We start from the raw sequence: 57198 nt of genomic DNA, 5'->3' as shown, positions 1-57198 counted from the left end.
GCCCGAGGCTGACCAGCTCCTTGATCGCACCGCTGTTGATCTCGGTCAGCGGGAAGCGGGAGCTATCGAAGACCAGCGAGACGACGCCACGATAGAGCGCCATGCGACGCTGGACCAGCGGTGTCTCGGCCAGCGCGACGATCGGCAGGCCGGAGCGGATGCGCGAGGCGATCAGCGGCGTGTAGCCCGACGCGGTCAAACAGGCGATGGCGACCACGCCGGAAAGGTGGTTGGCCGCATACATGGCAGACAGCGCCAACGTTTCGTCAATCCGGCTGAAACCTTCATGGATGCGGTGCTGGGACTGCTGGGCCGCCCGCTCGCGCTCGGCGCCCAGGCACAGCCGGTTCATGGCGCGAATGGTCTCGACCGGGAAGTCGCCGGCGGCGGTTTCTGCCGAGAGCATCACCGCATCGGTACCATCCAGAACCGCGTTGGCGACGTCGAAGACTTCCGCGCGGGTCGGCAGCGGCGACTCGATCATCGATTCCATCATCTGAGTGGCGGTGATGACGACCTTGTTGAGTGTACGGGCGCGGGCGATGATCCGTTTCTGCACGCCGATCAGCTGGGCATCGCCGATCTCGACGCCGAGATCGCCGCGGGCGACCATCACCGCTTCCGAGGCACGGATGATATCGTCCAGCGTTTCCGGGTCGGCAACGGCTTCGGCGCGCTCGATCTTGGCGACCAGGCCGATCTCCTGACCCGCTTCGCCCAGCAGCTCGCGCGCATACTGCATGTCGGCGCCACTGCGCGGGAACGATACGGCCAGATAGTCGACGCCGATATCGATCGCGGTCTTGAGGTCTTCCTTGTCCTTCTCGGTCAGCGCCGCAGCGGAAAGGCCGCCGCCCTGCTTGTTGATGCCCTTGTTGTTGGTCAGCTTGCCGCCGACCTTGACCGTGGTGAAAATCTGCGCACCTTCGATACGGTCGACTTCGAGCACCAGGCGACCGTCATCCAGCAACAGGGTGTCGCCAGTCTCGAGGTCGTCGGCCAATTCCTTGTAGTCGCAACCGACGCGTTCGCTGTCGCCGGCATCGCGATCCAGCGACACGTCCAGCACGAAAGGCTGGCCTTTTTCGAGTTTGACGCCGCCTTCGGCAGCAAAGCGGGCGATGCGGATCTTGGGACCCTGGAGATCGCCCAGTGCTGCCACCGCACGGCCGTGACGATCCGCCGCTTCGCGAACGGCCTTGAGTCGGCGGCGGTGATCTTCCGGATTCCCGTGGGAGAAGTTCAAGCGAACGACGTCGACCCCGGCTTCGATAATGGCATCCAATACTCCCTCGCGGTCCGTAGCAGGACCCAGGGTGGCGACGATCTTGGTGCGGCGAATCGGACCGTGAAACGCGTGCTGCATGGAAATTCTCCTGGCAACTGAATGAGTCGTCCCGCCGCGCTGAAAAGCCATGGATCGAGTCGCAACGGTGACATGTGGTTATTTTACAACAAGGAGCCCGTCTTGTCCGAAGCGCTGTTACTGCCCCATCCCGGATAAATGTGCCACAGACAACGCTTCGCAGGTATGGCCGACGTTTCAACGGGGGGCCGCTTCTCGGCATCGGATGGCGAATAGACCGCCACAGGCCCCGGAGACTGTTGGCGTTGGCAGTATAAAAGCCTTTCGCGACGACGACGTTACGGATTCGAGTGTAGCGTGCAAGCGCCAGACGCGACATGGATGAAAGGCCCGAAAAGCCCAAGACGACACGACGGCGTAACTTGGAATTCTTCTCGTTAGCCCCATGATGAAGGGCCATTGACATGGCACCGCCAACGTTGGGCAAAGTCAAGCTACGGCTGGCGCCATGAGAAAGGCTAGGGTAGGGTAGGCGGATTTTCCGGTCGGCCCCACTCCCTGCCGTCGAGCACGCCACCGGCTGGGACCACCGCTATATAAAGAAGCAGGAGCGCTATGGGCAAGTCACTGGTTATCGTTGAGTCGCCGGCCAAGGCCAAGACCATTAACAAGTATCTCGGCAACGATTTCGTGGTGAAATCGAGCGTCGGGCATATTCGTGATCTGCCGACCAGTGGTTCTTCCAAGCAGGCCAGCGATCCTAAGGAGCGCGCGAAGCAGGCGGCAATCACCCGCAAGATGTCGCCGGAAGAGAAGGCGGAGTACAAGAAGCAGAAGCAGTGGGATCAACTGGTTCGGCGCATGGGTATCGACCCCGAACATGGCTGGCGGGCCAATTACGAGATCCTGCCGGGCAAGGAGAAGGTGGTCGATGAGCTCAAGAGGCTGGCCGACAAGAGCGATACGATCTATCTCGCGACCGATTTGGACCGTGAGGGAGAGGCGATCGCCTGGCACCTGAAGGAGACCATTGGCGGCGACGACTCGCGCTACAAGCGCGTGGTGTTCAACGAGATCACCAAGAATGCCATCCAGGAAGCCTTCAAGCAGCCCGGCACACTCAACATTGCCCGTGTCGAGGCGCAGCAGAGTCGCCGGTTCCTGGATCGCGTCGTGGGCTTCATGGTCTCGCCACTGCTCTGGAGCAAGGTGGCTCGTGGCCTCTCCGCTGGCCGTGTGCAATCGGTAGCCGTACGTCTGATCGTCGATCGTGAGCGCGCTATTCGGGCATTCAACCCGGAAGAGTTCTGGGACGTTCACGCCGACCTCGTCACCGCCGATGGTGAACCGATCCGCTTCGAGGTGGTCCGCGAGAACGGCGAGACTTTCCGTCCTACCTCCGAGAAAGAGACCCACGACCGCATCGCGCCGCTGCGTCAGGACATGCTCGACATCACCAGCCGCGAAACCAAGCCGACCAGCTCCAAGCCCAATGCGCCGTTCATTACTTCGACGCTGCAGCAGGCTGCCAGCGGACGACTGGGTTACTCCGTCAAGAAGACGATGACGCTGGCCCAGCGGCTCTACGAGGGCGGCTACATCACCTACATGCGTACCGACTCCACCAACCTCTCCCAGGATGCAGTCGCAGGCGTGCGCGATTACATCCAGTCGGAGTTTGGTGACCGCTACCTGCCGGAAGCGCCGAATCGCTACTCGAGCAAGCAGAACGCCCAGGAAGCGCACGAGGCCATTCGTCCTTCCAACGTCAAGCAGCGGGCCGATGACCTGCCCGTCGAGCGCGACGCCCAGCGGCTGTACGAGCTGATCTGGCGTCAGTTCGTCGCCTGCCAGATGGTGCCGGCGGAATATCTCGCCACCACGCTGACCATCGAAACGGCCGGATTCGAGCTCAAGGCTCGTGGCCGGGTGCTCAAGTTCGACGGCTACACCCGCGTGATGAAGCCGGTGGCCAAGAAGGACGAGCAGGCGCAATTGCCGGATATCGGCGAGGGCGCGACACTCGAGGTCGAGCAGATCGATCCGCAGCAGCACTTCACCAAGCCGCCGGCGCGCTACACCGAAGCAAGCCTGGTCAAGGAGCTCGAGAAGCGCGGCATCGGCCGCCCGTCGACCTATGCGGCGATCATCTCCACCATTCAGGACCGAGGCTACGCCAAGCTCGACAACCGGCGTTTCTATGCCGAGAAGCTCGGCGAGATCGTGACCGATCGCCTGGTGGAATCGTTCAACGACCTGCTGGACTATGGCTTCACCGCCCGCATGGAAGACCGACTCGATGAGGTCGCCGAGGGGCACGAGCAGTGGCAGAAGCTGCTCGATGCTTTCTACGCCGACTTCAAGCAGAAGCTCGAGCGTGCCGAAGGCGAGGATGGCATGCGACCCAACGAGCCCATCGAGACCGATATCGCGTGCCCGACCTGCGGCCGCCCGATGCAGATTCGCATCGCGTCGACCGGCGTGTTCCTGGGCTGTTCCGGCTACAACCTGCCGCCGAAGGAGCGCTGCAAGACGACCATCGATCTGATCCCGGGAGAGGAAGCCGTCCCCGCGGATGCCGACGAGGCCGCCGAGACGGAAGCGCTGCGCGCCAAGCGTCGTAACCCGAACACCGGCACGGCGATGGACAGTTACCTGATCGACGAGGGCCGCAAGCTCTATATCAGCAACGATGACGACGGCTACTACGAGATCGAGCAGGGGCGTTTCCGGATCAAGGGCTACGATGGTCCCGTGATCGAATGCGACAAGTGCGGCTCCGAAATGCAGCTCAAGAGCGGTCGCTTCGGCAAGTATTTCGCCTGCACCAACGAGGGTTGCGGCAACACTCGCAAGTTGTTGAAGAGTGGCGAAGTCGCGCCGCCCAAGATGGATCCGATTCCGATGCCGGAGCTGGCCTGCCAGAAGGTCGACGATCACTACGTGCTGCGCGACGGCGCCAGCGGCCTGTTCCTGGCGGCCAGTCAGTTTCCCAAGAACCGGGAAACCCGCCCGCCGCTGGTCAAGGAGCTGAAGGCGCACGCCGACGCTCTGCCCGAGAAGTACCATTTCCTGCTCGAAGCGCCGAGCGAGGATCCTGACGGTCGACCGGCGCAGATCCGCTTCTCGCGCAAGACCAAGAGCCAGTTCGTCATGACCGACGAAGAGGGCAAGGCAACCGGCTGGCGTGCCGTCTACGAAGATGGCCGCTGGCAGGTGGAGGACAAGCGCAAATGACCTCGGTGGCCCGTACCAATCAGCTGCTTTATCAGGCTGAACTGTTGCTGACGATCGAGCCGGGCGACGACGAGCACGCGACAGCGCGCCGCATGGCGCTGGAGGAGGCCGCGCTGGGCCAACTGGGGCTGGCACTGGATTCCGTACTGCGAGAAGTCACCGAGCATACCGACCTGCCCCACGAAGGTTGGCAGGCGTGGCTGCGGGCGACGGGAGTCAATGTGGCCGAGCTCGAACGACTGCGGGCCTTGTCCCGTGATCCCGAAAGCTGGCTGGGTATTTTGCTTGCGCGGTTGCAGGCGCTGCACGGCGCCGACGGCGTGGCCCGCCGCGATGCACGGGCCGGGCTGATTGCCAGCGCTGGCGCCCCATCGCTGGGCGATACGCTGCGCTGGTGCCATCGTGAATTCAAGGCGCTGCTGCCGGCGCTGCGCGAAGGCAGTAGCGAGTGGTGACTGGCTCGGGGTAAACGTGTTAGCCTGAACGAAGACAACAACGACCGGGGCCCAGGCTCTGGTCGTTTTTTATTGTTCCTGTCCTTTTATTCGAGTCGTCACTCCATGACAGAGAGTGACAAGAGAGGTAGCCGTGTCCGATACCGCGATTCTGGAAATCGTCGAACTTGCCAATGGAGAAGTGGTGCTACGACCGGCAGAGGCAACGGGTGAACCGCTCGTCTCGATCCGCTTCTCCGAAGAGGCCGTCGAGCTGCTGCGACGCAGCCGCTTCGACGTGGCCCGCGAAATGCTCGATCATGCAATCACGCGGACCCACCTGTGGGAAGGCGATGAAGAAGATGCCGCCGAAGAAGCGCCGGCGACGGTCCACTAGCCGGCTCTGCGCCCTCTGGCCCGTGAGGGGGCGGCACAATCCTGCCGCGATCCGTGGCGCTGACTGACGCGGACCGCTGTGTCCCTTACTGCATCAGACCCGCTACCAGCGCCATGACCACGGCGATGGCGGCCGATGCCAGTGCGGTCACCAGTAGCGCGCGACGCCGGGTGGCGCTGAAAGTGAAGAAGGTGATGAAAGCGATGGTCATCGCGAGCATTGAGATGGTCCAGGCGTAATTAGCCATAGAGCGTGCAGCTCCTGCATCGAAAGTATGGGATTCGTTGACGGCGCATTATACAGATCGCGAGAGCCACTGCGGCATTTGCGAATCCGCGGTGATGCATGGGGGTACGACGAGAGCGTTCGGACGACGAGGGGTAGAGGCGCGATGAAAACGGGATGGCCCACTACCGAGAGCGGTGCGCTTCGCTTTTCGACGGTCATGGCCGCGCTCATTGGAGGGCTTGCGCTCACGGTTGCGGTGCTTTCCGGTTCCCAGGCGATCCTCCTCGACGGGCTTTTCAACGCCATCTATGCCGTGGTCGGCGTCTTCACACTGCGCGTAGGGCGGCTGGTCGTGGCCCCCGATGACGATACCTATCCGTTCGGGTACGGCTACTTCGAGTCGATGGTCAACGCCTGCAAGGGCTTGCTGATGCTGGGCGTGTCGGCGCTGGCGCTATTCAATTCGATCACGGCACTGCTGACGGGCGGCAACACGATCGCGGCGGGCATCTCGATCGGCTACGCCTGTCTGGCAACGGCAGCCTGCACGCTGGCGGCCCTCGTGCTGCGGCGTGTCAGTCGTCATGTCAGCAGTCCGTTGCTCGAAGCCGATATCGACAACTGGCGCGTCAACGCGCTGATCTCCGCCGCGGTGCTACTGGCTTTCTGTCTGATCCCCGTAGTGCAAGCGCTAGGCTGGCATGCCGTCGTTCCCTACGTGGACTCGTGGCTGGTGATCGCGGTCGTGCTGCTTTGTCTGGGGGTTCCCGTCCGCGTTGCCAAGAATGCGATTCTGGAGCTGCTCAACCGCTCGCCGCGGCCCGATGTGGTCGACCCGGTACGCGCGGCGATCACGGCAGCGCTGGCGGCGTTGCCCACCGATGCCATCTATATCCGTATGGTCCGGCCGGGCCGGATGCTCTATGTCACCGTTCATGTCGTACTCGTCAAGGGTCACCCGCTCTCCATCGAGGAGGCGGACCGGTGGCGAGCGACCCTCGATGCCAGCGTTCGCCGGATCTCGACGCCGGTGCTGGTCGAAACCCTGTTCACCGGCGACCGTCGCTGGGCGGCACCCAGCGCCGGCCTTGGCGAAGCCGAGGGCTGACGGTGGCGATCAGCGCAGCTTGGTCAGCCGCAATTCGGCCAACTGGGCGGGTGGCAGGAAGGAGTCCGAGCGGGCCTCTTCCCAATAGTTCTTGAACACCGTGTGCTCGCTGTTGCCATCAAGCAGTTCGTCCGGCTTCAGGAAGGTGAACAGCTTGTCGTAAGACTGGATCTCGTCGGCGGATACGCGCCGAATGATATGTTCCGGGCCGAGTTCCGAGGGGTGTTGCAGACCCGCGGCGGCGAGCATCTCGGCCAGGCCCTTGAGCGTATTGCGGTGAAAGTTGTAGACCCGCTCGGACTTGTCGGCGACATCCAGGTGGCGACTGCGCTTGGGATCCTGTGTCGCCACGCCGCTGGGGCACTTGTCGGAGTGGCAGTTGAGTGCCTGGATGCAGCCCAGCGAGAACATGAAGCCGCGTGCCGCGTTGCACCAGTCGGCACCCAGCGCCAGGGTCCGGGCGATGTTGAATCCGGACGTGATCTTGCCGGCGGCGCTGATCTTGATCTCCTCGCGCAGTCCGGCACCCACCAGAGTATTGTGCACCAGCATCAGCGCCTCGGTCAGCGGCACGCCCAGACGGTTGATGAACTCCAGCGGCGCGGCGCCCGTTCCGCCTTCGCCTCCGTCGACGACGATGAAGTCGGGGCGTTGGCCGGTTTCGCGCATGGCCTTGACCATTGCGAACCACTCCCAGGGGTGGCCGATGGCCAGCTTGAAGCCGATGGGCTTGCCGCCGGACAGCTCGCGCAGGCGTCCGATGAAGGTCATCAACTCCAGCGGCGTGGAGAAAGCGCTGTGGCCGGCGGGGGAGACCACGTCCTCGCCCATGGGCACCTCGCGCGCCTCGGCGATCTCGGCGCTGACCTTGGCGGCGGGAAGGATGCCGCCATGGCCCGGCTTGGCGCCCTGCGACAGCTTGATCTCGATCATCTTGACCTGTTCGTCGCGCGCGTTGGCGGCGAAACGCTCTTCATTGAAGCTGCCGTCGTCGTGGCGACAACCGAAGTAGCCGGAGCCGATCTCCCAGACCAGATCCCCACCGTGAATCCGATGATAGCGGGAGATCGAGCCCTCGCCGGTGTCGTGGTAGAACCCGCCTTTGCGAGCGCCGGCGTTGAGCGATTCGATGGCGTTGCCGGACAACGAGCCGAAGCTCATGGCCGAAATATTGAACACACTGGCGGAATAGGGCTGGCTGCAGAGGCTGCCGCCGATCCGGACCCGGAAGTCGCTGTCGTCGATATGGGTCGGTCGCAGCGAATGGTTGATCCACTCGTGGCCGGGCGCATACATGTCGATCAAGGAACCGAAAGGCTTCTTGTCGCTCTCGTTCTTGGCACGCTGATAGACGACGGCGCGCTGTTCCCGGGAGAACGGGCGCTCGTCGAGATCGGACTGGATGAAGTACTGGCGAATCTCGGGTCCGATCGACTCGAGGATATAGCGGCAGTGCGCCAGAATGGGATAGTTGCGGCTGACGGTGCGGCGCTTCTGGCGGGTGTCGTGAAATCCTAGCCATGACAGGCCGCCGAAGATGGCGACGCCCCACCACCAGTTCGAGGACGAGGCGAGCCCGAAGAGGGAAACGGCCAGCAGGCAGAGGCTGGCAATGAAAGCGGCGTTACGTAACGGTAGACGGGAAAGGCCAGTAGCGTAGCTCATGCGGACATTGGCTCCAGACAGGTGACAGACGCGGCGGGCTGACGCCGCCGCGACCGCCAAGGATAGCGCAACGCTTCGCGTTGCGGCCAATGGCAGGCGGGGCTACTTTGAGGCATCGTCATGGCTGCATCGACACCTCATGCCGGCCCACCGGGGCCACCGGGGCCACCGGGGAGAGACGTTGTCGAATTGCCGCGTGCCGGCATACCGGTTTTTTCGCTCATTCAATGCAAGGAATGCTTGAACTTGCGACACCATCGATCGCTTTTGCGTCTGCGGCTGGTCCTGCTCGTGCTGCATGGCTATGTCGGCTGGCGCCTGCTGTCCGGGCTCTCGCTGGGCGTCTGGAGCAATATCGTCGGCGCCGGTTACCTGCTCACCAGTGCGCTGCTGATGCCCTGGGTGGTCCGGGTGACCTGGCTCAACGGCCGCTGGTTCGCCTGGCCGGTCGCAGTGATGACGGGGGTATTCTCCTTCCTGCTGCTGCTCACGCTGGCCCGGGACATTCTGCTCGCGACCTGGCACGTGGCGACTGCGCCGACGGCCTTGCTGGTCGCCGGTAGCGCCTGGGGCGTGCTGATCGCAACGTCAGTGTTGTCGGTCTATTCGGTGTGGCAGGCGAGAAGGGTGCCCCGCGTCGTCGACGTGTCGGTGCCGCTGGCCGGGTTGCCTGCCGCGCTGGAGGGACTGACGATCGTTCAGTTGAGCGACTTGCATATTGGCCCGACGATCAAGCGCCAGCACTTGCAGCGTATCGTCGAACGGGTCAATTCGCTGACGCCGGATCTGGTCGCGATAACCGGTGATCTGACCGATGGCCGCGTCGCGGAGCTGGAAGAAGACCTGGCGCCGTTGGCGAACTTGAGCGCTCGGCATGGCGCATTCTGCGTGACCGGCAATCATGAGTACTACAGCGAAGCCGAGGCGTGGGTCGCCGCCTTTGGGCGCTTGGGCATGCGCGTGCTGATCAACGAGTGCGACATTGTCGAGCATGACGGGGCGGAACTGGCCGTTGCCGGCATTACCGATCTGTCGGCGGGGTACTACGTTCCCGCGCATCGCAGCGACCCGGCGCTGGCTGCTCGTGACATACCGCCGGGAACGACACGCCTGTTGCTCGCGCATCAGCCCAATTCCGCGCCCGCTGCGGCAGAGGCCGGGTTCGACCTGCAGCTTTCCGGCCACACTCACGGCGGGCAGATATGGCCCTGGAGCCTGCTGGCACGTCGTGCCAACCGCTTTCTGGCCGGGCTGGGCAAGGAAGGGCGGATGTGGGTCTATACCAGCCGGGGCACCGGCTACTGGGGGCCGCCGATGCGCTTCGGCGCGCCCTCCGAGATCACCCGCCTCCGGCTTTGCCGGGCTCCGGAAGCCTGAAGCACCGCACTTCGCCCAGGAAGCTGGAAGCCGGGCCCCTTCGTTGCGCAAAGCAAGCGACTGAGTGTCTTGTCGTTGCTTTTCCTTACAGCTTGAAGCTTATGGATTGCAGTGCCGGTCGAAGCCCGGCTCAGGCCGCCTTGGCCTTGCGGTTGAGGGTTTCCAGCAGCGCGTCGATGCGCTGGAAACGATCTTCCTCCTTTTCCATGTCGCCGTGGAAGCGCAGTGTGTCGGCACCGTCGAGCTTGTACTCTGCCGGATGGCGCTGGATCAGCTCGACCAGCGTCATCGGATCGACCTGCGGGTCCGGGCCGAAAATCACCCGGCCGCGTTCGGCTCCGGCTTCCAGCTTGGCGATGCCGAGGCGCTCGGCACGCTGGCGCAGCCTCGTCTGGCGGAACAGTGTCTTGAGCGGCGCCGGCAGCAGACCGAAACGGTCGATCATCTCGACCTGCAGTTCCTTCAGCGCGCCTTCATCCGCCGCGCTGCTGATGCGCTTGTACATGATCAGGCGCTGCTGAACGTCGGGCAGGTAGTCGTTGGGAATCAGCGCCGGCAGGTTAAGGCTGATCTCCGTGCCCTCGTCGAGCGGGGCTTCGATATTGGGCGTCTTGCCGGCCCGGATCGCCTTGACTGCACGATCGAGCATCTGCATGTAGAGGCTGTAGCCGACCGTCTCCATCTGGCCACTCTGCTCGTCGCCGAGCAGTTCGCCCGCGCCGCGAATTTCCATGTCGTGGCTGGCGAGCGTGAAGCCGGCGCCGAGATCGTCGCTCAGGGTGATCGCTTCGAGTCGCTTGATCGCATCCTTGGTCATCGCCTTGGGCGGCGGCGTCAGCAGGTAGGCGTAGGCCTGATGGTGGCTTCGTCCGACCCGGCCGCGCAGCTGATGCAGCTGGGCCAGGCCGAACTTGTCCGCACGTTCGATGATGATGGTGTTGGCGCTGGGTACGTCGATGCCGGTCTCGATGATGGTCGAGCAGACCAGCACGTTGAAGCGCTTGTGGTAGAAGTCCGACATGACCCGTTCGAGGGCGCGCTCCGGCAACTGGCCGTGGGCCACGCCGACGCGGGCTTCCGGCACCAGTTCGCGAAGCTTCTCGGCGCTGGCCTCGATCGTCTTGACCTCGTTGTGAAGGAAATAGACCTGGCCGCCGCGAAGCACCTCGCGCAGGATCGCTTCCTTGACCACCGGCTCGTTGCGCTGCTGCACGAACGTCTTGACCGAGAGGCGTCGTGCCGGGGGCGTGGCGATGATCGAGAGGTCGCGAATGCCGTTCATGGCCATGTTGAGCGTGCGTGGAATGGGCGTCGCGGTCAGTGTGAGAATATCCACCTCGGCGCGCATCTGCTTGAGGCGCTCTTTCTGGGCGACGCCGAAGCGATGCTCCTCGTCGATGATCATCAGGCCCAGATTGGAGAACTTGACCGACTTGGAAAGTAGCTTGTGGGTGCCGATGACGATGTCGGCGCGGCCTTCTTCGATCCGCTTCAGGGCATCGCCTTCCCCTTTGCCGCCAGTGAAACGCGAGAGCATCTCGATCTGTACGGCGGTATCGGCAAATCTGTCGCGGAAGTTGTCGTAGTGCTGCTGGGCCAACAGCGTCGTGGGCACGAGTACCACCACCTGGCGGCCGGAACTGACGGCCAGGAACGCGGCGCGCATGGCGACTTCGGTCTTGCCGAAACCGACATCGCCGCAGACGACGCGATCCATCGGCCGCGGTGCGGTCATGTCGGCGATCACCGCCTCGATGGCAGCGTGCTGGTCAGGGGTCTCCTCGAACGGGAAGCTCGCCGCGAAGCGCAGGTATTCCTCGCCGGGCATGTCGCTGGCGAATCCTTCCCTGGCCTCGCGCCGGGCGTAGATGTCGAGCAGCTCGGCAGCGGTGTCGCGGACTTTCTCGGCCGCCTTGCGCTTGGCCTTGCCCCAGGTGTCCGAGCCCAGCTTGTGCAAGGGAGCGAGTTCGTCGGTGGCGCCGGCGTAGCGCGAGATGAGCTGGAGGTTGTCGACCGGTACGTAGAGCTTGGCGCCGCCGGCATATTCCAGCGCTAGGAACTCCGCCGCCTGGCCGCCGGCGGTAAGCATCTCCAGGCCCAGGTAACGGCCGACGCCGTGATGCTGGTGAACCACGGGCGCACCGGGGCGCAGCTCGGAGAGGTGGCGCACGGCCAGCTCGTTGTCGTCGGTTGCCTTGGCGCGGCGACGGGTCTGGCGCACGACTTCGCCGTAGAGCTCGGTTTCGGTGATGACCGCGATAGCGGGATCGCCCAGCCAGAGCCCTTCGTCCAGCGCCCCCTCGGCGATCGCGAACGGCTGACGGCCATCCAGAAAGTCCTGCCAGCCGTCGATGTGGGGGATATCCCGATGCAGTGGCGCCAGCGCTTCGTCCAGCGCTTCGCGGCGCCCGCGGGACTCAGCGACGAACAGAATGCGCAGATCACGGTGAGCCTCGAGAAACGCTTCCAGCGTCGCCAGCGGGCGCTGGGCGCGGGCGTTGATCGCGACCGCCGGCGGTGATTGGGTCGCGCTGGGGATGACGTGGCGTGAGGCGGGATCGGTCACGAATTCGAGGCGCGGGTGCTGCTTGATCGCGGCAAAGACCTCGGCGGCGGGGACGAACGCCTTGGCCGGCGGCAGCAGCGGGCGAGTCGGGTCGACGCCGAGGTTCTCGTAACGCCCTTCGATCGAGAGCCAGTGATGTTCGGCGGCTTCGAAGACGTCGGGAAGCAGCGCAATGCGTGTCTGCTCCGCCAGGTGTTCGAACAGCGTGGCGGTCTCCTCGAAGAACAGCGGCAGGTACTGTTCGAGGCCGGGAGAGGGAATGCCCTTGATCGCATCCACATAGAGCGGGCACTGCCGCGGATCGACGTCGAAGAGGGTTTCGAACCCTTCCCGGAAACAGGCGATCGCCGAGCGCGACAACGAGTACTCGTGCGCCGGCAACAGGTCGATGCGCTCGATCTTGTCCTGCGTGCGCTGGGTATCCGGATCGAAGCGCCGCAGCGTGTCGATCTCGTCGTCGAACAGGTCGATGCGCAGCGGGGCGTCAGTGCCCATGGGAAACAGGTCGATCAGCGAGCCGCGCATGGCGTATTCGCCCGGCTCGTAGACGGTTTCCACCGCGCGATAGCCGGCCCGCGACAGGCGCTCCCTGAAATTCTCCCGATCGAGCCGGTCACCGGTCGCCAGCGTCAGCACGCGCCCGGCCACGTAGTCGCGTGGCGGCAGTCGCTGCATCAGGGTGTTGATCGAAGCCAGTACGATCCCCTGGGTGCCTTCCTGCAGTTCCCGCAGCGTTCTCAGCCGTGCCGAGACGATGTCCTGGTGCGGCGAGAAGCTGTCGTAGGGCAGCGTTTCCCAGTCGGGAAACGGCATCACCGGCACGTCGGCATAGAAGCGCAGCGTGCTTTCGAGGCGCTGCGCGCTTGCCGTGTCCGGCGTCACCACCAGCAGTGGTGCATCATCGGCCAGGCGCGCCAGCGTCAGCGCGGTAGCGCTTCCCTGGGGCAGTTGGCAATAGGTGGTTTCGCGCGTGCCGGTCGGCAGAGGCGGGGCGAGCGGTGTGAAATGCGACATGAGCCTTTCGGAGATCGAATTTACGTGCAGGGATGATAGCAGGCTGTCGCAATGGCGGGGGTATCGAGCCCGATTTCTTGGCTCGAGTTCCGTTGCCGAACGTCAGGCATCGGCGGTGGCCCGTGTAGTGAAACTACAACATTTGCGACTACGCGGCGATTGCGGGGCGTTTCGTAGGATGCAGATAATACTCGGGTTTTTGGTCAGGCGGATGCTCTGAAGCAGTGTTGGCGACCACTGTGCGGACAGTGCCAGCGATCCGTTTGACCGACGCTGTCGATGCGCCAATTCGACCCCCCAATTCGATCAGAGAGAGGCCCGCTTGTGAGTCAGGAACAGCTCGATACCGTCTTCCAGGAGTGGCAGGACAACGAGGCTCGCGCGGAAGAGATGATTCCGCTTCTGGGCAAGCTCTATCGTCAATACAACGTGATCCCTTCGCTGTTCGGGCGGTCGTTGATCAATCGTTCCGTGACGCGGATTCTCAAGAACCATCGTTATGTTCGCAAGGTCGAGGGAACCGAGCTTTCGGTCGCCGACACGCTGCCGATGGTGCGAGCCATGACCGAACTGAATCTGGGGCCGGCGCATATCGATATCGGCCGACTGGGCGTGGCGTTCAAGCACTCCGGCGAAAGCGATGTCGTGGCGTTTCTCGAGCGCGAGCTGGCCGACATCGTGGGTGCTCACGACGGCAGCGGCATGGGCGGAGAGCCTCAGGATGTCGTGCTTTACGGCTTTGGCCGCATCGGCCGCATTCTGGCGCGCATCCTGATCGAGAAGGCCGGTGGCGGTAACCTGCTTCGGCTGCGTGCCATCGTCGTTCGCGGCAGCGGTGACGACCTCGAGAAGCGAGCCAGCCTGCTGCGTCGCGATTCCGTCCATGGGCCGTTCTCCGGCTCGATCGACATCGATCACGAAAACCATGCGCTGATCGCCAACGGTCACTACATCCGCATGATCTATGCCGATTCGCCGGCCGAGATCGATTACACCGTCTACGGCATCGACAACGCCATCGTCGTCGACAATACCGGCAAGTGGCGCGACCGGGAGGGGCTGGCGCAGCACCTGCAATCCAAGGGGGTTGCCAAGGTTCTGTTGACGGCGCCGGGCAAGGGCGACCTCAAGAACATCGTTCACGGCATCAATCACCAGACTATCGGGGAAGAAGACCGCATCGTGTCTGCGGCTTCATGCACCACCAATGCCATCGTGCCGGTGCTCAAGGCCATCGACGACGAATACGGGATCGTCCATGGCCATGTCGAGACCGTCCACTCCTACACCAACGATCAGAACCTGATCGACAATTATCACAAGGGCGATCGCCGCGGACGCAGTGCACCGCTCAATATGGTGTTGACGGAAACTGGCGCGGCCAAGGCGGTGGCGAAGGCGCTGCCGGCGCTTTCCGGCAAGTTGACCGGTAATGCGATCCGCGTGCCGACGCCCAACGTCTCGATGGCGATCCTCAACCTGTCGCTGGAGAAAGAGACAGACCGCACGGCGCTCAACGAGTACCTGCGCCAGATGGCGCTGCACTCGCCGATGCACAAGCAGATCGATTATGTCGATTCGCCGGAAGTGGTGTCGTCGGACTTCGTCGGCAACCGCCATGCAGGGATCCTGGATGCCAAGGCAACCATCGCCGACGGCAAGCAGGCGGTGCTCTACGTCTGGTACGACAACGAGTTCGGCTATAGCTGTCAGGTGGTGAGAATCCTGCAGTACATGTCCCGCGTCTGTCACCGGTACCTGCCGGCCACGCCCTGATTCGTCCATTGAACTTTAGTCTAAAAAGTCTCGGCGCTGCCGAGACTTTTTCGTTGTCCGGCGGCCGGGTTGACGTGCCGGCGAGTAGTCTTCGGGGGTCGGCATCATTATAATGGTGCGCGTTTTTCGGCGTGGTCCATCGAAGTCATGGGCCATGGAAGTCACCCTTTCTGATAAGAAAAGCATTCGGATTCCGTGACGTCACCTTCCTGTTCTTCCTGAGCCTTGCTGCGGGAGTCGGACATGCCTGGCGTCCGTCGAACCTTTTTCCTTATCGACATCAGATTCGACAACTGGGCGAGACTATGATCGAAGTCAAACGAGGCCTGGACCTTCCCGTTGCCGGGGCGCCGGAGCAGCGTATCGACGACGGGCGCGCCGTGCGCCATGTCGCGCTGCTCGGGTCCGACTATGTCGGCATGAAGCCGACCATGGAGGTCCGTGAAGGCGATCGCGTGAAGCGGGGCCAGGTGTTGTTCACCGACAAGAAAGTGGCCGGGGTTCGCTATACAGCCCCCGGCGCCGGCGAGGTGGTCGCGATCAACCGGGGCGAAAAGCGTCGCCTGTTGTCCGTGGTCATCAAGCTCGACGAGGAAGAGCAGAGCGAAACGTTCACGGCCTACGGCGCGGACGGGCTGGCGTCGCTTTCACGGTCGCAGGTGGTCGATCAACTGGTCGAGTCCGGCTTGTGGACGGCGCTGAGAACGAGGCCCTTTTCCCGCGTGCCGGAACTCGGCGCGGTGCCGGCCGACATCTTCGTGACGGCCATCGATACGCATCCGCTGTCGGCCGATCCCACGGTGATCATCGACGCCGATAGCGACGCCTTCCGCCAGGGGCTGCAGGTCATCCGTCACCTGACGCCCGGCCGGGTCTTCGTGACTCGCCGCGGCAACGCGACGCTACCGGGCGATGATCTGGAGGGCGTTCAGGCCGAGGGCTTCGAAGGGCTCCATCCGGCAGGCCTGGTGGGTACGCATATCCACTATCTCTCGCCGGTCGGGCTGCAGCGTCAGGTATGGCATCTCGACTGTCAGGACGTGATCGCCATCGGCAAGCTGTTCGCCGAGGGGCGCTTCGATCCGACCCGCGTGGTCGCCGTCGGCGGGCCCCGTGCGAAGAATCCGCGTCTGGTCCGTACCCGTCTGGGAGCCAGCAGCGAGGAGCTGTTGGAAGGCGAGATCGAAAAGCCGGAGGATACGCGCGTCATCTCCGGATCCATTTTCGGCGGTACGCAGTGCGAGGGGACTCGCCAGTTCCTGGGGCGTTTTCACCGTCAGTTCTCGCTGCTGGAAGAGGGCAACAAGCGCGCCTTCATGGGCTGGCTGTCGCCCGGTCGCAACCGTCATTCGGTCATGGGTATCTATGTTTCCCAGTTCCTGGGACTGCCCAACTACGCACCCAATACGTCGACCAACGGGTCCGAGCGTGCCATGGTGCCGATCGGCGCGTACGAGAAGGTCATGCCGCTGGATATCATGCCGACCCAGCTGCTGCGCTCGTTGATCGTTGGCGACATCGAATCGGCCATGCAGCTCGGCTGCCTGGAGCTGGATGAAGAAGACCTCTCGCTGTGCACCTATGTGTGCCCCGGCAAGTACGAGTACGGTCCCATCCTGCGCGACAACCTGACCATGATCGAGAAAGAGGCCTGATGATGGGGATTCGCAATACGCTCGACAAGCTGGAGCCTCATTTCGAGAAGGGCGGCAAGTACGAGAAGTTCTACGCGCTCTACGAGGCGGTCGATACGATCTTCTATTCGCCCCCCAGTGTCACCAAAAGCATGACTCACGTGCGCGACGGGATCGACCTGAAGCGCATCATGATCACGGTATGGCTCTGTACTTTTCCGGCCATGTTCTTCGGCATGTACAATGCCGGCTACCAGGCCAACCTGGCGATTGCCGATGGCTTCAGCGCGATCACCGGGTGGCGTGAAGCGGTGACCATGGCGCTGGCCGGGAGTCACGATCCGGGCAGCATCTGGGCCAATTTCGTGCTGGGGGCGACCTACTTCCTGCCAATCTATCTGGTGACGTTCGTCGTCGGCGGGTTCTGGGAAGTGCTGTTCGCGATCAAGCGCGGTCATGAAGTCAACGAAGGCTTCTTTGTCACCTCGGTACTGTTCGCGCTGACGCTGCCGGCGACCATCCCGCTGTGGCAAGTGGCGCTGGGCATCACCTTCGGCGTAGTGATCGGCAAGGAGATCTTCGGCGGAACCGGCAAGAACTTCCTCAACCCGGCACTGACCGGCCGTGCCTTCCTCTATTTCGCCTATCCGGCGCAGATTTCCGGTGACAGCGTCTGGGTGCCGGCCGATGGCTATACCGGCGCCACGGCGCTGTCCAACGCCGCGCTCAACGGCATGGAAGGCCTACATCAGCAGTACAGCTGGTGGGATGCCTTCTTCGGCTTCATCCAGGGTTCCGTGGGGGAAACCTCGACGCTGGCGATCCTGATCGGCGCGGCCGTGCTGCTGCTGACGCGCATCGCCTCCTGGCGCATCATGGCGGGTGTCATGCTCGGCATGATCCTGACCGCGTCGCTGTTCAACGCCATCGGCTCCGACAGCAACCCGATGTTCGCGATACCGTGGTACTGGCATCTGGTGCTGGGTGGCTTCGCCTTCGGCATGGTGTTCATGGCGACCGATCCCGTGTCGGCGTCGATGACCAACAACGGCAAACTGATCTTCGGTGCGCTGATCGGCGTGATGACCGTGCTGATCCGTGTGGTCAACCCGGCTTTCCCCGAGGGCATCATGCTGGCAATCCTGTTTGCCAACCTGTTCGCGCCATTGATCGATCACATCTTCGTGCAGGCCAATATCAAACGTCGCCAGAAGCGGCTGGCGAGCCTGACGCCCACCGAAAAGGAGGCTGTCTGATGGCGAGCAACAACTCGATCAAGAAGACGCTGATCGTCGCATTTTCTCTCTGCGTCATCTGCTCGGTGGTCGTCTCGTCCGCGGCCGTGGTGCTGAAGCCGAAGCAACTGCAGAACCAGGCGCTGGACCGCAAGAGCAACATCCTGCAGGTCACGCAGCTCTACAAGCCGGGCGATGACATCGAGGAGAAGTACGCCGAGCTGATCACGCCGCGTGTGGTCAATCTGGAAACCGGCGACTACTCCGAAGATCTGGACCCGAACAACTACGATCAGTTCGACGCCGCCAGAGATCCGGCAACGTCTCGCACGCTGTCGGGCGATGACGATATCGCGGGTATCGGGCGCCAGGAGAAGTTCTCGACGGTCTATCTCGTCGGGAATCCCGACGATCCGGACCAGATCGTCATGCCGATCCGCGGCCAGGGGCTGTGGGGGCTGATGGAGGGTTTCTTGTCCGTGCGTGGCGATGGCAATACCATCGTAGGGCTGTCCTACTACGATCAGTCCGAAACCCCGGGTCTCGGTGGCGAGGTAGACAACCCGCGCTGGAAGGCCAAGTGGGACGGCAAGAAGATCTACGAGGATGGAGATTTTCAGGATCCCCAGATTCAACTCGTGAAAGGCGGTGCCAGCGGCGAGTACGAAGTCGATGCGCTGTCGGGAGCCTCGCTCACCAGCCGAGGCGTCACCAACATGTTGCGGTTCTGGCTGAGTGACGAGGGCTATGCCCCATATCTCGCCCGATTCCACGACGATTCCCAAGGAGGAGCGTGAAGATGGCTACGGACTCCGTAAAAGACGTCGTTCTGTCACCGGTCTTCAAGAACAACCCGATCGCCCTGCAGGTACTGGGGATCTGTTCCGCGCTGGCGGTGACCAACTCCATGAGCGTATCGCTGGTCATGGGGCTCGCGGTCATTGCCGTGACGGCCTTCTCCAGCATGTTCGTCTCGCTGATCCGCAATCACATTCCGTCGTCGATCCGCATCATCGTGCAGATGACGATCATCGCGTCGCTGGTCATCGTGGTCGATCAGGTCCTGCGGGCCTATGCCTACGAGATGTCCAAGCAGCTGTCGGTGTTCGTCGGTCTGATCATCACCAACTGTATCGTCATGGGACGCGCCGAAGCCTACGCCATGCAGAACGGCCCGGCGATGAGCTTCCTCGATGGCGTCGGCAACGGGCTCGGCTATGCCGTCATCCTGCTGATCGTCGGTTTCGTTCGTGAGCTGCTGGGGTCGGGCAGCGTGTTCGGTCTGACCATCCTGCCGACGGTCCAGAACGGTGGCTGGTACGTGCCCAACGGCTTGATGCTGCTGCCGCCATCCGCCTTCTTCGTCATCGGCCTGCTGATCTGGGTGCTACGTACACTCAATCCGGAGCAGATCGAGAAGACGGAGTACCGAATCGTTGCCAACAGCAAGGCCAAGATCAAGGAGACTGCCAATGTTTGAGCACTATCTCAGCCTGTTCGTGAAGGCGGTCTTCGTCGAGAACATGGCGTTGGCGTTCTTCCTCGGCATGTGTACGTTCCTGGCCGTTTCCAAGAAGATCTCTTCGGCGATCGGTCTGGGCATTGCGGTCGTCGTGGTTCTCACCATCACGGTGCCGGTCAATAACCTGATCCTCAACTATCTGCTGAAGGCCGGTGCGCTGAGCTGGACCGGCCTCGAGGGCGCCGAGAACATCGATCTCAGCTTCCTGGGGCTGTTGAGCTATATCGGCGTCATCGCGGCGATCGTCCAGATCCTCGAGATGTTCCTCGACAAGTTCGTGCCTGCGCTCTACAACGCGCTGGGCGTGTTCCTGCCGCTGATCACCGTCAACTGCGCCATCATGGGTGCCTCGCTGTTCATGGTGCAGCGTGACTACACCTTCGGCGAGTCGGTGATCTACGGTGCCGGCGCGGGCGCTGGCTGGGCGCTGGCGATCATGGCGCTCGCGGGTATCCGCGAAAAGCTCAAGTACAGTGATGTACCCGGCAGCCTGCAGGGGCTGGGGATCACGTTCATCACGGCCGGTCTGATGTCGTTGGGCTTCATGTCCTTCTCCGGCATCCAGCTCTGACGCCAGCAGGACCCGTGGCGTCAAGGCAACGACATCAACGCAACAAGGAAATAGGAACCCGACATGGTTGATACATCCATCATCGTGCTCGGCGTCGTCATGTTCACCGTGATCGTGCTGGGGCTGGTGGCGGTCATTTTGGCCGCACGCAGCCGGCTGGTCAGCAGCGGCGACGTGGCGATCGAGATCAATGGCGACCCTGACAACACCGTGACGACCCAGGCCGGGGGCAAGCTGCTCCAGACCCTGGCTGCCAACGGCATCTTTCTGTCGTCGGCGTGTGGCGGCGGCGGCTCCTGCGCGCAGTGCAAATGCCAGGTGAGCGAGGGCGGCGGCTCCATCCTGCCGACCGAGGAGTCTCACTTCACCCTGCGCGAGAAGAAGGAAGGCTGGCGCCTTTCCTGCCAGGTGCCGGTCAAGCAGGACATGAAGATCCGTGTCCCGGACGAGGTCTTCGGCGTCAAGAAGTGGGAATGCGAGGTCATCGAGAATCCCAACGTCGCGACCTTCATCAAGGAACTGAACCTGAAGCTTCCGGAAGGCGAGGAAGTGGCATTCCGTGCCGGTGGCTACGTGCAACTGGTGGCGCCGCCCTACGACGTGAAGTTCTCCGATTTCGATATCGAGGAGCAGTATCGCGGCGACTGGGAGAACTTCGGGCTGTTCAACCTCACGCACAAGAACGACGAAGAGGTGATTCGCGCCTACTCGATGGCGAACTATCCCGAAGAGAAAGGGATTCTCAAGTTCAACATCCGTATCGCGACGCCGCCCCCGAAATCCAGCCATCCGCCGGGGCTGATGTCGACCTACGTCTTCAGCCTGAAGCCGGGCGACAAGGTGACCGTCATGGGGCCGTTCGGTGAATTCTTCGCCAAGGATACCGAGGCCGAGATGGTATTCATCGGCGGTGGCGCGGGCATGGCGCCCATGCGCAGCCATATCTTCGATCAGCTCAAGCGGCTGAAGTCCACGCGCAAGATGTCGTTCTGGTATGGCGCTCGCTCCTGGCGGGAGACGTTCTACAACGAGGAGTACGACCAGTTGGCGGAGGAGTTCGATAACTTCGAATGGCACCTGGCGCTCTCCGACCCGCAGCCGGAAGACAATTGGGAGGGGCCGACCGGGTTCATCCACAATGTGCTCTACGAGAACTATCTCAAGAATCATCCGGCGCCGGAAGATTGCGAGTACTACATGTGCGGGCCGCCGATGATGAACGCCTCCGTGATCAAGATGCTGACTGATCTGGGGGTAGAGCCCGAAAACATCATGCTGGATGATTTCGGCGGATGATCGAACGGCCCCAGCGCCGAGTGACAGGGCCGATCCTTCTGGGATTGGCCCTGCTGCTATTCGCACTGCTGGCCGGGTGCGAGCGCGAACCTCAACCCTACCGGCTGGAAGGGCCGATTTTCGGCACCGGATTTCACGTCACTTTCTACGGTGACTACGACGACGAACAGCTCGACAGGATCGAGCATTCGGTCAAGGACGCACTGCATCGCGTCGACCGCCTGATGTCGACCTACAAGCCCGACTCTGAATTGTCACGCTTCAACCAGGCAGCGGTGGGCGAGCCGTTCGAGCTCTCCCCGGAGACGGCCGAAGTGATTCGGGAAGCGATCCGTGTGGGTGACATGTCCAACGGCGCTTTCGACGTCACGGTCGGATCGGCCGTCAATCTCTGGGGCTTTGGCCCGGACAAGCACCCGGATCGCGTGCCCAGTGACGACGAGATCGCGGAAGCGCTAAAGGAAGTCGATTATCAGGCACTCCAGCTCGATGGCGATACGCTGACCAAGACCAAGCCGGTCTACGTGGATCTCTCCGGTATTGCCAAGGGGTATGGCGTCGACGCGGTCGCCCGGGCGCTGGACGACCTGGGGGTGAGCCGATACCTGGTCGAGGTGGGCGGCGAAATTCGCACGCGAGGCAGCAAGCCCGGCGAGCAGCCGTGGCGGATCGCGGTGGAAAAGCCGGTCTCGAACGAACGTAGCGTGCAGCGTATCATTGAGCTGGATGACTCGGCAGTGGCGACATCGGGCGACTACCGCAACTATTTCGAAAGCGATGGCAAGCGTTATTCGCATACCATCGACCCGCGGACCGGACGCCCGATCACGCATCATCTGGTTTCCGTGACGGTGATCACGGCTGACTGCATGACCGCTGATGCCCTGGCGACGGCCATCGATGTCATGGGGCCGGACGCCGGCTTTGCCATGGCCGAGCGTGAAAACCTGGCGGTCTATCTCGTTGTCAAAACGCCGGAAGGCTTCGAAACGCGGGTGTCCACGGCGTTTCAAAACTATCTCAAAGATTCGGAAGAGGAGGATCAGTCATGACGATCTGGATTCTGGCCTTCGCCATCATGCTGCTGTTGGTAGGCGGCATGGCGATTGGTGTCATCCTGGGACGCAAGCCGATTGCCGGTTCCTGCGGTGGTCTCAATACCCTCGGCCTCAAAAGCGGCTGCGAGATCTGCGGTGGCAACGACAAGGTCTGTGAAGAAGAGAGTCGCAAGAATGTCGCTGGTGCGCGCCGGCGCAGCGATGAAAATCGCGGTGCGGATCTTGGCTACAACGCCGTCAAACGTTGAGTAGCGGCAGTATCGGGTTCGTTTGTCGGTCGCCACGATCCAATCAGGTCGTACCAGCCATCATGTAAGGAGTAGGCGAAGCAAATGGCAGTTCACAACTATGACGTCGTGGTCATCGGCTCGGGACCCGCGGGTGAGAGCGCCGCGATCAATGCGGCGAAACATGGCAAGCGCGTCGCCATTGTCGAACGGCAGTCGTCTGTCGGTGGCAACTGCACGCATTGGGGAACGATTCCTTCCAAGGCGCTGCGACATCAGGTCAAGCAGATCATGCAGTTCAATACCAACCGCATGTTCCGTGATATTGGCGAGCCGCGCTGGTTCTCGTTTCCCAAGGTGCTGGAGCGTTCTCGCGTGACGATCGACCAGCAGGTCGAACTGCGTACCAAGTTCTACTCTCGCAATCGCATCGATCTGTTTTTCGGCGTGGCACGCTTTCGCGACGAACATACGGTCGTCGTGCGGGACAATCACGAAGGCGCGGAAGAGCTCACTGCTCCTCAATTCGTGATCGCCACCGGGTCACGGCCTTATCGTCCGGCCGACGTCAATTTCCGCCATCCGCGGATTTACTGCTCGGACACCATTCTCGGGCTGTCGCATACCCCGCGGACACTGATCATCTATGGTGCCGGCGTGATCGGCTCGGAGTACGCTTCCATCTTCTCCGGCCTGGGCGTCAAGGTCGATCTGATCGACACCCGCGAGCGCCTGCTCTCCTTCCTCGATGACGAGATCAGCGATGCGCTCTCCTATGAGCTGCGCAACAACGGTGTGCTGATTCGACACAACGAAGCGTATCGTAGCGTCGAGGGCGACGAGGCTGGCGTGGTGGTCAACCTGGAGTCCGGCAAGCGGCTTCGCGCCGATGCCTTCCTCTGGGCCAACGGACGTACCGGTAATACCGATGAACTCGGCCTCGAGAACATCGGTCTCGAGCCCAACGGCCGCGGTCAGCTGCAGGTCGACGGCCACTACCGTACCCAGATTCCGCACATCTACGCGGTGGGTGACGTGATCGGCTGGCCGAGCCTGGCGAGTGCGGCCTACGACCAGGGACGCAGCGCCAGTGACGAATTTCTCGGCGAGGAATTCCGCTTCGTCGATGACATTCCCACCGGTATCTACACGATTCCCGAGATCAGCTCCGTGGGCAAGACCGAGCGGGAGCTGACCGAAGCCAAGGTGCCTTACGAGGTCGCCCAGGCCTTCTTCAAGGATACCGCGCGCGCGCAGATTACCGGCGACACGGCGGGAATGCTCAAGATCCTGTTCCATCGCGAGACGCTGGAGATCCTGGGGATCCACTGCTTCGGCGACCAGGCCTCCGAGATCGTGCATATCGGTCAGGCGATCATGCAGCAGAAGGGCGAAGCCAATACGCTGCGCTACTTCATCAATACGACGTTCAATTATCCCACCATGGCCGAAGCGTATCGAATCGCTGCCCAGAACGGCTTGAACCGACTTTTCTGAGTGGCCTGGTCGTCGTTCGCCCCTGAATTGCAGCCTTGTCATCGAGGCTTCGCGACTCAGGGGCGACGGCGTTTCTGGCGTCTCGTTTTCTGCAGGGTGGGAGATGCTGCCAATCCGCGTTGCGCCATAGGGTGCTGAGCGGGGTCAGACTTCCGAATCGTCGCTGCCGTCGACGGCGTCTTGCTCGCGCTGTTTGTCGAGCGCGATCTCCAGCGCCGGGTTGCGATAGCGGTAGATGCGCAAGCTCTTCAGGAAGACATCGTCCTCCAGTCGCTGATCGGAACGGCGTGCACGGGTTCGTGTTGCCGGCGGCCGTATCGGCGGGTCGTTGAGATGTGGCAGTTTCAGTGCCGGGTCCGGAATGAACAGCGGCAAGGGCAGGTTCATGGCGCGCCGCATTCGCCCGTCCGCCAGCGCTTCGCGGAAGAAGAGATTGGCACGCATCACCGGTGCCTGCTGCTGGATCTGCGCCAGTGGCTCGCCGTCCGGAATGTCGGCGAGCTTGCGCAACTGGATCTGGATATGAGACGCCGACAGGTCCATCTGCTTCAACCTGGCTTCTGCGTCGGCCACGCTCATTCGCTTGATCGAGCGGCCGCTGGTGTACCAAGCCAGCCTGATCCGCGATAACGGCGCGTCGGCGATAGGCACCTGGCGCCAGCACTGCTTGAGATGAAGCCTAGCGAGCCCTTGGCCACGCAGATGATCATGCAGTACCGGATGCCGGAAAGGCAGCACGGCCTTGACCTCGGAGATGAGTCGAGGGGCAGACTGGCGAATGCGTTTCAGCGTCGCGGCGAATCGGGCCTTGCCGAGATTGACCGTCTGGACGGCGTCCATGATCGCCGGCCCCGCGACGACCACGCCGATGTAATTGCGTGTTTCGCGGCCGTCCTGTCCGTCCTGATACCAGAAGTCGGTCAGTGCGCTGCGTAGCCATTGCGCGTCGACCGTCGTCTCGCCCAGTGCCCAGGCAGGTGTCGGATTGTTGGCGTAGGCCGTTGCCAGCTGTTCGACCGCCTCGATCAGACGGTCGAAATCGGATTCCAGCTCGGCCAGCAAGCGATACTGCAGTTCCATGTTCTTCCCTTGAAGACAGATACTGTTTTATACCGTTATCTTTTCCAGTGCGTCTACCAATGGGCGAAATTTTTTCCCAGCGGGGAAGGAGTGGCCATACAGAGAGAACAGTTGCCCAGAGAGCGGTCATTTAGAAAGGGCGGTTATCTAGACAAATCGACCGTCTTGCGCAGCTGCCATCGCCGGAACGATGGCAGCGGCGATGATCACGTCAGCGGTCGCGATAGCGGCGGGTCAGGTCGCCGTAGGCGTCGATCCGTCGGTCACGCAGGTAGGGCCAGATGCGGCGGACATCTTCGCTGCGAAGCAGGTCGACCTCCACCAGCAGGTTCTGGCTTTCCTCGCCACCGTGGGCCAGCAGCTCGCCCTGGGGACCGCAGACGAAACTGCCGCCCCAGAAGTCGATGCCTTCACCGACGCCGGAGAGATCGGGCTCGTGGCCGACCCGGTTGGCGACGATGACCGGCAAGCCGTTGGCGACACCGTGAGAGCGCTGGATCAGGGTCCAGGCATCCTTCTGGCGCTGCTTCTCCGCCGTGTCGTCGGAAGGCGTCCAGCCGATGGCGGTGGGGTAAAGCAGAAGATCCGCGCCCGCCAACGCCATCAATCGAGCCGCTTCCGGATACCACTGATCCCAGCAGACCAGCACGCCGAGGCGGCCGACGGAAGTATCGATCGGCTCGAAGCCCTGCTTGGCGTCTTCGTCGCCAGGCGTGAAGTAGAACTTCTCGTAGAAGCCGGGGTCGTCGGGAATGTGCATCTTGCGATAATGACCGACGCGGCCCCGGGCGCGGTCCAGCACGATCGCGGTGTTGTGGTAGAGCCCCGCAGCGCGGCGTTCGAAGATCGAGCCGACGATGACGATATCCAGCTCGCGGGCCAGGGTCGCGAGCCGTTGGCCGGTCGGACCATCTAAGGGCTCGGCCAGATCGAACAGCTCGGTATCTTCGCACTGGCAGAAGTAGTGTGTCGCGTGCAGTTCCTGCAGCAGTACCAGTTCGGCACCTTGGGCGGCGAGCTCGCGGATACCGGCTTCACTCGCTTCGAGACTGCGCTGCTTGTCTGGCCAGGCTTGCTGCTGGACCAGGCCGACCTTTAGCGTTCTGGACATGATCTCTCCTTAACCTGTATTTCGAACCGGCTCTTTACTGACTCGGCTTCTCGCCCTGGTTTCCACTCAGCCCAAGGATAGCGAGGGGTTGAGCGATCCGCGTGGCAACTGCATGGTCAGGCAGTGAAGGCTGCCATGCTGACGAATGACGGCGCGACAGTCGATCGGTATCACGTCGCGGCCGGGGAAGGCGCCGTCGATGACCTTGAGTGCCTGGAAATCCGCGGCATCGCCATAGGTCGGAACCAGGACGGCGCCGTTGATGATCAGGAAGTTGGCGTACGTCGCCGGCAAGCGGTGGCCGTCGTCCGGATCGAAGCAGGGCTTGGGCCAGGGAAGTGCCAGCAGGCGATAGGGCGAGCCGTCCTCGCGGCGTAGCGCCTTGAGTTCGTTCTCCATCGCCGCCAAGGCCTCGTAATGCGGGTCCTGGGGATCGTCACAACGCACGTAGGCGATCGTCGCCGGGTCGCAGAAGCGCGCCAGAGTGTCGATATGGCTGTCGGTATCGTCGCCTTCGAGATGACCGTTCTCGAGCCATAGCACGCGGGAGACGCCGAGCTGCTCGCCCAGGCAGGTCTCGATGGCGTCGCGGTCGAGGTCCGGGTTGCGATTGGGATTGAGCAGGCAGGCGCTGGTGGTGAGCAGCGTGCCTTCGCCGTCGGTGTCGATGGCGCCGCCTTCGAGTATCAGCATCTGTGGCTCGACCGGTGCTGCGAATACCTGTTGGGATGCCAGCGCCCGAGTCAGGGCGTCGTCCCGTTCGGCGGCGAACTTGCCACCCCACCCGGTGAAGACGTAGTCGAGCAATGTCAGGCGACCTTCGCGCTCGATGGCGATCGGGCCGTGATCCCGGGCCCAGGTATCGTCGCTCGGTGCCACGACGAGATGCCAGCGCCGGGTGTCGATGCCCAGCGCGGTGAAACGCGCCGCCAGGCGTTCGCGCTGAGGCTCGTCATGCACGACGACCAGCACCGGCTGGTAGCGAGTGATGGCTACGACCATCGCTTCCAGCGTTGCCTCGATATGCTCGAGCAACGGTGCCCAATCGCTGGTCGGGGTCGGCCAGGTCAGTTGAATGGCATCCTGGGGGTGCCACTCGGGGAACAGACGAAGGGTCATGATGGTCTCCATAGCGGGACGCGGCATTGTAGAGCCTGATCGCGGCGATGCAAGCAGGAGTCGCGCGTCGTCTCGACGCATCGACGACAGCGCTCGTCACCGCTTTCCGGTGAGCGCCAGTGTAGCGTGGGCGACGCCGCTGGCAAGCCGAAGGTCGCCCGACAATCTGGCGTTTTCGGGAACCGACAAAACCCGTAACATGAGCCGCTGCTGACAAGGAATCCAACCTGATGCTCGACCGTTTACCCTTTCTGGTGGGCCTGAGATACGTCCGGGCCAAACGACGTAATCACTTCATCTCCTTCATATCGCTCACGTCGATGCTTGGCCTGGCCCTGGGGGTCGCTGTCCTCATCCTGGTGCTGTCGGTCATGAACGGCTTCGATCACGAGTTGCGCACTCGCGTGCTCGGCATGGTGCCGCATACCCGTATCGAACAGCAGGGCGGCATGCAGAACTGGAAAGCGCTGGCCGAGAAGGTCGACCAGCACAGGGATGTCGTCGCCTCGGCCCCCTACGTGCAGCAGCAGGGCATGTTCTCGGCCAGCGGGCGAACCCAGGGCGCCATGGTCACCGGGGTTCAGCCGGAATACGAGCGTGACGTCTCGATCATCGATCAGCACATGCAGACCGGCACGCTCGACGATCTCTCTGCCGGCAGTTGGCATGTCGTGCTCGGCTCGCTGCTGGCGCGCAATCTCGGCGTCGGCGTGGGTGACCGGGTGACGCTGCTGGTGCCGGAGGCATCGATCACGCCCGGGGGCGTGTTCCCGCGCCTGAAGCGCTTCACCGTCAGCGGAATCTTCAAGGTCGGCGCCGACCTGGATGCCAACCTCGCCTATGCCAATATCGAAGACATGCAGACGCTTGCCCGTCTGGGCGACAAGGTCGACGGGCTGCGGCTGGAGCTCAACGATCTTTTCCAGGCGGGGCCGGTGACCCGAGACATCGTCTCGAATCTGGGCGCCGGCTATCGGGGCATGGACTGGACCTATACCCACGGCAACCTGTTCCAGGCGATCCAGATGGAGAAGCACATGATCGGCCTGTTGCTGATGGTGATCGTCGCGGTGGCCGCGTTCAACATCGTCTCGACGCTGGTCATGGTGGTCACCGACAAGCATGCGGACATCGCCATCCTGCGCACCATCGGCGCCAAGCCGAAGTCGATCATGGGGATCTTCGTCGTGCAGGGGCTGGCGATCGGCATCATCGGTATCGTGATCGGCGTGATTGCCGGCGTGATCCTGGCGCTGACGGTGTCCGACATCATTGCCTGGGTCCAGGCCGTTACCGGTATCCAGTTCCTCGATCCCAACGTCTATTTCATCAGCTACCTGCCTTCGCGGCTCGAGATGAGCGACCTGGGCGTGATCGTCTCCAGCGCTTTCGGACTGACCTTCCTGTCGACGCTCTATCCGGCCTGGCGAGCGGCGCGTATCCAGCCGGCAGAGGTACTGCGTTATGAGTGAAGCCAATTTCCGGTCATCGTCTGCCAGCGGAGACAACATCATGCTCGACTGCCGCCAACTCACGCGGACCTACAGCGAAGGCCCGCAGGATCTCACCGTGCTGGATCATCTGGACCTGCAGGTGAGAGCGGGGGAGAGAGTGGCCGTCGTCGGGAGTTCCGGCTCCGGCAAGACCACGCTGCTCAACCTGCTGGGCGGGCTCGACCGGCCCACGGCCGGCGAGGTCGTCATCGGTGGCCAATCGCTGGCGGGGCTGGGCGAGGCGGCCCTGGGCAGCTTTCGTAACCGCTATATCGGTTTCGTCTACCAGTTCCACCATCTACTGGCGGAGTTCACCGCGGCGGAGAACGTCGCGCTGCCGCTGATCATTCGCGGTCAGACCCGGAAAGTCGCCGTCGACAAGGCCCTGCAGTTGCTGGATCGCGTCGGCATGGCGCCACGTGGAGCCCACAAGCCGGGCGAGCTGTCGGGCGGCGAGCGCCAGCGCGTGGCCATCGCCAGGGCGCTGGTCACCAATCCCAGTCTGGTATTGATGGACGAGCCGACCGGCAACCTGGATCAGACCACGGCGGCCAACATCCTCGCCATGATGGACGAGCTCGCGGCGACCACCGACTGTGCGTTCGTAGTGGTCACCCACGACATGTCGCTGGCGGCGCATCAGGATCGCACGATGCGTCTGGACAGAGGCCAGTTGACCGCCGTCTGACATCGCCGGCTAAAGCTGACGCCGCTCTGGACGATCAATAGTCCAGGGCGGCGTTTTTTTGCGCCTTCGTGAAGTGAATCGAAGGAAAGATTACGTGCTGGAGGAGTCGGAGCGAGCGGGGGAGTGGGGCTCAGTGTCTTTGCCGGCGCTGGCGGCGCTTGGCGCGCCGTCGCCAGCTGCGGTAGATCTGGAAGCGCCAGATGAGCCGTACTAGAACGTTGCTGACGATGGCCAGCACCAGGCCGACGATCACCGAGCCGACCGCCAGCGGCAGGACGATGTGCGCCATCTGTTCGGCGATCCACATCGTGGTGATGTGATCCGGCACCTTGCGGGCCGGGTAGTCCAGCACCCATGCCCCCACGCGGTAGTTGAAGTAGAAGACTACCGGCATCGTTAGCGGATTGGTCAGCCAGACCAGACTGACGGACAGCGGCAGGTTGCCGCGGAAGCAGTAGGCGCCAAAGGCGGCCAGCAGCATCTGGAACGGGATCGGCAGCATGGCGGCGAACAGGCCGACCATGCAGGCGTTGGCAACGCTATGACGAGATAGCACCCACATCGCCGGATCGCCCAGCATGTGGTGCATGAAACGCAAAGAGCGAGTGCGCTGCAGCCTCTCCTGGCTGGGGATGTAGCGTTGTAACCATCGACGAGACATGAGGCCGCTCGCTGAACGAAGAAGGCCCATTATCCATACAACCTCAAGGCCCCGCCATGTTAAGTCCGTTTATCGGGAATGCCGATGTTGACGGCGACTGACGCCGCAAGGCGGGTCTCCGCCTTGGCGAGACGCCCGGGCTGGGCGATGCCGCTGGCACTGGCGGCGGTAGCCGGCTCGCTCGTCGGGTACCGAACCGGGGGCGAGTCGCTGTCGGAGATACTGTCCGTCACGATCGCCGCGTTGCTGCTGGCGGTTGCGCTGTGGCGACGCTCGCTGTGGGGCGTGCTGGCGGTCCTGGCCTTCCTGAGTTGCGCGCATCAGGTTGGCCAGCAGCGCGCCGGGGGGCTTCCGGAATCGCTCGCCGGCCACGACTTCAGGCTGACGGGCCGAATCCATGCGCTGGATGTCGATCCGCGTCGAGCGCGCTTTCGCTTCGAGGTGGAGGCCTGTGAGCCCAGGGCTTCCGGTGACGTCTGTCCTGGCAGCACCCGGCTCCGGCTTTCCTGGTATGACGCGCCCGCGCTTCAGGAGGGGGAGCGCTGGCAACTGACGGCTCGTCTACGCCAGCCGCTGGGATTCGCCAATCCGGATACCTTCGATTATGGCGGTTGGCTCTGGCGGGAAGGGATCCAGGCGCTGGGCTATATTCGCGACGACTCGCCGGAAAAGCTGACCACGGCTAGTTTTTCTCCACGTCAGGCCGCCTTGGACCAATTGGACGCCGCCGATATCTCGCCACTGGGCAGACGCTGGCTGGCGGCGCTGACGCTGGGTGCCGACGAGCGTCTTGACGACGATGACTGGGACTTGCTGAACGCGACCGGCACGACCCACCTGATGGTCATCTCGGGGCTCCACATCGGGCTCGTGGCAGCGCTCTGCCTGTGGCTGCTGAGACGCGTGGCGCGGGTCTTGCAGCCGTTGTCCTGGCGGATGACGGCCTGGCCGTGGCTGGGAGCCGGGCTGGCAGCCTTCGCCTATGCGGGATTGGCGGGTTTCGGGCCACCGGCGGTACGGGCGGCGATCATGGCGGCGATCGGTCTGTGGGCGGCGAGCGGTCGTCATGCGCCCGGCTGGTGGCAGGCCTGGTGGCTGGCGCTGGGACTCGTGGTGGTCACCGACCCGCTGGCGCCGTGGCGCCCCGGACTCTGGCTGTCCTTCGCGGCGGTTGCCGTGCTGATCCTCGCCTGGTCGGGTCGGCCTCGACCTTCAGGACGGCGAGGGTGGTGCCTCGCGCTGCTGCGCAGTCAGTGGTTGCTGGCCCCGATCATGGCAGCGTCGGTATTACTCGCCTTCGGACGATTGTCGCCGCTGGCGCCGTTGATCAACCTGGTCGCGGTTCCGCTCGTGAGCAGTCTGATGGTGCCTCTCGGATTCGTCGGCTGGCTGTTCGCGATCTGGCCACCGTTGGCCAGCTGGGCATGGTGGCCCTTCGATCAGCTGGCCAATGGATTGGCCGATCTCCTCGCGCAGGCCGCCGACAGTCTGCCGCTCTGGACGCCGAGCCCCTGGTGGTGCTGGCCGGTCGCCGTCGCGCTGCTGTTGTGGGGGCTGCTCTGGTTGCTGCCGGGCGTGACTCGCATGACGCGAGCGTGGGCCTGTCCGTCGCTGCTGATTCTGGTACTGCTGCTTCGGCCGCCCAGCCTGGATCGGGGAGAGTTGATGGTCACGGTCTATGATGTCGGCCAGGGGCAACTGGTCGAACTGAAGACCCGTGACCGGCGCGTGCTGGTCGATACCGGGCCGCGCTTCGGGTCGGGTTTCATGCCGGCGAGCCTGCTGTGGCCTGCCGGACAACGTTTCGACGATGTCATCGTCACGCATAGCGACAACGATCATTCGGGCGGCATCGCCGCGCTGCGCCAGGATCATCGCGTCGAGCGCTGGTGGGCGCCACGTGGCAACGATCTGCCATTGCCATCGCGGCCTTGCGAGGCGGGCGGCGGCTGGCGGGACGATGGAACCTCCTGGCGGTTCCTGTCCCCGCCTGCCGGCGACATCGCCTCGAATGCCAACGACCGTTCCTGCGTACTGCTGGTCACCCTGGGAGCACGCCGAGTACTGATCACCGGTGACGCCGGCATGGAGCGGGAGCGCGGGTTCATCAAGGCATTGGAGAGCGGGCCAGCGGGATCGCGCCCGCTCGACGTACTGGTAGCCGGCCATCACGGTAGTGCCACCAGTTCGTCGGAGGCGTTGGTGGCGGCGACGCGGCCTGCCGAGGTCATCTTCAGCAGCGGCCGTGGCAATCCGTTCGGTCATCCGGCGCCCTCGGTCGTCCAGCGGTTCGTCGACGCCGGCAGCCGGGTCTGGAACACCGCCTACGACGGCGCCGTCCGCGTTGCCCTGACGCCGGCCAGCGTCACCGTCCGCGCACAACGATATCCGGGCTGGTCGCGCCGGTCGGCTGTCGACGGCGCGGATGATGGGGTAGAATCCAGCCCCTGAATGCCCCCGAGTTGCGTAAGAACCTGTTCACCATCTGCTGCGCGTCGGCCAAGCGTTGTTGAAGACGACTTCGGAAGATTCATCATGCTCATGCAAACTCGTGCGCGAGCCCGGTCTTTTCCTCAATCGTTTTCGCCTGGTTTGATCCTGGCTCGCGAGATCGTGAACGGGCTCTAACGGCCGAATAAGCCGTCGCAGGAATCCGTCCACTCGGCGTTCTGCCCGGTCGGTATGCGCGGCGTCGGGAGCCTGACCTTTTTCCAGTCGAACGGAGTTACCGTGTCACAAGCTTCCAGTTGGGCACTCTATCGACGTCTCCTAGAATACGTCCGCGTGGAATGGCGTTCCTTTGCCCTCGCCGTGGTCGGTTATGCCATCTATGCTGCCTCGAGTACGGCACTGGCGGAGATGATGAAGCGGCTGATCGACGGGATACAGCAACCGGATGCCGCCTTTCGCTTCTTTCTGCCGTTGTTCGTGATCGGCATGTTCGCGGCCCGCGGCATCGGTACCTTTCTGGGCACCTATTTCATGAGCAACGTGGCGCGTAACGTGGTGCACAAACTGCGCTGCAACGTCTTCAACCACATGCTGCACCTGCCCGGTCGCTTCTTCGACATGCACTCCAGCGGTCATCTCATCTCGCGGGTGACCTATCACGTCGAGCAGGTGACAGGGGCGGCCACCAACGCGATCACGATCATCCTGCGGGAAGGCCTGTTCGTGATCGGTCTGATCGGCTACCTGTTCTGGACCAACTGGTTGCTGACGCTGATTTTCATGGGCGTCACGCCGCTGATCGGGCTCGTGGTGCGCTACACCAGCAAGCGCTTCCGCAAGATCTCGCGGCGCATCCAGAATTCCATGGGTGACGTGACGCACGTCGCCTCCGAGGCACTGACTGGTTATCGCGTGGTGCGCACGCACGGGGCGGAAGAGTACGAGAAACGCCGTTTCGAAGCCGCGAGCAACTACAACCGCGAGCAGAGCATCAAGGAGGCGATGACCAAGGCGACCAGCACGCCGGTCATTCAACTGCTGGTGGCGCTGGCACTGGCGGGGCTCGTGTGGCTGGCGATGGCGCCGGAGCTGATGAATGCCATGACGCCCGGGGAGTTCGTGGCCTTCATCACCGCCGCGTCCCTGATGGCCAAGCCCATCCGGTCGCTGACCGACGTCAACAGCATCATCCAGAAAGGGCTCTCTGCTTCGCAGGAACTCTTTGGTCTGCTGAGTCGGCCGACGGAGAAAGACGAGGGTGAGTACCTGCCGACTCGCCTGGAAGGGCGCGTGCGCTTTGAAGGTGTGCGCTTCGCCTATGACGAAGACCAGCCGGAAGTGCTCAAGGGCATCGATCTGGACGTGCCCGCGGGCCAGATGGTCGCGATCGTGGGGCGTTCGGGAAGCGGCAAGTCGACGCTGATGGGGTTGCTGCCGCGGTTCTACCGGCCGACCGCCGGGCGCATTCTGATCGATGACATCGATATCCAGGAGTACCAGCTGTCGCCGCTGCGCCAGCAGATCGGGCTGGTCTCCCAGCAGGTGACGTTGTTCAACACCACGATCGCCGACAACATCGCCTACGGCGTGCCTGACGCCAGCCGCGAGCAGGTCGAGTCCGCGGCAAGAGCCGCCTACGCGCACGAGTTCATCGAACAACTGCCGAAAGGGTACGACACGCTGGTCGGCGATAACGGGGTCATGCTTTCCGGCGGCCAGCGCCAGCGCCTGGCGATCGCGCGAGCCATCTTCAAGGATGCGCCGGTACTGATTCTGGACGAGGCGACCTCGGCGCTGGATACCGAATCCGAGCGCTACATCCAGCGGGCGCTGGAAGTCGTCTGCCGTGATCGCACCACGTTCGTCATCGCCCACCGCCTATCGACCATCGAGCGCGCCGATCGCATCGCGGTGATGGATCAGGGCAATCTCATCGAGAGCGGCACCCACGCCGAGCTGCTGGAAAAGGGTGGCGCCTACGCCTCCCTTTATCAGCTGCAGTTCCAGGAGGAGGCGTGACGCCGATCGAGCGCGCCTGGTATCGCGGATCGCGGTGGCTGACGCTGCTGGCGCCGCTGGAAGCGCTTTACCGCCAGGCCGTGGTGCGTCGCCGCGAGGCCTACCGCGACGGTCGCCGCGAGATCTGGCAACCGTCGGTCCCGGTGGTCGTCGTGGGCAATCTGTCGGTGGGAGGCACCGGCAAATCGCCGCTGGTTGCCTGGCTGGTGCGCTGGCTGACGGACAATGGCTGGCGGCCGGGCATCGTCTCCCGGGGTTACGGCGGCAAGGCCTCATCGTACCCGCTGGCGGTGACGGGCCAGACGCCCGTGGCGCAGAGCGGTGACGAGCCGTTGATGCTGGCGCAGCAGACCGGCGCGCCGGTGGCTGTCGATCCCGATCGGCCGCGGGCGGCACGCTGGCTCATTGAACATTCCCGTTGCAACATTCTGATCGCTGACGATGGTCTGCAGCATTACGCCCTGGGGCGATCGCTGGAGCTGGTCGTCGTCGATGGCGTGCGAGGGTTCGGCAATCGCCACTGTCTGCCACGAGGCCCCCTGCGGGAACCGCTGCAGCGCCTGGCAGACGTCGACGCGCTGATCGGCAATGGCGGTACGGCATCGCTTGCCAACACCGACGGCGAAGGCGTCCCGCGCTTTTCGATGACGCTCGTGCCGACGGCATGGCGTCACCTGACCAGCGGCGAGCGCTATCCGGTCGAGCAGCCGCCGTTCGGGCTCGATCGTCCCGTTGCGGCCCTGGCGGGGATCGGGCATCCGCGACGGTTCTTCGACACGCTCGGGGCACTGGGCGTGCCTCATGAAGGAATCGCGTTCGGCGATCATCACCAGTTCTCCGCTGCCGATTTGCCCGCTGCCCCGAGCGTCGTGGTCATGACCGCGAAGGATGCGGTCAAATGTGCCGGCTTCGCCGACGATCGTTGCTGGGTGCTGGACGTCGAGGCAGCACCCGAACCGGCCTTCACCGAATGGTGGGCCGGGCAGGTCGAGGGCTGGGCGCGATCCTAGATACCCTCTCCGTCTCTGGCATGTGAGCTCCGCTGGAATGGAAGTCCCTCTGGAATGGAAGCCCCGCTGGCATGTAGACGACGATGGCGCGATCATGGTGGCAGATTTCCACGAGTCGGTTTCGTCTGGCTCGTGGTGGCGTACACAGGCATCGTTGATAAGGAAGAATCATGGATAAGGAATTGATGGCAATGCTGATCTGTCCGGTCAGCCATAGTGAACTGACGTACGATCGCGAGCGTCAGGAGCTCAAGAGTTCGGTCAGCGGGCTGGCCTATCCGATTCGAGATGGGATCCCGGTGATGCTGGAAAATGAAGCCCGTGTGATGTCGACCGAGGAGAAGCTCGGCAAGGCAGCGCCAGCACCATGAATGATTTCGTGGTGGTGATTCCGGCTCGGTACGGCTCCAGCCGCCTTCCGGGCAAACCGCTGATGGACATCGACGGCTTGCCCATGATCCAGCACGTGTGGATGAGAGCCAATGACAGCGGTGCCTCGCGCGTCGTGATCGCCACCGACGACGCCCGCATCGAGCAGACCGTGCAGGCATTCGGCGCCGAGGTGGTGATGACTCGCGACGACCACCCTTCGGGCACCGATCGCCTGGCAGAAGTGGCCGCCAGGCTGCAATTGCCCGACGAGACCATCGTCGTCAATGTGCAGGGTGACGAGCCGCTGCTGCCAGCCAGCGCAATCGACCGTGTCGCCACGCGGCTCGCGGCGGACGACCGGGCGTCCGTATCGACGCTGGCCGAGCCGATCCATGACGTGGATACGCTGTTCAATCCCAACGTGGTCAAGGTCGTCACCGATCTGACGGGGCGGGCGCTCTATTTCTCGAGGGCGCCGATTCCCTGGGATCGCAACGCCTGGAAGACGCAGCCGCCGACGCTGCTGGAGACGGATGCCTGGTTGCGCCATATCGGTCTTTACGCCTATCGCGCCGGATTTTTGGCCGAGTATGTCAATTGGCAGCCGGCGCCGCTGGAGCAGCTCGAGCAGCTCGAGCAGTTGAGAGCGCTGCAGCACGGTCATCTCATTCAGGTGGCAACGGTCACGTCGTCGCTGCCCGGCGGTGTCGACACGCAGGAAGACTTGGAGCGCGTGCGTCAGTATTTTGCACAACGTAGTGACGAGAAGCGGAGCGAGGCATGAGCGATTCGCGTCCCGAATGGCGAATCCTGTTCGTCTGCATGGGCAATATCTGCCGTTCACCGACGGCCGAAGGCATGCTGAGGAAGCGCCTGGAGGAAGAAGGCATGGCGGATCGCGTGGCGGTGGACTCCTGTGGTACCGGCGCCTGGCACGTGGGCCAGCCGCCGGACCCGCGTGCGCTTCGGGCCGCCACCGATCGAGGCATCGACCTCGGTGAATTGCGCGGGCGGCAGTTGACCGTCGAGGACTTCGAGCGGTTCGAGGAGATCCTGGTGATGGACAGCGACAATCTCGAGCGCACGCTCGCGCTGCAGCCGGCTGACAGCCGTGCTCGCGTATCGCGCTTGCTGAATTATGCCGGGCAGCTCGACGAGGACGTGCCGGACCCCTATTTCGGCGGCGAAGCCGGGTTTCAGCAGGTGCTGGATCAGCTGGAAGACGCTGTGGAAGGCGTCGTGGCATCGTTGCGTCAGCGGCTGGGTATCCTCTGATGCGGGAAGGCGAGGTTGACGATCTGGAGGTCGATCATGATCTTTCCGACGCCAATACGCTGGCGCTACCCAGCCGGGCAGCGCGTTTCTGGCGCGCCCGGACCGAAGGTGAGGTCGTTCAAGGGCTGCAACTGGCCAACGAGCACGGCTGGGAGATGACGGTGCTGGGCGGCGGCAGCAATGTGCTGTTGCCACGTCGGATCGAAGGGCTCACGCTGTGTGCGGATCTCGAAGGCGTATCGTTCGCGCCGGGTCGCGGCAATGCGGTTCATGTCGAAGTGGGCGCTGGGGTCGGCTGGCACGCGCTGGTCGAATCCTGTGTCGAGCGTGAGCTATGGGGGATCGAGAATCTCGCCTTGATTCCCGGATTGGCCGGCGCCGCGCCGATCCAGAATATCGGCGCGTACGGTGTCGAGATCGCCGACGTGCTGGATTGGGTCGAGCTCGTGGACCGGCGGGACGGTAGGCGGCATCGCCTGGAACGCGAGGCTTGCGAGCTGGGCTATCGCGATAGTGTGTTCAAGCGCGAGCTGGCGAATCAGGTCGTCATTACCCGGCTTGGCCTGACGCTCTCCTCGCGCCCCGCGCCCAAGCTCGATTACGGTGCGCTGAGTGAGCATGTGGCCGCGCCTGCAAGCGCACGGGATGTCTTCGCGGCTGTCTGTGCCATACGCCGTGAGAAGCTGCCCGATCCGGCACATACGCCCAACGCCGGCAGCTTTTTCAAGAACCCGTTCGTCTCCGGGATTCAGGCTTCTCACCTGTTGTCACAGATGCCGTCGATGCCGCACTATCCGCAGCCGGATGGGCGGGTGAAGCTGGCCGCGGGTTGGCTGATCGATCAGTGTGGATTGAAAGGGTATCGACAAGGCAGTTTTGGCGTTCATGATCGCCAGGCTCTGGTACTGGTTCATTTCGGAGGCGGGACGCTGGAAGGGCTGTTGGCCTTTGCCGACCAGATCGTCGAGACCGTTCATGCCCGATTCGAGGTGACGCTGGAGCGTGAGCCGCGCTGGGTCGGGGCGCGGTCGATCGGTTAGCGGGGGTGATGACAGAGCGTAATGGCCGAGAGAGATAACGTCCTCGAGACAAGACGTTAGGCCTTCGGGAAGACGTTAGGCCCTCGAGACAGGCGCTGGCGAGCGGCCAAGAAAAAGCCCAGACAATATTGTCTGGGCTTTTCGCTTTCTACGGCAGCTGTCGTTGACGATCAGCTATCGTTCTGGCCGGACTCGCGACGACGCTTTTCGCGCGGGTCGTTGTGGGCCCGACGACGACGCGGCCGGCGTGGCTCGCTGCTGCTCTCTTCGCCGGAAGCGTCGGCACTCGGCGTTCTGGCTGTCGATGCCGGCTCGCTGGATTCAGCGTTGTCGGGTGTCGCAGCTGCTGCCTGATGATCGCCGGCTTCGGCCTGGCTGGGCGCCGTGTCCGGTGTCGCCGGCTCGGGCGCTGCGGCGCTGGCGGTCGCGGAAGCCGGTGCCTGCTCCTGGGCCTCGGATGAAGCCGGCACGGCAGACAGCATGGTCGTGCCTGCAACCGGCGTTGCTGGCGCTTCCTGGGCCTTTTCTACGCCAGCTTCGCGCTCGGCCGCTGACTTCGACTCCGCAACCGGCTCGTTCGTCTCGCCAAGGATCGCCCCTTCAGCGGCGGCCGCCGGTACGTCGGCGTTCGATACGCTGTCAGCGGCCGTGGATGCCGCCTTTTCCGGCTGCGGCGTGCGGTCACGCTTCTGACGAGGCGATTTTTCGCGAGACGGCTCTTCACGAGACGGCTCTTCACGAGACTGTACGGGCTTGGGCTCGGCTGTCGTCTCCGACGAAGAGGATTCGCTCGCTTGTGCCGCCGTAGCCTCCTGGCGGGGCGCTTCGGCTTTGACGTCGTCAGCGGTCGTCCTGGTCGCGACATCGGGTTTATCGTCGCTCGGCGAAGTGGCTGACGTTTTTGCGGGGCGCTCGGCGGATTCCGCCGTCGTCTCGACAACATCGGCAGCTGCGCTCGTCGGCTGGCTGACGGTCGGGGTGGCGTCCGCCTTGTCGGCAGCTGCTTCCTGTCGCTGGGCAGTCTTGCTCGGCGCCGCGGCGGTCTGGTCAGCCTGTGGCTTTTCGGCAGCGGCCGGCTGCTCAACAGGCTTCGTATCCGCCTTCGTATCTGCCTTGGGAGCCGCAGGCGTGGCCGTGGGTTTGTCGTCCTGGGTCGACGACTGCCGTGCCGTGGAGGCCTGAGTCTCGGCGTTCGTCTTCGCCCCGTCGGTCGCCTTGGCCTCAGCAGCCGTCTCCGCCTTGTCGGTCGCCTTGGCTTCGCCGGTTGCCTTGGGCTCAGCAGTCGCCTTCGCTTCGTCAGTCGCCTTCGCTTCGTCAGTTGCCTTCGCTTCGACTGCCTTGGACTTGGCTTCGACCGCGTCGGCGGCTGTGGTCGGTGCTGCTGCCTCGGTCGCGCTGCTGGTATCCGTCGGCGCCTCGGCCTGCAGACGCTGCTGCTCTTCGACCGCCGCCGGATTCAGCGCATGCTTGCGCGAGCGATTGCGCGGATTGTTGCGCGTGCGCTTCGGCTTGCTGTCGACGGCCTCCGTCGCGGCGACTGGTGCCGTCTCGCGTGTCTCGGTGCGCGAAGGCTTGATGTCGCTGGACGGTTTGTTGCTCTCGGGCTTCGAGGTGTCGTTACGCCGATCGTTAGCGGTCTTGTCGGCTTGTTCGGCCTTGTCGGCTTTTTCGACCTTGTCGCTACCGCGGTTGTCCGGGCGGCTCTCCTGTCGATTATCCTGGCGCGGCTGACGGGGCTGGCCCTGACGGTCGTCCTGGCTGCGGCGTCGGCGGTTATTACCTTGCCGATTGCCATTGTCGTTGCGACCGTTGCCGTCGTTCCGGGAATTGCTGTCGCTACGAGCGTTGTCGGCGGTTTTGGTATTGCCGTCGTTACGCTTGGCGCCGCCGTCACGATCATTCTTCTGGGAGGACGAGCGCGACGGGCGTGAATTGCCCGCGCCATTATTGTTGCCGCTGGCACCGCCACGGGGCGTGCTCGTCGATTGGCCGCCGCTATTAGTGCCTTGGCCGCGCTGGCTGGCCGTGCCGTTCGGCTTCGACATTTCCTCGCCGGCACGGTGACGTCCGAACAGACCTCGGAAGAGCTGCAGCAGGCCGCCCGAGCTCTGGCCCTGCTGGGGGGTTGCCGGCGTCGGCGTCGGCGTCGGTGCATTGGGTGCGCTCGGCGCCTGCGGGGTCGGCTCCGGCTCCTGGTGGAGTGAATCCGGGGCAGGTGCCGTGTGCTGAACGGTCTGCACGGCGGCCTGAGTGCGCTGAATCGGCTTGGCGAGCGTCGTCTCCGGCTCCTTGAGCAGTTCGCTGTCGACGGAAAGCTCGAAGCTCGACTTGATGTCGTCACCGTCTTCGGAGACATGGTCATCACGGAAACGCTGAACTTCGTAGTGCGGCGTATCCATTTCCGGATTCGGCAGCAGCAGAACCTTGACGTTCTGGCGGCGCTCGATGTCGGAGAGCACGTTGCGCTTCTCGTTGAGCAGATAGGTCGCCACGGGGACCGGCAGGATGGCGCGAATCTGGGCGCTGCGCTCCTTCATTGCCTCCTCTTCGATCAGGCGCAGGATCGACAGCGCAATGGAGCGCACATCGCGGATGGTGCCTTGACCATCACAGCGGGGGCAGACGACGCCGCTGGTCTCGCCGAGAGAGGGACGCAGACGCTGGCGCGACATTTCCATCAGGCCGAAGCGCGAGATACGGCCGATCTGAACGCGCGCGCGGTCGAGCTTGAGTGCGTCACGCACGCGATTCTCGACTTCGCGCTGATTGCGCGCGGGCGACATGTCGATGAAGTCGATGACGACCAGGCCGCCGATATCCCGCAGACGCAGTTGACGGGCGATCTCGTCGGACGCTTCCAGGTTGGTCTGCAGGGCGGTCTCTTCGATATCGGCGCCGCGAGTGGCGCGTGCCGAGTTGATGTCGATGGAAACCAGCGCTTCGGTATGATCGATGACGACCGAGCCGCCGGAGGGCAGTTTGACCTCACGCTGATAGGCCGTCTCGATCTGGGATTCGATCTGGAAGCGCGAGAACAGCGGTACGTCGTCGGTGTAGAACTTGATCTTCTGCTGGTAGGACGGCATGACTTGGCGAATGAAGCTGAGGGCTTCCTCGTGGACATCCTTGCTGTCGATCAGCACCTCGCCGATATCCTGGCGCAGGTAGTCGCGCATGGCGCGAATGATGACGTTCGACTCGCGGTAGATCAGGAAGGGGGCCGGCCGCTTGACCGCTTCGGTCGTGATGGCGTCCCACACCTGCGCCAGGTAGTCGAGGTCCCACTGAAGCTCTTCCGGCGAGCGGCCGATGCCCGCGGTGCGAACGATGACGCCCATCTTGTCGGGAAGCGTCAGTTGGCCCATGGCCTCCTTGAGCTGGCTGCGCTCTTCACCCTCGATGCGACGGGAGATGCCGCCGGCGCGAGGGTTGTTGGGCATCAGTACCAGAAAGCGACCGGCCAGGCTGACGAAGGTCGTCAACGCCGCGCCCTTGTTGCCGCGCTCTTCCTTGTCGACCTGGACGATGACTTCCTGGCCTTCCTTCAGGACTTCCTTGATGTTCGGCCGGCCTGACGGCTCCTTGGAGAAGTACTCGCGAGAGATCTCCTTGAGCGGCAGGAAGCCATGACGTTCCGCGCCGAAGTCGACGAAGGCCGCTTCCAGACTGGGTTCGACGCGAGTGATCTTGCCTCGATAGATATTGGCTTTCTTCTGCTCCCGGGCACCGGATTCGATGTCCAGGTCGTAAAGGCGTTGTCCATCGACGAGCGCGACGCGCAGCTCTTCGGGCTGTGTCGCGTTGATGAGCATTCTTTTCATACGGTCTCGCTAATTGAGCGTGCCGGTGGAAGGCGTGCTGCAATCGGCGACGACGAACCGCTAGCGGTCGTGCTGTGCTCGCGCACATGGGTGAAGCGACCCGGCAGGGCAAACAAGCGCGGCGTGTGTCAGAACGAGTTCAACGTGTAATACGTGCGAAACCCGCGTCAGGGACTCGAGGAGGAGGTCCGAAAATCGCTTGTCACGTGGCACGAAATGCCCATCGATGCGAGTTCGGATCGACGCTCGTCGAGCCCAGTAACGTGCCTGCTCATTGCCATTACATCTTTGCTGTCGTTACCTGCTTTTATCGGGTGCTACACGAACATGGGTCGAGTACGAAACGGTGGCAGGACATGTCACGGTGCGCTTTTTCGTTGGCGCATCCGGTCCTGCAGACTGCCGTTCATATCACTTGGCATTGTTCGGTTCGGCGACGCCTTCCACTGGTACCTGTGGATTTTTCCGCGAGTCTGGCGAACTGAGACTGTCAGTCGCGCCGTCGAGTCGGGGTCTGGCGTTCCAAACGTGTTTTGATCATTCCAGCAGCCGTGAGCGGTAGGCTTCGTTAACTCTCTGGAAGATCGAGACATTTTTTCACTTCGGCCAGCGTATTCAGTGGCTGGCGCCTGAATGGGCATAGCGCCCACCGAGTGAGCTCGCAATATAACAGTAATGCCGAGGTAGCGGCAATTGAGCTCGCGCTGCGGGCGCGGTGCGTTAGAATGGCGCCCGGCGGCGCGCGGGTGTCGCCACGGAGCGCTGTCGAGGGGAGTCAAGCATGGCCGAAGGCCAGGAAGTTCAGTTCATCGAGGTCAGCGAGTCGCAGCATGGGCAGCGAATCGACAATTTCTTGCGTACGCGGCTCAAGGGGGCGCCGAAATCGTTGATCTACCGCATCGTTCGCAAGGGCGAGGTGCGCGTCAACAAGAAGCGCATCAAGGCGGATTATCGCGTCCAGGCCGGCGACGTGGTTCGCGTGCCGCCGTTGAGGCTGGCGCCGGAAAGCGCCGTCAAGGAGGCCAGCGAAAGCCTGCGTAACCTGCTGGCCGGCAGTGTCGTCATCGAAGGCCCGGACTGGCTGGTGATCAACAAGCCTTCCGGGCTGGCGGTACATGGAGGGAGCGGGGTCAAGATCGGATTGATCGAGGCGCTGCGCCAGGTGCGCGAAGACCTGGATTTTCTCGAGCTCGTTCATCGGCTCGACCGTGATACCTCGGGCTGTCTGCTGCTGGCCAAGAACCGTGAATCGCTGCTGTCTCTCAACACCGCGCTGCGCGAGCGCCGCATGGAGAAGGGCTATCTGGCGCTGGTTCAGGGGCGCTGGCCGGCGCGCCGCGATTACGTCAGTGCGCGGCTGGAGCGCTATGACGCCGGTAACGGCGAGCGACGAGTGCGGGTGGATGACGGCGGCAAGGTGTCGCGCACGCGCTTCGCCGTGCGGGAAACGTTCCCGAAGGTCACGCTGGTCGAGGCGGAGCCGGTCACTGGTCGTACTCACCAGATTCGTGTTCATGCCGCTCATGCCGGTCACCCGCTGCTAGGGGACGACAAGTACGGCAGCGCCGAGGGAGCCTACCTTGCACGCTCCCTGCGCCTGGATCGGCTGTTCCTCCATGCGCTGACGCTGACCTTCCCCGACCCCAAGACCGGGCGCCCGGTACAAGCGAGAGCGCCGCTGGAACCGGGGTTGGAAAAGGTACTGGAGCGTGCCCGTCATGGCGGTTGAGACGAGCGCGGTCGAAGCGCTGCCGGGCCAGGCAGTTCGGCGCTGTCGCTATTCGCTGGTCATCTTCGACTGGGATGGCACGCTGATGGACTCCGCGGCGCGTATCGTCGCCTGCATGCAGGCCGCTGCGCGTGAGCTGCAATGGCCGGTGCCGGATGACGCTGCCGTTCGCGACATTATCGGGCTAGGACTGCCCGAAGCGGTCGCCGTACTGTTTCCGGACGTGACGCTTCAGGAGCAGGATCGTTTGCGCGAAGCCTATGGGCATCAGTTCCGGGCCGTCGATCGAATACCGACGCCGTTTTTTCCCGGCGTGACCGAGGGTATCCGGCGCTTGCGGGGTGACGCTGAATGCCGGCTGGCGGTGGCGACCGGAAAAAGTCGTCGTGGGCTCGACCGTGTCTTCGGCCACGAATCCTGCGGTGACTGGTTCGTTGCCAGCCGCACCGCCGATCTCACCCGCTCCAAGCCGCATCCGCTGATGCTGGAAGAGCTGTTGGCCGAGTGTGGCGTGCCGGTGGCGGAGGCCGTCATGGTCGGGGATACCGAATATGATCTGGAGATGGCCAGGGCCATCGGCATGGATCGCGTCGCGGTGACCTACGGCGTTCACGAGCGTCAGCGCCTGATGCGTAGCGAGCCGCAATTCGTTGCCGACGACTTTTCATCGGTCGTCGAGTGGCTGCTGGTTTGAGAGCGCCGGTTGTCGGCATCGAGGCGATATCCGATCCCGCCGGCATGACGGGATACCGGATAGCTCCCGCGTGTCCGGATGGTCCATGCACGGTGGCATTCAGCAAGGAGAGGATAGATGAGCGACGAACGACGGGATGACTGGACACAGGGGCCGGAACTGAGCCGAGAGGAGGTCGAGCGACGCCGGGCGGCAGCCTCTTCCCGCGGTGACGAGCCGGCCGATGCCGACTCGGTGCGATTGGCCGAAGTGCAAATGATGGACCGCTGGATCGGCGGCGTCCTGAAAGAGCAGCGGCAATCACGACGCTGGAAGATCTTCTTTCGCCTGTTGTTCGCGCTGATCGTGATCGCGAGCCTCTGTCTGAGCGCCTATGCCATGTTCCTGGCGCAGGGGGAGGGGGCGTCTGCCAGCCGTCGCCATCTTGGCATCGTCGAGGTCAGCGGGCCCATCGATGCCAACGGCCAGGCCAGCGCGGAGCGCATCATCGAAGGATTGCAGCAGGCCTGGCGCGCCTCGGACGCCGATGCCGTCGTGCTGCATGTCAATAGCCCCGGCGGCAGCCCGGTCCAGTCGCAACGGGTTTACGACGAGATTCGCTATCTCCAGGGGCAGGGCGATAAGCCGATTCTGGCAGTGATCGAGGATATCGGTGCCAGCGGTGCCTACTACATGGCCTCGGCGGCGGATCGCATCTACGCGTCGCCAGCCAGTCTGGTCGGCTCCATCGGGGTCATCAGTGCCGGATTCGGCCTTCAGGAAGCGATCGACAAGGTGGGCGTCGAGCGGCGGGTCTTTACCGCCGGTGAGAACAAGGCCTTCATGGATCCGTTCTCCGAGATTTCACCGGCGCAGCGCGACTTCTGGCAATCGGTATTGAACACCACGCATCAGCAGTTCATCGATGCGGTCAAGGCTGGGCGTGGCGACCGCCTGAGCGACGATCCTGCACTCTTCTCGGGTCTGATATGGACCGGTGAACAGGCAAAAGCGCTGGGGCTGGTCGATGACATCGGCAATCTCGAGCAACTGTCTCGCGCACGCCTGGGCGAGGTGAGTCTGAAGGATTATACGCCGTCGCTGGACCCCTGGGCGCTGGTCTCCGACAAGCTGACCAGCGCTGCCGCTCACTGGCTGGGGCTGAGCAACGGCGCCTCGCCCGTACGCTATCAGTTGCCCTGACCCGCGAGGGGGTTCAGCCCTGCCTCTCTCAGAAGTTCGCAGAGCTTGATGAGGGGCAGGCCGATCAAGGTGTTGGGGTCGTTGCCTTCGAAGCGCTGGAACAGTGCAATGCCGAGGCCTTCCATGCGGAAGCTGCCCGAGCTGTCGTAAGGCTGATCGCGAGAGACGTAGTTTTCGATCTCCTCGTCACTCAGGTTTCGGAACCAGACATGGTAGGTGTCATGCACGACACGATGACGCCCGGCACCGGTGTCGATCAGGGCGAGACCAGTCATGAAGCTGACCTGATGGCCCGAAAACCGGCGCAAATTGGCGCAAGCCGTATCGAAGTCGCCGGGCTTTCCCAGCATGTCTCCTTCGAACAGCGCCAGCTGGTCGGAGCCGATGATCAGGTGATCGGGATAGTCGGCTGCGATCGCCTGCGCCTTGGACAGCGCCAGGCGGTGCGCCAGGGTGACGGCATTCTCGTCGGCGCGCCGGGCTTCGTCGATATCCGGTGCGGCCCATTGGTAGGAGAGATCGAGCCGATCCAGTAACTGGCGGCGGTAGCGAGAGCTGGAGGCGAGTACCAGGCGAGACATGGGCTTCCTCTTTGGAGTCGGATAGGTGTCGCGCCGGGTTCCTGGCCCGAGACCCGTAGCCGACGCGTTTCCGGCAACAGGATAGCGTGCTTCATCTGCTTTGACAGGGGCACGGTGAGTCCCTATTATGTCGCGCCTATGTTGACCAGACGACTTCCACCGACCGTCGAACCCTATCGGGCAGCGGCAAACCAAGAAATGATCGAGGGTCTCGTCGACCTCGAGAAACTGGTGCGCCTGCAGGATGAGATCGGGCCGCAGCAAGGCAACGCTAGCGTCAGGCTGCAGTTCGACGTCGACACGCAGCGGCGCCATCTCATCGACGGCGAGCTGGAAGCGGATCTCATGGTGCCGTGTCGGCGCTGCCTGCAGCCCATGGCGGTATCCGTCGCGAGCCATTTCAAGCTGGCCATCGTCAGTGACGATGCGTTGGCGGCGGAGGTGCCCAGTGACTACGAGCCGGTTCTGGTCGACGACGAACAGCTTGACCTGCTGGGGGCGGTCGAGGACGAGCTGATTCTCAGCCTGCCCCAAGTGGTCTATCACGATGAAGCGAATTGTGCGATTTCTCGTGAGCAAATGAGCAGCGGTGAAGCCCCGGTTGAAGAGGTCTCCCGCCCTGATAGCCCCTTTGACGTCCTGAAGTCGTTGAAGGGAAAATTCTGAATCTGAAAGACATTGACGTTGGAGTCATATCATGGCCGTTCAACAAAACCGTAAAACTCGTTCCAAGCGTGGCATGCGTCGTGCACACGATGCCCTGACTTCTCCGGCTTTGTCCCAGGATCAGGAAACCGGTACCACGCATCGTCGTCATCACGTCGCGCCGGACGGCTACTATCGTGGTCGCAAGGTCGTCGACGTTTAACGAGACCTCGAGCGTTTCGCTAGGCAATGCGCATCGCCATTGATGCCATGGGCGGGGACTTCGGTCCCCGCGCCACTATTGGTGGTCTGTTTCTGGCGCTGGCGCGCCACCCTGATCTCGAACCGTCGGTGTTTGGTCCGCGGGCAGAGCTTTGCGCTCTGGTGGCGGAACTGGGCAAGGCCTCGGGGGAGCCGTCCCTCGCCAAACGCGTCAGGCTGGTGGATGCACCGCGTGTGGTGCTGCAGTCCACGCCGCCGATGGATGTGTTCGACGACCCTTCCGCCACCAGCTTGTACGGCATGCTGGCAGCCGTGTGTGAACACGAAGCCGATGCCGGCATTACCTGTGGCAATACCGGTGCGCTGGTCGCGCTGGCGCGGCGCGAGTTGGGGACGGTTCCCGGCATTTCGCGACCTGCCATCAGTACGGCGGTGCCGACCCGAAAGGGTGGGCGCTGCTATCTGCTGGACCTGGGCGCCAGTGTCGATGTGCACGCCCGACATCTGTTCGACTTCGCCCATATGGGGGCGCTGATGGCGCGCGTCGTGGATGGCGTTGCGGTGCCCAGGGTGGCGCTGCTGAATATCGGCGTCGAGGCGAGCAAGGGGGTGGCTCGCGTACGTGAAGCCGACGCGCTGCTAAGGGGGCGCGGTGGCAGCGACTTCGAGTACATCGGGTATCTCGAGGGCGATGCCATCTTTTCCGGCCAGGCCGACGTGGTGGTTTGCGACGGCTTCGTGGGAAACGCCGTGCTCAAGGCGAGCGAGGGGGTCGCCCAGATGCTGCTCAAGCGTCTGCAGGAAACCTTCGAGTCCCACTGGTCGACGCGGCTGGTCACGGCACTGGCAAGGCCGACGCTGATGCGGCTCAAGGCGCAGCTGGATCCGGTGCGGCATAACGGCGCCAGCCTGCTTGGCCTGAATCGCATCGTGGTCAAAAGCCACGGTAACGCCAGCGCCCAGGCTTTTGCTTTCGCCATCGACCGGGCAATGCGAGAAGTCGAGGTCGGGCTTCCGGGGCATTTCCGCGCTGCATGGTCTCAGGATGTAGCGACGCCTGTTATCTCGTCGACCGTTGCGAGCGGTCGAGTGGATAGCGGGTCTCGCGATATGACGAGTTCCGACGGTCCATCATTTCAAGGGTGAGCGCGATGACGCAATCACTGGCTTTGGTCTTTCCGGGGCAGGGTTCCCAGCAGGTCGGCATGCTGCGGGAACTCGCCGAACGTTACAGCGTAGTGCGCACGACATTCGATGAAGCATCGGAAGCGCTGGGCTATGATCTTTGGCATGTCGTTCAGGAAGGACCAGAAGAAAAACTCAACGCGACGGCTTGTACGCAACCTGCGCTGCTGACCGCCAGCGTGGCGATCTGGCGCGTCTGGCAGGAGCTCGAAGGGCCGCGTCCCGGCATGATGGCTGGGCATAGTCTGGGCGAGTATAGCGCCATGGTCTGTTCCGGCGCCCTGGGCTTTGCCGAAGGCGTGCGTCTCGTGCGTTTGCGTGGCGAGGCGATGCAGCAGGCGGTGCCGGCCGGCGTCGGCGCGATGGCCGCGATTCTGGGTCTGGACGACACGGCGGTGGAAGCGGCCTGTCGCGATGCGGCCCAGTCGGAGGTGGTGTCGGCGGTAAATTACAATTCGCCGGGCCAGGTCGTCATCGCGGGGCATCAGGGTGCTGTCGATCGCGCCATTGCGCTGTGCCAGGAGGCGGGTGCCAAGCGTGCGCTGCCCTTGCCTGTTTCGGTGCCGTCCCACTGTGCCTTGATGCAGCCCGCGGCCGAGCAGGTTGCCCAGGCGATGGCGACGATGGAATTCAAGCTGCCGCGTTACGCCGTCTACCAGAACGTCAATGCGCAAGTGCCGCAGACGACGGAGGTGCTCCAGCAGCGTCTGGTCGAGCAGCTCTACCGTCCGGTGCGCTGGACCGAATGCGTCAATGCCATGTTCGACGATGGCGCCGGGGTCTTCATCGAATGCGGGCCGGGCAAGGTTCTGACCGGACTGAACAAGCGGATCCAGCGTCAGGCCAAGGGGCTCGCAGTCAACGACCCTGACACCTTGGCTGCGGCGCTGGAGCTGGCGCGTGATGCGCTGGATGTACAAGAGCCTTAAAGGATGGATGACATCATGACCGAACGTAGAGTCGCGCTGGTCACGGGAGCGAGCCGGGGTATCGGGCGCGCGGTCGCGCACGAGCTGGGGCGGCAGGGGCGAATCGTCGTCGCCACCGCGACCAGTGAAAGTGGCGCCGCCAGGATTGACGAGGATCTCAAGGCTCAAGATATCGAGGGGTTGGGTCTGGCGCTGGACGTGACGGATCAGGCCAGTATCGATGCCGTGTTCAAGCGCATCACCGAAACCTTCGGGGCACCGACCATTCTGGTCAACAATGCCGGCATCACGCGGGATAACCTGCTGATGCGCATGAAAGAAGACGAGTGGGACGAGGTGCTCGATACCAACCTGAAGTCGGTCTATCGTGTTTCCAAGGCGAGTCTCAGGGGGATGACGCGGGCGCGCTTCGGTCGTATCGTCAACGTCAGTTCCGTCGTCGCGATGATGGGCAATCTGGGACAGGCCAACTATGCTGCCGCCAAGGCGGGCATGGAAGGTTTTACCCGGGCCCTGGCTCGAGAGGTCGCCTCCCGTGCGATCACGGTCAATGCCGTGGCGCCCGGTTTTATCGACACGGACATGACCCAGTCCTTGCCGGAAGCGCAGCGAGAAGCGCTTCTGGGACAAATTCCGCTGGCGCGCCTGGGGCAGCCGGCGGAAATCGCTGCCGCCATTGGGTTTCTCACCAGCGATGCTGCCGGGTATATTACCGGCGAAACGCTGCAGGTTAACGGCGGTATGAACATGCGGTAATCCTTCCGCGACGCGGGTTGCGTCGTCTGGGGGCGGTCTATAAACTACCCGCAGCTTTTTAGCTGGCGGATTCGTACCACTAGGAGTAACGACATAATGAGCACCATCGAAGAGCGCGTGAAGAAGGTTGTTGCCGAACGCCTGAACGTCAAGGAAGAGGATATTCAGAACTCCTCATCCTTCACCGAAGACCTCGGCGCGGATTCGCTGGATACCGTCGAACTGGTGATGGCGCTCGAAGAGGAATTCGACACCGAAATTCCCGACGAAGAAGCTGAAAAGATCACGACCGTTCAGGAAGCGATCGACTACATCGTCGCTCACCAGTAAGCCTTGCGCACTCCGCCATGGCGGAGTGTTCTGGCCGGCTGAAATCGCGATGTTCGGAAAGCCGCTCTCCATGAGAGCGGCTTTCTGCATTTCAGGGTCCGCTTCTCGGGATCATGTTGACGCTCGAAGAGAGAGGTCAAAGTCCCTGCTTGTGGCGCCCATCTCCCGGGATGTTCAGGTATAATTTGCGCCAGTCGGGCCAGGCGAAGGTCGGGATCTCGTGATGTGATGGCCAAGGCTGCCATTCACGGGTGTGCCTTCCATGGCCATCAGGAAGTTCGGAGGAGATTCGATGCCGCGCAGAAGAGTGGTGGTGACCGGGCTGGGGTTGGTAACGCCAGTGGGTAACACGGTCGAGGAGAGCTGGAAGAGCCTCCTCTCAGGGAAGAGTGGCATCGCGCCGATCGACAGTTTCGATATCGCGGGCTTCAACACGCGATTCGGCGGTGCGATCAAGGATTTCGATATCGGCGAGTATCTCAATCCCAAGGATGCTCGCAAGATGGACTTGTTCATCCAGTACGGCGTTGCCGCCGCGACGCAAGCGATGCGCAATTCGGGCATCGAGTGTACCGAAGAGAACGCGCATCGTATCGGCGTCGCGATCGGGTCGGGCATCGGCGGGTTGCCGATGATCGAGCGCAATCACGACTCGCTCAAGAAGGGCGGACCGCGTCGTATTTCGCCGTTCTTCGTGCCGGGTTCGATCATCAACATGATCTCCGGCAGCCTGGCGATCCAGCATGGTTTCAAAGGCCCGAATATCGCCATTACTACGGCCTGTACGACCGGCACGCACAATATTGGCTACAGTGCGCGCACGATCGCCTATGGTGATGCCGACGTGATGTTTTGCGGTGGGGCCGAAATGGCCACCACGCCACTGGGGCTTGGGGGCTTTTCCGCTGCGAGGGCTTTGTCGACGCGCAATGACGATCCGCAGGCCGCCAGCCGCCCGTGGGATCGCGACCGTGACGGCTTCGTGCTATCCGACGGCGCCGGCGTCATGGTGCTCGAGGAGTACGAGCATGCCAAGCGCCGTGGTGCGACCATCTACGCGGAGCTGACCGGTTTCGGCATGAGCGACGATGCTTTCCATATGACTTCGCCTCCCGAGGACGGCAACGGCGCGGCAGCCTCGATGGCCAATGCGATTCGTGATGCCGGCATCGATCCTTCCGATATCCAGTACATCAACGCTCACGGTACGTCGACATCGGCCGGGGACGTGGCGGAAAGCCGTGCCGTCGAGCGGGTCATGGGGGATGCGGCTCGTCGCGTCGCGGTCAGTTCGACCAAATCGATGATCGGCCACCTGCTGGGCGCTGCCGGTGCCGTCGAGGCCATCTTCTGCGTTCTGGCGATCCGCGATCAGGTCGCGCCGCCGACGATCAATCTGGATAACCCCGACGAGAATTGCGTGCTGGATTACGTGCCTCACACGGCGCGGGACATGCCCATCCGCACCGCGCTGTCCAACTCCTTCGGGTTCGGCGGCACCAATGGTTCACTGATCTTCACCCAGGTCTGATCGAGATGCGCGACATGGCGCTCCCGTTCGACGACCGCGGACTGGCCTACGGCGACGGTCTATTCGAAACCGTCCTGGTTCGGGACGGGCAGCCGTTGCTGTGGGAATACCACATGGCGCGGCTGCGACAAGGCGTCGAGCGGCTTTCGCTGCCGTTGCCGGACTTCGAGGCATTCGATCGGTTGCCGGCGCAATGCGGCCCGGGGCTTCGCGTACTCAAGCTGATGGTGACCCGCGGCAGCGGCGGACGCGGTTATCGTCCGCCCGGCTCCGCCGAGTTGCGCTGGCGCTGGACCGCGTCGGCTTTCCAGCCTGCATCCCGGCGCTGGTTCGAGGGTGTCGATGTGCGATGCTGCGAACTACGCCTGGGTATTCAGCCGCGGCTGGCCGGCATCAAGCATCTGGCGCGGCTGGAGAACGTGCTGGCGCGCCAGGAGTGGCAGGACGATGCCATTGCCGAAGGGCTGCTCTGCGACAGCGAGGGTCATCTGGTCGAAGCCACGGCGATGAATCTGATCTGGTATCGGCAGGGGCGGTTCGAGACGCCGTTGCTGGATCGCTGCGGCGTCAAGGGCACGTTGTTGAGCGCCATGAATGACGACATCGAGTTGCACTGGGTACGAGCGGGGCTGGAGACTTTGCATCAGGCCGACGCCGTCTGGCTGCTCAACAGCGTCCAGGGAGTCTGGCCCATTCGTCGGCTCGACGATGCCTCTGGGAAATGCCTCCAGCGGTGGCCGCCGGCGTTCGATTCCCCCCTTCAGCAAATGGCTCACGGGCGTCTGGGTTACCCGCTGAACCCGGACGATTGACGCCAGTATTTCGCTCGGGTACGCCATGACGGAATACTCGGCCATTAAGGATGAACATGCGTGTCCTCAAGATTCTGATCCTGCTGTTGCTGGTCGCCACGATCGTGGTGTTCGGCGGCTTCCATTACTGGCAGAAACAGCTCGATGCACCGATCGCGCTCGACGAGACGACGATTTACGAGGTGCCGCCCGGTGCGGCTTTCACCCAGGTCGTTCATGACCTCGAGAGCCGGGGCATCATCGAAGCGGCCTGGCCCTATCGGATTCTGGCGCGCGTCGCCCCCAAGGCCACGCAGGGGCTTCGGGCCGGGGAGTTCGAGATCGAACCGGGCATGAACGGCCGCCAACTGATCGCGCATCTCTCGAGCGACCAGGTCGTGACCTACCGCCTGACGGTGCCGGAGGGTTGGACCTTCAGGCAGATGCGCCGGCTGCTGGATCAGGCGCCGAAGCTCGAACATCGTACTCGCGAGATGAGCGGCAAGGAGATCATGGCGGCGCTGGGCCATGAGGAGACGTATCCCGAGGGGCAGTTCTTCCCCGACACCTACCGTTATCACAAGGGTGTTACCGATATCGAACTCCTGCAGCGCGCGTTCGACCGCATGCAGCAGACGCTGAACACGGTATGGGACGAACGCGATGATGATTTGCCGATCGACTCGCCTTACCAGGCGCTGATTCTGGCATCGCTGATCGAACGGGAGACTGGCGTCCCGGCGGAGCGCAACGAGATCGCCGGCGTCTTTACGCGACGCCTGGAGAAGGGCATGCGCCTGCAGACCGATCCCACCGTCATCTATGGCATGGGAGACAGCTACGTCGGCAATATCACGCGCGCCGATCTCCAGCGGCAGACCGCCTACAATACCTACGTTATCGAAGGGTTGCCGCCGACACCGATCGCCATGCCTGGCCGGGGGGCGCTCGAGGCTGCGGTGCATCCCGCCGATGGCGATACGCTCTATTTCGTCGCCAAGGGTGATGGCTCGCATCAGTTTTCGCGGACACTGCAAGAGCACAATGCGGCTGTCCGCCGCTATATCCTGAATCGCGATTGAGATCGCGGGCTTGCACCCGCAAAACCGACCATACCGACGAGACGACACCGCATGAGCGCAGGCGATATGGAACAGCGGACCGGCCGCTTCATCACGTTGGAAGGCGGCGAGGGCGTGGGCAAGACGACCAATGTCGGCTTCGTCTGCGACTGGCTCACGTCACGGGGCATCGAGGTAGTACGCACCCGGGAACCGGGGGGCACGCCTGGCGCCGAAGCCATTCGCGAGCTGTTGCTGGACCCGACCCGTGAAGAGGCGTGGAGCGATGATGCCGAGCTGCTGCTGGTCTTCGCCGCGCGTGCCCAGCATCTGGCTGAACTTATCCGGCCGGCACTGGCTCGCGGCGCCTGGGTGGTCTGCGATCGCTTCACCGATGCCACTTTTGCCTATCAGGGTGGCGGGCGCGGGCTGGATTTTCAGCGCATTCGCACGCTGGAAGTCCTTGTCCAGGGCGGCCTGCAACCCGATCTGACCGTGCTGCTCGACGTGCCGGTAAGCGTGGCCGCGCAGCGTGTCACCCAGCGGGGTGCCCAGCTCGATCGATTCGAGCGTGAACGTGAAACGTTCTTCGAAGCCGTGCGCGAGGCTTACCTGGCACGCGCCGCCGAGGAAGCGAGATTCGCGGTCATCGATGCCTCGCCCGGGCTGGAAGCGGTCCAGAAGTCCATCGAGCAGTGCCTGACGGAAAGGCTCACCGCATGGTTATGACCCCGTTGCCATGGCAACTCGATCGCTGGCGGAAGCTGGTCGAGCTGCAGGACAGTGGTCGTCTCCCGCACGCCTTGCTGCTGTCCGGCCCGCGCGGGATCGGCAAGCAGCCGTTGGCCGATGCGCTGATCGCGCGAACGCTGTGTCGCACGCCGGGAGACATCGCCTGTGGCGAGTGCCACGGCTGCCGCATGCTGGCGTCGGGCTATCATCCCGATCTGCTCCACGTGGCGCCGGCTGAAAAGTCGCGCCAGATCCGTGTCGACTCGATTCGTCAGGTCAACGGCTTCGTCTCCCAAACCGCCCAGCAGGGCGGCTATCGAGTCATCCGTATCGAACCGGCCGAGGCGATGAACGTCGCGGCCTCCAACGCGTTGCTGAAGAGCCTGGAAGAGCCGGGCGAGCGCACCCTGTTCATTCTGGTCTCCGATGTTCCCTCGCGGCTGCTGGCAACGATTCGTTCGCGCTGCCAGCACTGGAACCTCGCCGTGCCGCCGCTGGAGGCGGCCGAGCCGTGGCTGCGCGAGCGTCTGGGAGACGTGGAGGAGGCGCGATTCTGGCTGCGCGTCGCCGGTGGCCTGCCGCTGCTGGCCGAAGAGCTGGCAAGCGCCGATGCCCGAAATCTGCGCCAGGATCTGCGCGAGCTTTTCGATTCGCTGGTGCGCGGCGGCGAACCCGTGGGAGAAGCGGCAAGACTCGATGCCCAGGCGCTCGATCGCATACTATGGTACGGCATCGCCTGGCTGGAGGATCTGATCCGGCTCGGCTTATCGGGGGATCCCCAGCGGGTGCGCAACAGCGACCTGCTGCCGCTGTATCGCCAGGCCGTCAAGAATGCCCGGGTCCGCGACTGGTTCCGCTTGCTCGACTATGCTCGCGAACAGCGGCGGTTGCTGGCGGCGGGAGGCAATCCCAACCCGCAGCTGGTGCTCGAGGCCTGGCTGGTCCGCTGGGCGGCCCTGTTGCGATCCTGACGGCAACGTAGACGCTGGGGTGCGGCGCCGCCACTTTTTGCCTGTGTTGGCACCTTTGATAATGGCTTCAATCACCTGTTCGACGATATCGTCATCGACGGCGATTTCCAGTTTCAACTTAGGTAAGAAATCAACGACATATTCAGCACCACGATAGAGTTCAGTGTGGCCTTTTTGACGTCCAAAACCTTTTACCTCTGAAACGGTCAATCCTTGTACACCGATTTCGGAGAGAGACTCTCTGACATCATCAAGCTTGAAGGGCTTAATAATTGCTACAACTTGTTTCATAAGCGTATTTCCTTCTGTAGAAAATCTACCCCCTCAACATCGAGGGGGTAGCTGTGAGAAGTTTAGAATGATGCGCTAACGCTAGCTACGAAGCGATCGTCAGATGTTCCATCACCTAATTCAAAGTCTTCACCATCGCTGTTTGTACCAACATAAGCTACAGACCAGTCAAGACCAATAAATGATTTTGATAATCCGATTGTGTAGTCCATGTAGCTGTCAGATAAAGTGCTGTCATAATCATTACGATCAGAGTCAGTGTAACCAATTGCAGCATTTAAGCCGAAGCCGTATGGAAGCTCATAATCAAACGCAAGGTTGTAGTAGATTTCATCAGCATCTTTACCATCACCACCTTGGATATTGTTTGTGTAACCAATCATTGCAGTGAAGTAGCTGTATGAAAGAGAACCTAAGTATTCTGTGTAATCAAGTTCGTCATTACTGTTTTGACCAGGATAAGTGTAACGAATAACTGATACATCGTAGCCAATACCAGTGTCACCAAACTCATTAGCGAAACCAGCATAAAGGTCAATTTCAATATTGCTATCAGCACTGTCACTGATATTTGATGCCCAAGTACCAGCATACAGACCTGATGAGTGTGCGTAATCAAAACTACCTTGGATAGCTGGATCTTCGTCTGTTAATGAAATACCACGGAAAATGTAGTCTGTTGTTAATGTAACGCTAGCACTGGTTGAGTGCTGACCGTCTTCACTTTCCCAAGCCATTGCTGATGATGCAGCAAATAATGATGTCGCTGCTAGTGTAAGAGCCGAAATTGTACGTAATTTCATTATGGTGTTACTCCTCGGTTTTAAAATGTTTATTAGTCTTTTTTGAATCCATGCGTTGGTCTTTTGCAACACTTTGTATTCAGACTACAACAACAAGAGCAGAATGTGTGCCAACTTTACAAATTTTATATAAAACAGAGGTATAGATGGTAAATGGATAGCACTAGCCGGATGATTGTGATCAATTTGGTGCGATAAATTTGACGCTTTGTCCAAAATGGTGCAGATAAGATTTTATCTTTCGCGTTATATGCACTGAATTGGTATGATTGCTGTACTTTACATAGAGTGACACAGATGACGTATCCCCAAATTGATCCTATTGCCTTAAGCATTGGCCCTCTGCACATTCATTGGTATGGGTTGATGTATCTATTTGGTTTTTTGTTTGTATGGTTGCTAGGTCTTTACCGTGTAAATAAAACGGACTGGACCCGACAACAATTAGCCCGCCTCATTCACGAGGGTGCTGATTGA

The 57198-nt window shown here is 62.6% G+C and carries 50 protein-coding genes and 1 pseudogene (1 of these 51 only partly in view); 39 read left to right on the top strand and 12 right to left on the bottom strand.

The window, feature by feature from the left end:
* On the bottom strand, window positions 1-1366 hold the 5' portion of the coding sequence (gene pyk / locus CCD76_RS12760; protein ID WP_087719845.1) for a pyruvate kinase. The gene continues 98 nt to the left of window position 1, outside the view; the window shows 1366 of its 1464 coding nt (coding positions 1-1366); the start codon lies at window positions 1364-1366; its stop codon lies beyond the left edge, outside the window.
* A gap of 555 nt (window positions 1367-1921) precedes the next feature.
* On the opposite strand from pyk, the gene topA reads away from it, so the two are divergent.
* The 3 genes from topA (at window position 1922) to CCD76_RS12745 (ending at window position 5374) form a co-directional block, all read left to right on the top strand.
* Window positions 1922-4543, top strand: coding sequence for a type I DNA topoisomerase (topA, locus tag CCD76_RS12755; protein WP_087719844.1), 2622 nt, complete (start codon window positions 1922-1924; stop codon window positions 4541-4543).
* Window positions 4540-4998 (top strand): DUF6586 family protein, encoded by a 459-nt coding sequence (locus CCD76_RS12750; protein WP_087719843.1) that lies wholly within the window; start codon window positions 4540-4542, stop codon window positions 4996-4998. The genes topA and CCD76_RS12750 overlap by 4 nt, the downstream gene beginning before the upstream one ends.
* A 133-nt stretch (window positions 4999-5131) precedes the next feature.
* Window positions 5132-5374, top strand: a complete 243-nt coding sequence (locus tag CCD76_RS12745) for a hypothetical protein (RefSeq protein WP_087719842.1) — start codon at window positions 5132-5134, stop codon at window positions 5372-5374.
* Window positions 5375-5459: 85 nt separating this feature from the next.
* Here the strand turns inward: CCD76_RS12745 and CCD76_RS20060 are convergent, their stop codons facing one another.
* Window positions 5460-5621 (bottom strand): hypothetical protein, encoded by a 162-nt coding sequence (locus tag CCD76_RS20060; RefSeq protein ID WP_179208918.1) that lies wholly within the window; start codon window positions 5619-5621, stop codon window positions 5460-5462.
* A 144-nt stretch (window positions 5622-5765) separates the two neighbouring features.
* On the opposite strand from CCD76_RS20060, the gene CCD76_RS12740 reads away from it, so the two are divergent.
* Window positions 5766-6710, top strand: coding sequence for a cation transporter (locus CCD76_RS12740; protein ID WP_087719841.1), 945 nt, complete (start codon window positions 5766-5768; stop codon window positions 6708-6710).
* A gap of 9 nt (window positions 6711-6719) precedes the next feature.
* On the opposite strand, the gene CCD76_RS12735 is transcribed toward CCD76_RS12740, so the two are convergent.
* Window positions 6720-8375 (bottom strand): FMN-binding glutamate synthase family protein, encoded by a 1656-nt coding sequence (locus CCD76_RS12735; RefSeq protein WP_087719840.1) that lies wholly within the window; start codon window positions 8373-8375, stop codon window positions 6720-6722.
* Between the two features lie 246 nt (window positions 8376-8621).
* Here CCD76_RS12735 and CCD76_RS12730 point away from each other — a divergent pair, with 246 nt between their 5' ends.
* Window positions 8622-9752 carry a metallophosphoesterase gene (locus CCD76_RS12730; RefSeq protein ID WP_218777031.1) on the top strand — a complete coding sequence of 377 codons (1131 nt, stop codon included), beginning with the start codon at window positions 8622-8624 and terminating at the stop codon, window positions 9750-9752.
* 130 nt (window positions 9753-9882) lie between these two features.
* On the opposite strand, the gene mfd is transcribed toward CCD76_RS12730, so the two are convergent.
* A complete protein-coding gene (gene mfd / locus CCD76_RS12725) occupies window positions 9883-13332 on the bottom strand; it encodes a transcription-repair coupling factor (RefSeq protein WP_087719838.1) in 3450 nt (1149 codons plus the stop codon).
* Between the two features lie 324 nt (window positions 13333-13656).
* Here mfd and CCD76_RS12720 point away from each other — a divergent pair, with 324 nt between their 5' ends.
* The 10 genes from CCD76_RS12720 (at window position 13657) to sthA (ending at window position 24148) form a co-directional block, all read left to right on the top strand.
* Entirely contained in the window at window positions 13657-15108 is a 1452-nt protein-coding gene (locus tag CCD76_RS12720; protein ID WP_071233105.1) for a glyceraldehyde-3-phosphate dehydrogenase, read from the top strand.
* A gap of 305 nt (window positions 15109-15413) precedes the next feature.
* A complete protein-coding gene (locus CCD76_RS12715; protein ID WP_087719837.1) occupies window positions 15414-16763 on the top strand; it encodes a Na(+)-translocating NADH-quinone reductase subunit A in 1350 nt (449 codons plus the stop codon).
* Window positions 16763-17998 (top strand): NADH:ubiquinone reductase (Na(+)-transporting) subunit B, encoded by a 1236-nt coding sequence (locus CCD76_RS12710; protein ID WP_087719836.1) that lies wholly within the window; start codon window positions 16763-16765, stop codon window positions 17996-17998. The genes CCD76_RS12715 and CCD76_RS12710 overlap by 1 nt, the downstream gene beginning before the upstream one ends.
* A complete protein-coding gene (locus CCD76_RS12705; RefSeq protein WP_087719870.1) occupies window positions 17995-18774 on the top strand; it encodes a Na(+)-translocating NADH-quinone reductase subunit C in 780 nt (259 codons plus the stop codon). The genes CCD76_RS12710 and CCD76_RS12705 overlap by 4 nt, the downstream gene beginning before the upstream one ends.
* Before the next feature lie 2 nt (window positions 18775-18776).
* On the top strand, window positions 18777-19457 hold the full coding sequence (locus CCD76_RS12700) for an NADH:ubiquinone reductase (Na(+)-transporting) subunit D (RefSeq protein WP_087719835.1): 681 nt from the start codon (window positions 18777-18779) through the stop codon (window positions 19455-19457).
* On the top strand, window positions 19450-20070 hold the full coding sequence (gene nqrE, locus CCD76_RS12695) for an NADH:ubiquinone reductase (Na(+)-transporting) subunit E (protein WP_071233099.1): 621 nt from the start codon (window positions 19450-19452) through the stop codon (window positions 20068-20070). Before CCD76_RS12700 ends, nqrE begins: the two co-directional genes overlap by 8 nt.
* Before the next feature lie 63 nt (window positions 20071-20133).
* Window positions 20134-21366 (top strand): NADH:ubiquinone reductase (Na(+)-transporting) subunit F, encoded by a 1233-nt coding sequence (nqrF, locus tag CCD76_RS12690; protein ID WP_087719834.1) that lies wholly within the window; start codon window positions 20134-20136, stop codon window positions 21364-21366.
* Entirely contained in the window at window positions 21363-22418 is a 1056-nt protein-coding gene (locus CCD76_RS12685; protein WP_087719833.1) for an FAD:protein FMN transferase, read from the top strand. The genes nqrF and CCD76_RS12685 overlap by 4 nt, the downstream gene beginning before the upstream one ends.
* Window positions 22415-22672, top strand: coding sequence for a (Na+)-NQR maturation NqrM (nqrM, locus tag CCD76_RS12680; protein WP_087719832.1), 258 nt, complete (start codon window positions 22415-22417; stop codon window positions 22670-22672). The genes CCD76_RS12685 and nqrM overlap by 4 nt, the downstream gene beginning before the upstream one ends.
* An 84-nt stretch (window positions 22673-22756) precedes the next feature.
* Window positions 22757-24148 (top strand): Si-specific NAD(P)(+) transhydrogenase, encoded by a 1392-nt coding sequence (sthA, locus tag CCD76_RS12675; protein ID WP_087719831.1) that lies wholly within the window; start codon window positions 22757-22759, stop codon window positions 24146-24148.
* A gap of 144 nt (window positions 24149-24292) precedes the next feature.
* Here the strand turns inward: sthA and CCD76_RS12670 are convergent, their stop codons facing one another.
* From CCD76_RS12670 to CCD76_RS12660, 3 genes are all read right to left on the bottom strand, one after another.
* Window positions 24293-25228, bottom strand: coding sequence for a DNA replication terminus site-binding protein (locus CCD76_RS12670; protein ID WP_256961299.1), 936 nt, complete (start codon window positions 25226-25228; stop codon window positions 24293-24295).
* A 211-nt stretch (window positions 25229-25439) separates the two neighbouring features.
* Window positions 25440-26339, bottom strand: a complete 900-nt coding sequence (locus CCD76_RS12665; RefSeq protein WP_087719830.1) for a carbon-nitrogen hydrolase — start codon at window positions 26337-26339, stop codon at window positions 25440-25442.
* A 66-nt stretch (window positions 26340-26405) separates the two neighbouring features.
* Window positions 26406-27458: an agmatine deiminase family protein gene (locus CCD76_RS12660; protein ID WP_087719829.1), complete on the bottom strand. Its 1053-nt coding sequence runs from the start codon at window positions 27456-27458 to the stop codon at window positions 26406-26408.
* Between the two features lie 230 nt (window positions 27459-27688).
* Here CCD76_RS12660 and CCD76_RS12655 point away from each other — a divergent pair, with 230 nt between their 5' ends.
* Together CCD76_RS12655 and CCD76_RS12650 are read left to right on the top strand one after the other, a co-directional pair.
* Window positions 27689-28930 (top strand): lipoprotein-releasing ABC transporter permease subunit, encoded by a 1242-nt coding sequence (locus CCD76_RS12655; protein WP_087719828.1) that lies wholly within the window; start codon window positions 27689-27691, stop codon window positions 28928-28930.
* On the top strand, window positions 28923-29639 hold the full coding sequence (locus CCD76_RS12650) for an ABC transporter ATP-binding protein (RefSeq protein ID WP_087719827.1): 717 nt from the start codon (window positions 28923-28925) through the stop codon (window positions 29637-29639). The genes CCD76_RS12655 and CCD76_RS12650 overlap by 8 nt, the downstream gene beginning before the upstream one ends.
* A 130-nt stretch (window positions 29640-29769) precedes the next feature.
* Here CCD76_RS12650 and CCD76_RS12645 read toward each other — a convergent pair whose 3' ends face one another.
* Window positions 29770-30300, bottom strand: a complete 531-nt coding sequence (locus CCD76_RS12645) for a DUF2062 domain-containing protein (protein ID WP_087719826.1) — start codon at window positions 30298-30300, stop codon at window positions 29770-29772.
* Window positions 30301-30384: 84 nt separating this feature from the next.
* Between CCD76_RS12645 and CCD76_RS12640 the strand changes: the two genes are divergently transcribed.
* The 7 genes from CCD76_RS12640 (at window position 30385) to murB (ending at window position 38467) form a co-directional block, all read left to right on the top strand.
* On the top strand, window positions 30385-32751 hold the full coding sequence (locus CCD76_RS12640) for a DNA internalization-related competence protein ComEC/Rec2 (RefSeq protein ID WP_087719825.1): 2367 nt from the start codon (window positions 30385-30387) through the stop codon (window positions 32749-32751).
* Window positions 32752-33030: 279 nt separating this feature from the next.
* Window positions 33031-34770, top strand: a complete 1740-nt coding sequence (gene msbA / locus CCD76_RS12635; protein WP_256961298.1) for a lipid A export permease/ATP-binding protein MsbA — start codon at window positions 33031-33033, stop codon at window positions 34768-34770.
* Window positions 34767-35780: a tetraacyldisaccharide 4'-kinase gene (gene lpxK, locus CCD76_RS12630; protein ID WP_087719823.1), complete on the top strand. Its 1014-nt coding sequence runs from the start codon at window positions 34767-34769 to the stop codon at window positions 35778-35780. Before msbA ends, lpxK begins: the two co-directional genes overlap by 4 nt.
* A gap of 170 nt (window positions 35781-35950) precedes the next feature.
* A complete protein-coding gene (locus CCD76_RS12625; RefSeq protein ID WP_170835899.1) occupies window positions 35951-36151 on the top strand; it encodes a Trm112 family protein in 201 nt (66 codons plus the stop codon).
* Complete coding sequence (gene kdsB / locus CCD76_RS12620) at window positions 36148-36936, top strand: 3-deoxy-manno-octulosonate cytidylyltransferase (protein ID WP_087719822.1); 789 nt, start codon at window positions 36148-36150, stop codon at window positions 36934-36936. Before CCD76_RS12625 ends, kdsB begins: the two co-directional genes overlap by 4 nt.
* Entirely contained in the window at window positions 36933-37427 is a 495-nt protein-coding gene (locus CCD76_RS12615) for a low molecular weight protein-tyrosine-phosphatase (protein WP_087719821.1), read from the top strand. The genes kdsB and CCD76_RS12615 overlap by 4 nt, the downstream gene beginning before the upstream one ends.
* Window positions 37427-38467 (top strand): UDP-N-acetylmuramate dehydrogenase, encoded by a 1041-nt coding sequence (murB, locus tag CCD76_RS12610; protein ID WP_087719820.1) that lies wholly within the window; start codon window positions 37427-37429, stop codon window positions 38465-38467. Before CCD76_RS12615 ends, murB begins: the two co-directional genes overlap by 1 nt.
* A gap of 170 nt (window positions 38468-38637) precedes the next feature.
* On the opposite strand, the gene rne is transcribed toward murB, so the two are convergent.
* Window positions 38638-42288, bottom strand: a complete 3651-nt coding sequence (gene rne / locus CCD76_RS12605; RefSeq protein ID WP_087719819.1) for a ribonuclease E — start codon at window positions 42286-42288, stop codon at window positions 38638-38640.
* Window positions 42289-43069: 781 nt separating this feature from the next.
* Between rne and CCD76_RS12600 the strand changes: the two genes are divergently transcribed.
* The 3 genes from CCD76_RS12600 to sppA all read left to right on the top strand — a co-directional run bounded on the left by CCD76_RS12600 (window position 43070) and on the right by sppA (window position 45893).
* Window positions 43070-44017 carry an RluA family pseudouridine synthase gene (locus CCD76_RS12600; RefSeq protein ID WP_087719818.1) on the top strand — a complete coding sequence of 316 codons (948 nt, stop codon included), beginning with the start codon at window positions 43070-43072 and terminating at the stop codon, window positions 44015-44017.
* Window positions 44007-44711, top strand: a complete 705-nt coding sequence (locus tag CCD76_RS12595; protein WP_087719817.1) for an HAD-IA family hydrolase — start codon at window positions 44007-44009, stop codon at window positions 44709-44711. The genes CCD76_RS12600 and CCD76_RS12595 overlap by 11 nt, the downstream gene beginning before the upstream one ends.
* Window positions 44712-44828: 117 nt before the next feature.
* Complete coding sequence (sppA, locus tag CCD76_RS12590) at window positions 44829-45893, top strand: signal peptide peptidase SppA (protein WP_087719816.1); 1065 nt, start codon at window positions 44829-44831, stop codon at window positions 45891-45893.
* On the opposite strand, the gene CCD76_RS12585 is transcribed toward sppA, so the two are convergent.
* Window positions 45881-46474: a Maf family protein gene (locus CCD76_RS12585; RefSeq protein ID WP_087719815.1), complete on the bottom strand. Its 594-nt coding sequence runs from the start codon at window positions 46472-46474 to the stop codon at window positions 45881-45883. The two genes, sppA and CCD76_RS12585, sit on opposite strands and share 13 nt — an antisense overlap.
* A 138-nt stretch (window positions 46475-46612) precedes the next feature.
* On the opposite strand from CCD76_RS12585, the gene CCD76_RS12580 reads away from it, so the two are divergent.
* From CCD76_RS12580 to CCD76_RS12530, 11 genes are all read left to right on the top strand, one after another.
* On the top strand, window positions 46613-47140 hold the full coding sequence (locus CCD76_RS12580) for a YceD family protein (protein WP_087719814.1): 528 nt from the start codon (window positions 46613-46615) through the stop codon (window positions 47138-47140).
* A gap of 31 nt (window positions 47141-47171) precedes the next feature.
* Window positions 47172-47342: a 50S ribosomal protein L32 gene (gene rpmF, locus CCD76_RS12575; RefSeq protein WP_087719813.1), complete on the top strand. Its 171-nt coding sequence runs from the start codon at window positions 47172-47174 to the stop codon at window positions 47340-47342.
* A 26-nt stretch (window positions 47343-47368) separates the two neighbouring features.
* A complete protein-coding gene (gene plsX / locus CCD76_RS12570; RefSeq protein ID WP_087719812.1) occupies window positions 47369-48487 on the top strand; it encodes a phosphate acyltransferase PlsX in 1119 nt (372 codons plus the stop codon).
* Window positions 48488-48492: 5 nt separating this feature from the next.
* Window positions 48493-49455, top strand: coding sequence for an ACP S-malonyltransferase (gene fabD, locus CCD76_RS12565; RefSeq protein WP_087719811.1), 963 nt, complete (start codon window positions 48493-48495; stop codon window positions 49453-49455).
* A gap of 12 nt (window positions 49456-49467) precedes the next feature.
* Window positions 49468-50211 carry a 3-oxoacyl-ACP reductase FabG gene (gene fabG / locus CCD76_RS12560; protein ID WP_087719869.1) on the top strand — a complete coding sequence of 248 codons (744 nt, stop codon included), beginning with the start codon at window positions 49468-49470 and terminating at the stop codon, window positions 50209-50211.
* A gap of 96 nt (window positions 50212-50307) precedes the next feature.
* Window positions 50308-50541, top strand: a complete 234-nt coding sequence (acpP, locus tag CCD76_RS12555; RefSeq protein ID WP_071233058.1) for an acyl carrier protein — start codon at window positions 50308-50310, stop codon at window positions 50539-50541.
* A gap of 292 nt (window positions 50542-50833) precedes the next feature.
* A complete protein-coding gene (gene fabF, locus CCD76_RS12550) occupies window positions 50834-52072 on the top strand; it encodes a beta-ketoacyl-ACP synthase II (RefSeq protein ID WP_087719810.1) in 1239 nt (412 codons plus the stop codon).
* 14 nt (window positions 52073-52086) lie between these two features.
* Entirely contained in the window at window positions 52087-52884 is a 798-nt protein-coding gene (pabC, locus tag CCD76_RS12545; RefSeq protein ID WP_306298806.1) for an aminodeoxychorismate lyase, read from the top strand.
* Window positions 52885-52934: 50 nt separating this feature from the next.
* Window positions 52935-53945 (top strand): endolytic transglycosylase MltG, encoded by a 1011-nt coding sequence (mltG, locus tag CCD76_RS12540; RefSeq protein WP_087719808.1) that lies wholly within the window; start codon window positions 52935-52937, stop codon window positions 53943-53945.
* A gap of 51 nt (window positions 53946-53996) precedes the next feature.
* Window positions 53997-54653 (top strand): dTMP kinase, encoded by a 657-nt coding sequence (tmk, locus tag CCD76_RS12535; protein WP_373419420.1) that lies wholly within the window; start codon window positions 53997-53999, stop codon window positions 54651-54653.
* Window positions 54644-55627 (top strand): DNA polymerase III subunit delta', encoded by a 984-nt coding sequence (locus tag CCD76_RS12530; protein ID WP_087719807.1) that lies wholly within the window; start codon window positions 54644-54646, stop codon window positions 55625-55627. The genes tmk and CCD76_RS12530 overlap by 10 nt, the downstream gene beginning before the upstream one ends.
* Window positions 55628-55663: 36 nt before the next feature.
* Here the strand turns inward: CCD76_RS12530 and CCD76_RS12525 are convergent.
* A pseudogene (locus tag CCD76_RS12525) lies at window positions 55664-55918 on the bottom strand (P-II family nitrogen regulator); the annotation flags it as partial.
* A gap of 62 nt (window positions 55919-55980) precedes the next feature.
* On the bottom strand, window positions 55981-56721 hold the full coding sequence (locus CCD76_RS12520; RefSeq protein ID WP_087719806.1) for a TorF family putative porin: 741 nt from the start codon (window positions 56719-56721) through the stop codon (window positions 55981-55983).
* A 297-nt stretch (window positions 56722-57018) separates the two neighbouring features.
* Between CCD76_RS12520 and CCD76_RS12515 the strand changes: the two genes are divergently transcribed.
* Window positions 57019-57198: a prolipoprotein diacylglyceryl transferase family protein gene (locus tag CCD76_RS12515; RefSeq protein ID WP_218777030.1), complete on the top strand. Its 180-nt coding sequence runs from the start codon at window positions 57019-57021 to the stop codon at window positions 57196-57198.

Origin of the sequence: Salinicola salarius, assembly GCF_002179555.1 — a bacterium.
Classification (GTDB): Bacteria; Pseudomonadota; Gammaproteobacteria; order Pseudomonadales; family Halomonadaceae; genus Salinicola; species Salinicola salarius_A.
Note: the sequence above shows the minus strand (reverse complement) of the source record. Positions and strands in the feature narration are given on the sequence as shown.

Bases quoted from the DNA above. Each gene is read 5' to 3' on its own strand.
- topA (WP_087719844.1), top strand. From the start codon at position 1,922: ATGGGCAAGTCACTGGTTATCGTTGAGTCGCCGGCCAAGGCCAAGACC.
- CCD76_RS12750 (WP_087719843.1), top strand. From the start codon at position 4,540: ATGACCTCGGTGGCCCGTACCAATCAGCTGCTTTATCAGGCTGAACTG.
- CCD76_RS20060 (WP_179208918.1), bottom strand. From the start codon at position 5,621: ATGGCTAATTACGCCTGGACCATCTCAATGCTCGCGATGACCATCGCT.
- CCD76_RS12740 (WP_087719841.1), top strand. From the start codon at position 5,766: ATGAAAACGGGATGGCCCACTACCGAGAGCGGTGCGCTTCGCTTTTCG.
- CCD76_RS12735 (WP_087719840.1), bottom strand. From the start codon at position 8,375: ATGAGCTACGCTACTGGCCTTTCCCGTCTACCGTTACGTAACGCCGCT.
- mfd (WP_087719838.1), bottom strand. From the start codon at position 13,332: ATGTCGCATTTCACACCGCTCGCCCCGCCTCTGCCGACCGGCACGCGC.
- CCD76_RS12715 (WP_087719837.1), top strand. From the start codon at position 15,414: ATGATCGAAGTCAAACGAGGCCTGGACCTTCCCGTTGCCGGGGCGCCG.
- CCD76_RS12710 (WP_087719836.1), top strand. From the start codon at position 16,763: ATGATGGGGATTCGCAATACGCTCGACAAGCTGGAGCCTCATTTCGAG.
- CCD76_RS12700 (WP_087719835.1), top strand. From the start codon at position 18,777: ATGGCTACGGACTCCGTAAAAGACGTCGTTCTGTCACCGGTCTTCAAG.
- nqrE (WP_071233099.1), top strand. From the start codon at position 19,450: ATGTTTGAGCACTATCTCAGCCTGTTCGTGAAGGCGGTCTTCGTCGAG.
- nqrF (WP_087719834.1), top strand. From the start codon at position 20,134: ATGGTTGATACATCCATCATCGTGCTCGGCGTCGTCATGTTCACCGTG.
- CCD76_RS12685 (WP_087719833.1), top strand. From the start codon at position 21,363: ATGATCGAACGGCCCCAGCGCCGAGTGACAGGGCCGATCCTTCTGGGA.
- nqrM (WP_087719832.1), top strand. From the start codon at position 22,415: ATGACGATCTGGATTCTGGCCTTCGCCATCATGCTGCTGTTGGTAGGC.
- sthA (WP_087719831.1), top strand. From the start codon at position 22,757: ATGGCAGTTCACAACTATGACGTCGTGGTCATCGGCTCGGGACCCGCG.
- CCD76_RS12670 (WP_256961299.1), bottom strand. From the start codon at position 25,228: ATGGAACTGCAGTATCGCTTGCTGGCCGAGCTGGAATCCGATTTCGAC.
- CCD76_RS12665 (WP_087719830.1), bottom strand. From the start codon at position 26,339: ATGTCCAGAACGCTAAAGGTCGGCCTGGTCCAGCAGCAAGCCTGGCCA.
- CCD76_RS12660 (WP_087719829.1), bottom strand. From the start codon at position 27,458: ATGACCCTTCGTCTGTTCCCCGAGTGGCACCCCCAGGATGCCATTCAA.
- CCD76_RS12655 (WP_087719828.1), top strand. From the start codon at position 27,689: ATGCTCGACCGTTTACCCTTTCTGGTGGGCCTGAGATACGTCCGGGCC.
- CCD76_RS12650 (WP_087719827.1), top strand. From the start codon at position 28,923: ATGAGTGAAGCCAATTTCCGGTCATCGTCTGCCAGCGGAGACAACATC.
- CCD76_RS12645 (WP_087719826.1), bottom strand. From the start codon at position 30,300: ATGTCTCGTCGATGGTTACAACGCTACATCCCCAGCCAGGAGAGGCTG.
- CCD76_RS12640 (WP_087719825.1), top strand. From the start codon at position 30,385: ATGTTGACGGCGACTGACGCCGCAAGGCGGGTCTCCGCCTTGGCGAGA.
- CCD76_RS12625 (WP_170835899.1), top strand. From the start codon at position 35,951: ATGGATAAGGAATTGATGGCAATGCTGATCTGTCCGGTCAGCCATAGT.
- kdsB (WP_087719822.1), top strand. From the start codon at position 36,148: ATGAATGATTTCGTGGTGGTGATTCCGGCTCGGTACGGCTCCAGCCGC.
- CCD76_RS12615 (WP_087719821.1), top strand. From the start codon at position 36,933: ATGAGCGATTCGCGTCCCGAATGGCGAATCCTGTTCGTCTGCATGGGC.
- murB (WP_087719820.1), top strand. From the start codon at position 37,427: ATGCGGGAAGGCGAGGTTGACGATCTGGAGGTCGATCATGATCTTTCC.
- rne (WP_087719819.1), bottom strand. From the start codon at position 42,288: ATGAAAAGAATGCTCATCAACGCGACACAGCCCGAAGAGCTGCGCGTC.
- CCD76_RS12600 (WP_087719818.1), top strand. From the start codon at position 43,070: ATGGCCGAAGGCCAGGAAGTTCAGTTCATCGAGGTCAGCGAGTCGCAG.
- CCD76_RS12595 (WP_087719817.1), top strand. From the start codon at position 44,007: ATGGCGGTTGAGACGAGCGCGGTCGAAGCGCTGCCGGGCCAGGCAGTT.
- sppA (WP_087719816.1), top strand. From the start codon at position 44,829: ATGAGCGACGAACGACGGGATGACTGGACACAGGGGCCGGAACTGAGC.
- CCD76_RS12585 (WP_087719815.1), bottom strand. From the start codon at position 46,474: ATGTCTCGCCTGGTACTCGCCTCCAGCTCTCGCTACCGCCGCCAGTTA.
- CCD76_RS12580 (WP_087719814.1), top strand. From the start codon at position 46,613: ATGTTGACCAGACGACTTCCACCGACCGTCGAACCCTATCGGGCAGCG.
- rpmF (WP_087719813.1), top strand. From the start codon at position 47,172: ATGGCCGTTCAACAAAACCGTAAAACTCGTTCCAAGCGTGGCATGCGT.
- plsX (WP_087719812.1), top strand. From the start codon at position 47,369: ATGCGCATCGCCATTGATGCCATGGGCGGGGACTTCGGTCCCCGCGCC.
- fabD (WP_087719811.1), top strand. From the start codon at position 48,493: ATGACGCAATCACTGGCTTTGGTCTTTCCGGGGCAGGGTTCCCAGCAG.
- acpP (WP_071233058.1), top strand. From the start codon at position 50,308: ATGAGCACCATCGAAGAGCGCGTGAAGAAGGTTGTTGCCGAACGCCTG.
- fabF (WP_087719810.1), top strand. From the start codon at position 50,834: ATGCCGCGCAGAAGAGTGGTGGTGACCGGGCTGGGGTTGGTAACGCCA.
- pabC (WP_306298806.1), top strand. From the start codon at position 52,087: ATGGCGCTCCCGTTCGACGACCGCGGACTGGCCTACGGCGACGGTCTA.
- mltG (WP_087719808.1), top strand. From the start codon at position 52,935: ATGAACATGCGTGTCCTCAAGATTCTGATCCTGCTGTTGCTGGTCGCC.
- tmk (WP_373419420.1), top strand. From the start codon at position 53,997: ATGAGCGCAGGCGATATGGAACAGCGGACCGGCCGCTTCATCACGTTG.
- CCD76_RS12530 (WP_087719807.1), top strand. From the start codon at position 54,644: ATGGTTATGACCCCGTTGCCATGGCAACTCGATCGCTGGCGGAAGCTG.
- CCD76_RS12520 (WP_087719806.1), bottom strand. From the start codon at position 56,721: ATGAAATTACGTACAATTTCGGCTCTTACACTAGCAGCGACATCATTA.
- CCD76_RS12515 (WP_218777030.1), top strand. From the start codon at position 57,019: ATGACGTATCCCCAAATTGATCCTATTGCCTTAAGCATTGGCCCTCTG.